We start from the raw sequence: 54473 nt of genomic DNA, 5'->3' as shown, positions 1-54473 counted from the left end.
ACATCCCCTATCTGCTGGTTGAGGCAACCCGCGCGCGCAAACGACTGTCAGGGCCCTGGGCCGACTACGCCCAAGCGGCAGAGGCGGCGAGCGATGCGGCCACCGTGATGTTTTATCTGACCGCCCGGGATGAAGAAGCGCTGCGCGACTACGCCGCCACCGGTCAAAAACTGATCCACCTGCGCCCGTTCCTGCCGCGTGAGGATTTACCCCTTGTAGGTCGCAAGGAGCGCAGCATGCTGAGCGTTGGCATGTTCCGAAAGGGCGATAAACTCGCTTCTTACCGCATCATTGCCGACACGCTGGCCAAGCTGCAGACGCCTGACTGGCGCCTCGAAATCGCAGGGGATGGCCCGGTGCGGGCGGAGGTTGAGGCGCTTTTTGCGCCCTTCGGCGACAAGGTGGCGTTGCTTGGCGCCTTGTCCGCACAGGGTTTGCAAGACGCTTATGCGCGCGCGGCGATCCTGTTCTGGCCCGGTGTCAACGAAGCCTTCGGCATGACCTACCTTGAGGCGCAGGCCGCCGGAATGGCCGTCGTGGCGCAGGATCGCCCCGGTGTCCGCGACGTCCTCGCACCGGGTGCGGATTATCCATCGCCCGAGGCTGGCAGCGACGCACTTGCGGCACGGCTTGATATGCTGCTTGAAATGCCGAAACTGACGATGCACCTTGGGGCGGCGGCGCGGGCCCATATCGGGACGCATCATCTGTTGAGCGCGGCCAAAGCCACCCTTGAAACCGCAATTGATGAGATATTGATATGATCAGGCTCGCCCTCATTCGCCACGGCCACACCGCATGGAACCGGGCAGGCCGTATTCAGGGGCGCACGGACATCCCACTGGATCCGGAGGCGCGGGCCGGGCTTGCCACGCGCGTCCTGCCGAAGCCGTGGTGCGATGCGGCGCTTGTGTCCAGCCCCCTGATGCGTGCCGTGGAAACCGCGGAACTGATCAGCGGCAAAACCCCGGTCACGATACCGGCACTGATGGAAATGGACTGGGGTGCGTGGGAAGGAAAGCGCGGGGAGGCGTTGCTGGCCGATCCCGACACCGATTACCGCCATATCGAAGCCTGGGGGTGGGAATATCGCCCCCCCGGCGGAGAAAGCCCGGCAGATGTGAGCGCGCGCCTGACCCCATGGGTCAACCGCCTTGCCACGGACACGGTCGCCGTCTGTCACATCGGGATCATGCGCGTGTTGATGGCCAAGGCCACGGGCTGGAACTTTGACGGTGCCGCCCCTTTCCGCATCAAACGGGACCGCCTGTTTATCCTGAACATCTCTGACGCGGGCTGGACGGTGGCAGGCGATCCCGTTCGTCTTGAGGCGCGCGCCCGGTGAAAGTATTCTTCGTGGTGACACATCTGCTTGGCTCGGGGCATTTGTCGCGCACATTGGTGCTGGCCCGCGCACATCTGAAGGCAGGGCATGAGGTGACACTGATCTCCGGCGGCATGCCCGTGCCTCACCTGTCTCATGACGGTATTACGCTGGTGCAATTGCCCGCCTTGCGGTCCGATGGCGTGAATTTCACCCGCCTGCTTGATGACAAAGGGGATGTCGCGTCTGAAACGCTGATGCGGGATCGTCGCGAAAAGCTGCTGAGCACATTTGAAGAGGCTGCTCCAGATGTGCTTGTCACCGAATTGTTTCCCTTTGGCCGGCGCAGTTTGAGCGATGAGTTTCTGGCACTGCTCAACATGGCCAAGGCACGCAAAAACCCACCGCGCATTTGCTGTTCGATCCGCGATATTCTGGCACCGCCTTCCAAACCCTCCAAGGCTGCACGCGTCCGTGACATCATCACGGAGTTTTACGACGCGATCATTGTGCATTCCGATCCCGATGTGACACCGCTGGCGGCAAGCTGGCCCGTCACCGAAGATATTGCGGAAAAACTCAGATACAGCGGATTTGTCGCAAACCCGCCCGCCCCCATGCACCCAGATGCACCGGGCCAAGGCGAAGTACTCGTCAGCGCTGGCGGGGGGGCCGTTGGCGATGCGCTTTATGCTGCTGCCTTGGGCGCTGCGAAACTGAACGGCGATCTGCATTGGCGTGTTTTGGTTGGTGGTGCGGATGCACCCGCAAAATGCGCGGCACTGAAAGAAGGATGCCCGGCAAATACCACCATCGAACCCGCCCGACCGGATTTTCGCCAGATGCTGCACCGCGCAAAAGCCTCCGTATCTATGTGCGGCTACAACACGGCGCTCGATATCCTGCAGTCCGGAACACCCGCAGTTTTCGTCCCCTTTGATGCGGGCGGCGAGGTGGAGCAATCCCTGCGCGCCTCGGCACTTGCCAAAATGGCGGGCATACGCGTTGTGAACTCTGTGGACCTGCAACCCGAGGCACTTTTGAACACCGTGCATTCTGTCGTGCAAGATCCGCGACGGGGTCCGCAAACGCGGGGCCTTGATGGGGCAAGCCGCACGGCCGAACTGCTCGAAACGCTGGTTGAGGCATCGGGCCATGCAGGTTGACTGGACCCCGCTGCGCCGTGAATTGGCGCGCCACAGGGCCAATGGCATGGCCCTGCGCTTCTGGTGGCGCGATGATGATCGCTACGAAACCAACTGCGGCGCTGGATCAACTTGAAAATACCGCTGACGGGCTGGACGTGCCCGTGCATCTTGCGGTCATCCCGGCATTGGCCGACGCGTCACTGGCGCAACATGTCAAAGGGTCGGATCACCTCGTGCCGATCGTTCATGGCTGGCAGCACAAGAACCATGCCCCGAGCGGCCAGAAAAAAGCGGAATTCGGCGCAGCGCGCAGCGGGGCCATCGCCGAACTCCATCGCGGGCTTGATCAGATGCGGCGGCTTTTTGGGACCGGGCTGGTGGCTGTCTTTGTGCCACCGTGGAACCGGATTGACCAATCCTACCTCGCGCCACTTGCCGATGCAGGCTATGCCGGCCTGTCGACCTTTACGCCACGGCAAACCACCTATGCCGCCGATGGCCTGATGCAGATCAACACCCATATTGATCCCATCAACTGGCGCGGCACGCGCGGCCTCACGGACCCCGCAACGCTCGTGGCACAAACGGTTGAAATGCTTGCCGCGCGCGCGGATGGGCAGACAGATGCGTTTGAACCCTTGGGTTACCTGACGCATCATCTTGTGCATACTGCGGATGTGTGGGACTTCACCCAGCAGTTTTTATCTGAACTTTTGGATGGTGGCGCGCTGCCACAACCCATTGCCCCCTTGCTGGAGAAACACAGATGAGCCGACTGGACTCCATGCGCCGCCGTCTAAGCGCACAGATCGACGGTCTGAACTGGGCCGCTGAGCAGGTGCAGGGCATTGACGGCGATGTGCTGGAACTGGGCTTGGGCAACGGTCGCACCTATGATCACCTGCGCGAGGTCCTGCCCGAGCGGCGCATCTGGGTGATTGACCGGGTGCTGCAACCGCATCCGTCCTGCGTACCCCCTGCGGAAAACTTCCTGCAGGGCGAAGCGGATGATATGCTCGCCACCCTTGCAAAGACGGATGCAAAATGCGCCCTGGCACACTATGATTTCGGCTTTGGCGTCAAGGATCTGGATGTGGCGGAGGGCGCGCGGCTCTCGCCCCTGATCGCAGCACTGATGGTGCCGGGCGGATTAGTGGTCAGCCAGCAACCGCTGGTCGGACTGACACAGATCAGCGGACCGGACACCATTGACCCGGAACGATACCTGTTTTACCGCGCGCCCTGATACCGGCGCATACCTGTTATTGACCTTTCGCGGATCACAATCCGGACGCCGATCCGGAGGCACTGGAACAGTTGAATGAAAGTCCCGAAGCGGTGGATGGCGTGATTTCCTGACCCCATGGGAAAATTTCCGCAGAAAGCGCTGCGGAGATCACTTTTTCGCGTGAACCCGATTCGCGATAGGCTATAGAGGGTTCATTGATGACGAATTCAAAAAGGACTTCCCCATGATCAGAGTTGCTGTTGTACTGAGCCTCATCCTGACACTTGCCGCCTGCGAGACCACCAAAGGCCTTGGCCGCGACGTACAAAACGCGGGCGAAGCGCTCGACGAAGCGATCTAAGAACACCTCGTCGCGCCGGAGTTTTACCTGCGGCGCGCGCTGCTATTTCGCGCAGTTCCGGCAGAGCGCCGCATCCGGCACGGCCATCAGGCGCGCGTCGGAAATCCGGTCGCCGCAGGACAGACATGTGCCATAGGTGCCGTCCTCGATGCGGCTCAGCGCGGCGTCAATGCGCCGGAGTTCGGCGATTTCGACCTGCCCCATGGCTTCGAGAACTTCATCGCCCTGACGTTCAGTGGCGCGGTCTTCCCAGTCTTGCGGCATGGGCGCATCCAGCGCCTGTTCGATGTCGGACAAATCCCCCACGAGAGACGCACGGCGGCTCAAAAGTGTCTGTTTGTGAAACTGAACATCCATGAAAACCCCCTTTCGTGATCCGCGCGCAACACGCGGCGCATCGTTTTGTGCGCGGGCAGGCTACCCTGTGATTTTACCCGCCAGAATATAGGAGGCCGGCGCCGCCAGAACCGCGCCCGCAACCGCCGCCACGACAATCGGCATCGTGCCGGTAAGGCCCGTGGTCAACACAGCAATCACAGCCGTCCCCGCGAAAGTGGTTGCGACGATGGAATAAAGAATGAGAGCAATGCGTAACATCGAGGGTGCCTCCTGTGATAAACTCGCATCGAGACTAACGCAGGTGCCGGGTGTTTGCCTTGATATGAGTCAAGGTTGATGTGTCGGAGTCGGGTGGTTTTTGAAACTGCGACCAAGCTGTCTTGTGTTCGGGTGCAACCTGCGGCGTGCTTCTAGGAATGCGTCGCACCCGCCCCGTGGGGTTGCGTGACACCCGTCCAGGAAACCGTCCAGTGGACAGTTTCAGGTTTTAACGAGCGCAGCACCGGGATCAGGTGCCATAAATCCATAGGATTGGCATTGGTTCTATCTTTTGGCCTTTTCCATACGTTTGAGAAATTGCTTCCCAAACAATCAGATTTCCTCATACCATGCCTCAGGAATCCGAACCTTCATCGTCGATATCAAGCTGTCCAACCGTTCCCACGCAGTTGTTGCCATGTCGTTCGCCTGCTGCGAAAGCCGAAGCAATTCATCGTAACGTTCCTGACACACAATCTCGTAGGGTTTGAAACCAGTCATGAGTTCACCACCAATTCTTTCAGGTGCAGTATGTTGTGCAACAAAAAGACCAAGTTTTTTCAGATCATCGACAAAAACTGCCAACTTTTCGTTGAGTTCGCCATTCTGGAATTCAAAAGCGCCTCGTTCGTAACGATGACATAACTCACTGAGATCATAATAATGGCTGGAGGGGACATACTGAAACAAATCAGTTTCGCAGAGTAAGGAGCGAAAATTGTTTGCATGAAGCTTAATCAAGGTTCGAGCAATTCTGATGTCATTCGTAGTTGCTTGCCGAAGTTGCACTTCCTCACTATCTTTGAACTCCGTAAAAACCCAAGTTATCAGCGTAACGGAAAAGACGAAAATTGCTTCTGGGTTGGAATAAACGGACTTAAAGTCTGATGGCCAAAGTAGCCAACACAATGCCCCGATCGCGGCAAAACCTGTACCAATTCTGGCAAAAGTATGCGTGAGCTTAGTCATCTAAATTGTCCGTGCCTTTCACCCCAACGCCACCGTGCGGGTACGCGCCCTGCTACGCAAAACGCTGCCACCCACCGTCGTTTATCAGCGCGCAAGATAGACGGCTTTAGCCGTCCATCTTGAGAGCACTGATAAACGCTTCCTGTGGAATATCCACTTTCCCAAACTGCCGCATTTTCTTCTTCCCCGCCTTTTGCTTGTCCAGCAGCTTGCGTTTGCGCGTCGCATCCCCACCATAGCATTTGGCGGTCACGTCTTTGCGCATGGCACTCAGCGTCTCGCGGGCGATGACTTTGCCGCCAATCGCCGCCTGAATCGGGATTTTGAACATGTGGCGCGGGATCAGGTCCTTGAGCTTTTCGACCATCGCGCGGCCCCGCCCCTCGGCCCGTTCGCGGTGCACCATGATGGAGAGCGCATCGACCGGTTCGTCGTTCACAAGGATCGACATTTTCACAAGGTTATCCGTGCGATAGCCGATCATCGCATAGTCAAAGGACGCATAGCCCTTGGTCACCGATTTCAGGCGGTCATAAAAATCAAACACCACCTCGTTGAGCGGCAGATCATAGACCACCATCGCGCGGCTGCCCGCATAGGTCAGGTCCTGCTGGATGCCGCGCCGGTCCTGACACAGCTTCAGCACATCGCCGAGGTAGTCGTCGGGTACAAGGATCGTCGCCTTGATCCGCGGCTCCTCCAGATGATCAACCAGCGTCAGGTCGGGCATGTCGGCGGGGTTGTGCAATTCGATCATCGCGCCGTCTTTCATATACACATGGTAGATGACCGAGGGCGCGGTGGTGATCAGTTCGATGTCATATTCACGTTCGATCCGGTCGCGGATGACTTCGAGGTGCAACAACCCCAGAAAGCCACAGCGGAACCCGAACCCAAGGGCGGCGGATGTCTCCATCTCATAGGAAAAGGACGCATCATTCAGCGCCAGTTTCTCGATACTGTCGCGCAACTCCTCGAACTCGGAGCTGTCCACCGGGAACAGACCGCAGAACACCACAGGCTGCGAGGGCTTGAACCCCGGCAGCGCGACCTCGGTGCCTTTTTTCTCATGCGTAATGGTGTCGCCCACACGGGTGTCGCGCACCTGCTTGATGGACGCGGTCAGGAAACCGATCTCGCCCGGGCCCAGTTCGTCGATGGCCGTCATCTCGGGGCGGAAGACGCCGATCCGGTCCACGTTATGGGTCGAGTTGTTGGACAGCATGCGGATGCGGTCGCCCTTTTTCAGCACGCCGTCCATGATGCGCACCAGAACGATCACCCCGAGGTAACTGTCATACCACGAATCCACCAGCATCGCCTTGAGTGGCGCGTCACGGTCCCCCTTGGGCGCGGGCAGGTTCTGCACGATGCTTTCCAGCGTTTCCATGATGCCCTGCCCGGTCTTGGCAGAGACCTGAATTGCACCGGAGGCATCGATGCCGATCACGTCTTCGATCTGTTCGGCGACACGGTCACAATCGGACGCAGGCAGGTCGATCTTGTTGAGCACCGGCACGATTTCATGATCGGCGTCAATGGCGTGATAGACGTTGGCCAGCGTCTGCGCCTCGACGCCCTGGGTGCTGTCCACGACCAGCAGCGATCCCTCGACCGCGCGCATGGAGCGGCTGACCTCATAAGCGAAATCCACATGCCCCGGCGTGTCGATCAGGTTGAGGACATATTCCTCGCCATTCTGCGCGGTGTAATTGATCCGCACGGTCTGCGCCTTGATGGTGATGCCGCGCTCGCGCTCGATGTCCATGCTGTCGAGCATCTGCTCCTTCATATCCCGATCCGCCACTGTATTGGTGGACTGAATGAGCCTGTCGGCCAGCGTGGATTTCCCGTGGTCAATATGCGCCACGATGGAGAAATTGCGGATATGTGAAAGCGGTGTCATGGTAATGGGATATGGTGTGGTTTGGGGGGGCGGTCAAGGTGGATGCGCAACGGGGCTGTACTGATAGAACGTGATTGCAAGAATGGTCACGATGCGCTAGCATCAGCAGGACCAAAACGAGAACGATACAAGATGTTGTATGACCGTCTCCCGGATTTTGTCAGGGAAAATTACTATTGCGGGGAATGGCATCATGCCAGTGCTGTGCTTTTTGGCGACCACCCCGACGAATGGCGTGACTTAATGGACGTATTGACGGATTTCCGACTGAAGAAATCGCACATTACTGTCGGCGGAAAAAACAAATCACAACTTGCGGCAAGCATAGACGAATTTTTAGAAAATCGCGGATGGAAAGAAACGCGTTTTGATACCAAAATTGTCGTTGACAATGTCGAGACAGAAACTCCCACACACAAGATCGACATGTTCAAAAACGGCGTTGCCGTAGAAATTGAGTGGAACAACAAGGACCCGTTCTATGATCGGGACCTGAATAATTTCAGGTTGTTGCATGCCTTGCGTACTGTAAGTGTCGGTGTACTGATTACCCGATCAGACGAACTTCAAGATATTTTTAAGAAACTTGGGCGAGGTTCCTCGTATGGAAATTCGACGACACATATGTCGAAGCTCGTACCACGGATCGAAGGTGGTGGGGCCGGTGGATGCCCGATTTTAACTTTTGGCATCAAACCCAGCCTGTACAGGGAGAATGAATAATGACGAATGCGGCCGATGACATGCTGAAAGAATTGGGAAGCAGTAAGTTTCAGACAATTCTGGCCGATCCTCCGTGGCAGTTTCAAAACCGGACTGGAAAGATGGCCCCAGAGCATAAGCGCCTAGCCCGATATCCGACGATGTCTTTGGACGATATTTGTGACCTGCCGGTTGAGGCAATAGCAGGAGATCCCGCGCATTTGTATTTGTGGGTACCGAATGCGCTTTTGCCTGAGGGGCTCAAAGTAATGGAACACTGGGGCTTCAAGTATAAGAGCAATATTATTTGGTACAAAATTCGCAAGGATGGAGGTCCTGATCGCCGTGGCGTTGGGTTCTACTTCAGAAATGTCACCGAAATTTTACTGTTTGGCGTTCGTGGCAAAAATGCGCGAACACTGGCACCTGGCAGATCACAAGAGAATATAATTTCAACGCAAAAACGAGAACATAGCAGAAAGCCCGACGAACAATACAAGTTGATTGAAGACTGTAGTTTCGGAAACCGGCTGGAACTCTTTGCAAGGGGTCCTCGCGCTGGGTGGACTGTCTGGGGTAATCAGTCCGATCATTATGTGCCCACTTGGAATACTTATGTAAATCACTCCCAAGCAAACGTAGTGCCATTACGCAAAGCCGAGACTGGATAAAGGTTCAAAAGGAGTCACAGCGTTTCGACAAAGGCTTGAGACATCGCACGCTGCATCTCTGCCGCCGCCACATTGCCCGAGCGCAGCACTTCGCCAAAGGCGGCCTCCGCCTCGTCGCCCCATGACCACGTGTCATCAAAGGCTTCGATCTGCGCGGCAGATGAATTTCCCGATGGCCCCTTAAACAGCACGTTGTAGCTGGCGTTCGAGTTAAACGGCGGATCAACGTAAATCAGATCGACGCTTTCATCCGCGATGCTGTCACGCAGCACCGCCAGATTATCGCCGTAATAGAGATGATTTGCCATGTGCTGCGCCCTCATTTTGAGACCACCCTACAGATTGCCAAACGCGGCGCAACTTGTTCAGTACCTCCGCCCCAACCCAAGTCGAAAAAACCTAATGCCCGTGGGCAGCTTTGCTTTTACGTGTCGCGTTTTTCGCGGTAGGGTTGTTTCAGAGCGGCTCCGAATTTCGTTTCTGAAAGGTCTGAACATCATGACAGTCTCCCTCCCTTCCCGTCTTGGCCTTGTGTCTGCCCTTGCCTTGGGTGCGCCGCATATTGCCGCCGCGGACCCGACGTTTGATTTCTATGGGCAGCTTAACTTTGGTGTCTTCAGCGTCGATGACGGGACGGAGGATGAGACGTTCTTTACCGACAACGACAATTCCAACACCCGCGTGGGCGCGATTTACTCGAACAATCTTGCGGGCGGTTCCACGGTCAAGTTCCACTTTGAAACCGCGCTTGGGTTCGCCGGGTCGAGTTCTGCGACCATGGATGACAACGATCTCGACCTCGACATCGCGCGCACGGATCTGCGTAAGCTCGAATTGATCTATGCCACGCCGGGCTTGGGAACGCTCAGTTTCGGGCAGGGCAGCACCGCGTCGGACGGCGTGGCGGAGGCGGATTTTTCAGGCACCTCGGTCATTGCCTATTCCGGCATTTCAGACCTTGCAGGCAGCTTTCAGTACCGGCCCGACGGCGGCGCGCTGTCGGGCATCGCCATTGGCGACACGTTCAAATCCTTTGACGGCTCGCGCCGCTTCCGGCTGCGCTATGACACGCCCTCGTGGAACAACTTCGTCTTTAGCATCTCGGGGGGTGAAGAGGTTCTGGATCGCGACAACGACAGTGAATACTACGATGTTGCGGCCAAATACACGGCTGACTATGGCGACATGAAAGTGGATGGCCGCCTCGGGTACGAGTGGATCAGCGGCGGCGAAGAACTGTTGGTCGGCTCGTTCGCCCTCCTGCACAAGCCCACGGGCGTCAGCCTTGCCCTGTCGGCAGGGGCCGAGCAGGAAGGCGATGCCGAGTATATCTACGCCAAACTGGGGTATCAGCAGGATTGGTTTGCCCTTGGCACCACGGCGTTGTCGCTGGATCTGTTCGAGGGCAATGATTACGCAATCGACGGATCAGACAGTTCATCCGTGGGGATCGCCGCGGTTCAAAAGGTCGATGCCTATAACCTTGAGCTTTATGCCATTTACCGCACCCATGAATTTGACGCCTCGGGCACGGATTTCGATGACATTGATGCAATGGCAGTCGGCGCGCGCTGGAAATTCTGAAACTCGGCATCATGTCCTGCAGCGGGCGCGGATGAATTGCGCCTGCGATGCGGATACGGCATATGGGGGCTATGATGTATTGTAGGACGAAACCATCCTCGCGCGTGCTGCGCCTTGGCCTTGCGGGTGCGCTGATGCTTGGCCTTGCCGCCTGCGGGGGCGGTGGTGCAACGCCGGCGCCAAAAACCCTGACGCCCGTGTCGTTGGAAGGGGCTCAGCGTTTCGCCACGGGACCGATTGGCACGGCGTGCAACATCCACAACCGACGCACGGCGTCACAAGCGCGCTGCGGCTGCGTTCAGGCGGCGGCGAACCTGACACTGACCCAGGCCGAACAACAGCGCAGCGCACGGTTTTTCGCGGAGCCCGAGTTGTTACAGCAGGTCAAACTTTCCGACAGCCCGGCCAGCGAGCGTTTCTGGTATGCCTGGGCCGCTTTTGCACAGACCGCAGAGGTGCTTTGCGCCGATACATGATGCCTCAGAGGCTGCGCCCCCAGAATTGAAGCTGCTTGGGCGTTTCACCGGCATCGCCCAGATCTTTCCAGTTGAATGTCGCCGTGACCCCGGGCAAGGGCGCATACCCGCGCGCGCGCCAGAAACCATCCAGCGGCCGGTAATTGGTCGGTCGCAGGGGATGAGCCGCGGGGCGGATCACTGAGCAAAAGACGCATGTTTCAAAGCCACCCTCCCGCGCCGCCGCCTCGCGCAGGTCAAAGAATGCGTGACCGGCCCCGCGCCCGCGAAACTGCGCAAGAAGGACGCTTTCGGCACAGTAGAAGACCTTCGCGACGTCGAAATCGGTATGCGTAAATGCACTGGCAAACCCATCGGCATGCGCCGTGAGTGGCATCGCGGTCGAGGCCCCGACCAGACGCGCGCCCTCGAAAGCACCGACCAGAACCGTCAACGGATTCTGCGCATAGGGGGCGAGATATTCCGCCTCGTATTCGAGATCGCCCTCATAAAGATAGGGCCAGTCACGAAACACCTCGATGCGCAGGGCGGCAACGGCGGGAATGGCATCCTCAAGCGCGGCGCCCGTCAGCCTGCGGAACTCAAGCGTCATCGGCTCCGGACACCTGAGCGATCCAGTCCGACAGGTTATACCGCGTCGTCACCCGCGAGATTTTCCCGTCGGTGATGTCAAAGAACGACCCCGCGCTCAGCCGATAGGTCTGGCCCTGCGCCTCGGGCAGGCCCGCATCCGTGGCCAGATAGGTCCCGTTCACCACATATTCCGCCGCCGCGCGCCCCTGATCCCTTGCCTCAAGGATCACCATATCGGTCAGGGTTTCATCATAGCAGCGGCTCATATGCGCGCAAAACTCTTCAAAGGCTTCCTTGCCCTCGCGCACGGTGCCTTCATTCACGTGATGCGCGACATCGTCGGTCAGACAGGCCAGCATCCCCGGTATGTCCTTGGCGTTGAAAGCGTCAAAATAGGTTTTTACGACAGCAGGCATAGCCCCCTCCCATTGATCAGAAACACAAGTCAGCCCTGCACAGCGTCAGAGGTTATCCTCGACGTCGGTCACATCAATTCCGAGCAGATCCAGTCCGTTTTCAAGATGCTCCGCAAGGCCCGGAATACCGGACAAGTAGTTTTCGGTTGGTGCCGAGGCTTCGCGGCGGGCCTCTTCTTTGGCATACTCCAGTTCAGAAACATCGAAACTGTCGCGGCCCACCCACATCAAGGCGACGAGACTGGCTTTCTCGTCATCGTTCAGGCCGGAAATGTAATCAGACAAATTCACACTGTCCGGGCCGTATTCACGGGTCAGCAGGATCACCCGCGCAATCTTTCGTGTGCTGATTTCGAGCATGTCGCCACCCCTTCTTCTTTGTCGTCAGCTTCTGTTTTTAGACGATATTGCGCAAGGGCAAAATACGCCCCCGACCATGCCGGAACCGACCGCGCCCGAGGCCCTGTCCGTAAATAAATCTAGAAAAAGGAACCGACATGCGAGATGCTCAACGCATAGTTGCGTCATTTTAAAAGGACCATTTTATGTCACGTATCCCGTATTCCGTTCAGAAATTCCAGTTTTCCATCGCCGAGGCCATCCCGCCGCTGGCGACACTGGTCAACAGGTTCGCCATAAACCGCGTTGTCAAACGCGCCAGAACACGACCGCATCCGCTGAGCACCGAACGCGATTATGTCAGCTGGTCCGGCCTGACGGACAAACGCTGGAGCGCGCGACATCTGCCCCCACAAACCCGGGACAACCTGCCGGAGCCGGAGGTGTTGCAAGAGCTGTTTCGGCGCAGAGAAGGCACGCAACGGCTGTGCCCAAAATCGACCTGTCTGTTTCCGGCCTTTGCGCAATATCTGACCGATGGGTTTATCCGCACGGAGTCCGAACATCTCACCCCTGAGGGGCAAGACCCCAAGCTGCACCTGAAACGCAACACGTCCAACCATGACATCGACATGTGCACGCTCTATGGCCGCACCCCCGCGCAGACGGATGCGCTGCGGCTGAAGTCCAGCGATCCGGGCCTCAAAGGTCGTCTGAAATCCCAGATGATCGGGGATGAGGAATACCCGCCGTTTCTTTACCGCGACGGCGCGCCTGATCCCGATTTCGCGGTGCTGGACCCGCCACTTGGTGGCGCAGATCAAAGCCCTGAGAAACAGGCGAAGCTCTTTGCGGTGGGCGGCGACCGGGTCAATTCCGTGCCACAGGTTGCCATGCTCAACACCCTGTTTCTGCGTGAACATAACCGGCTCGCAGGCGAGATCGAAGCCGCACACCCCGATTGGGATGATGACCGCGTTTTTGAAACGGCACGCAATACGGTCATCGTGATTTTCATCAAGATCATCGTTGAGGATTACATCAACCACATCTCTCCGCTGCCCTTCACGCTGCGCGCGGACCCGTCGGTCGCATGGAATGCGCCATGGAACAAACCCAACTGGATCACCACGGAATTCAGCCTTTTGTACCGCTGGCATGCGCTGATCCCGGATAAGATCAGATGGGGCGATGATCTGCACCCGGTGCACACGACCTTCATGAACAACGATTTGCTGATCCGTCACGGCCTGCTGAAAGGGTTTGCCGGTATTTGCGCCACACAGGCCGCAGAACTGGGGCCGCGCAACACGGCGGAACCTTTGCTGAAGGTTGAATTGGACTCCATCAAACAGGACCGTTTTTGCCAGCTGGCAGGGTTTTCGGACTATTGCAATTACATGAGCCAGAACAGGCCAGTGTCGTTCCGGGCGATCTCCTCTGATCCGGAGGTCAGCGACGCGCTGGCCAGACACTATGACGGGCCGCGCGACGTTGATCTGCACGTCGGCCTGTTTTGCGAGGATCGCGTGCCCAACAGCCCGTTACCAAACCTGATACTGGTCTTCGTCGCGCTGGATGCCTTCAGTCAGGCGCTGACCAACCCGTTGCTGTCACAACATGTCTTCAAGCGCAGTACGTTTTCAGCACCCGGGTGGAGCGCGATCCGACAGACGCAAACCCTGCGCGATGTGCTGGAGCGCAATGTGACGGGCGGTGTGGGCGATACATTTATCGCGATGACGCGCAAGGAATGGGTGCCAGAGTGAAACCGCTCAGGTCGGTTCGGTGGGCGGGCCAAACCGTTCGATCAGACGCTCCCTGATCTGATCGCGGGCCTGCCGATACCCGGCCAGCTTGCTTTCGCGCGTCTCACCCAGCCCGGTCGGGTCAAGGATCGGCCAGTATTCCACATCAAGGTGGTAGAACCGCGTCAATTCCAGCGCGCGGCGCTGGCTTGCCGGGCTGAGGGCGATCACCAGATCGAAAGAGCCCAGATCATCGCCCCAGTTTTCCATTTCATCAAAGCTGCGGGAGCGGTGACGCGACAACTCCACATCCAGTTCCTGACAGACCGCGATGGAAAAACCGTCGATCTCAAGATCGTTAGTCACACCCGCGGATTGTACATATATCCCTGTGCCATAGAGCTTTTTCATGATGCCTTCGGCCATCGGAGAGCGCACGGCATTATGATCGCAACAAAACAGAACGGACTGTGGCGCATCCTGTGTCATCTAGCCGCCAAAATGCAGAACGCAGATCAGGGTGAACAGCCGCCGCGCAGTGTCGATGTCGATGTCGGCCTTGCCTTCGAGGCGTTCTTGCAACACGCGGCTGCCTTCATTGTGAATCCCGCGCCGCGCCATGTCGATGGTTTCAATCTGGCTGGGCGGCAGTTTCTTGACCGCGTCAAAATAGCTTTCGCAAATCTGGAAGTAGTCCTTGACGACCTGCCGGAACGGTCCGAGCGAGAGGTGGAATTCAGCCGCTTTTTCCGCGGTTTCGGTGTTCACATCAAAAACCAGTCGTTTGTCACGGATCGCGAGACTTACGTGGTAGGGGCCTTCCGGCACCGGGCGACCCTCACGCGGGGGCAGCACAAAGGTATTGTCCTCCAGCAGGTCGAACATCGCGACTTTGCGCTCTTGTTCGATTTCTGGCGTGGGCGGCGGCAGGCCGCTGTCATCAAGGGTGATATGCGAGATGCGGGACATAGGAATACTTCTTGCCGATGGAACTTAGCCGCGCCTGAGTAGCCCGGAAACCCCGCACGGGGCAACCTTTTAGGGCATCTGCGTATCGTTTAGTTTGCGCAGGCGGGCCGTTACGGAAAGGCCATGCGCCTCAAGGCTTTCCGATTTGGCCAGCGTCTCGGCAGCAGGACCCACCGCGCGCAAGGCCGCCGGGGTCATGCGCGCCAGCGTCGTACGTTTCATGAAATCAAGGACCGACAGCCCCGATGAAAAGCGCGCAGACCGCGCGGTCGGAAGCACGTGGTTCGGCCCGCCGACATAATCGCCAATCGCCTCCGGCGTCCATTGCCCGAGGAAAATCGCCCCGGCATGGGTGATCTGCGCGCTCAGGGCATCGGGATCCGCCACACAGAGTTCAAGGTGTTCCGGGGCAATCCGATCCGACAAGGCCGCCGCCGTCGCCAGATCAGGGACCGTCACAACCGCGCCAAAATCGCGCCAGGATGCACCCGCGATCGCGCGCCGCTCGAGGGTTTCCAACCGCTTTTCTACAGCGGCCGCAACCGCCTGCCCGAAGGCCGCATCGGTCGTGATCAATATGGATTGCGCGCTTTCGTCATGTTCTGCCTGGCTCAGCAGATCAAGCGCGATCCAATCGGGGTCATTCTGCGCATCTGCGATCACCAGTATTTCGGACGGGCCCGCTATCATATCAATGCCGACTTTGCCAAACACACGCCGCTTGGCCGCCGCGACAAAGGCATTGCCCGGACCCGTGATCTTATCCACCGGTGCGATTGTGGCCGTCCCATAGGCAAGCGCCGCTACGGCCTGTGCCCCCCCGATGCGGTAGATTTCATCCACCCCCGACAGACGCGCCGCCGCCAGCACGAGCGGGTTCAGCACGCCATCAGGTGCCGGCACCACCATGGCAAGACGGGAAACCCCCGCGACTTTGGCAGGGATGGCGTTCATCAGAACCGAGGACGGGTAGGACGCAAGACCCCCGGGCACATAAAGCCCCGCCGCCGCCACCGCCGTCCAGCGCCAGCCCAGCATTGCGCCACTGTCATCCACCCATTCCGCATCTTCAGGGCGCTGACGTTCATGATAGACACGGATACGTTGCGCCGCCAGTTCCAGTGCGGCCACCTGATCGGCGGGCGCATCCGCCACCGCCGCGTCCACCTCGTCAGGCGTGATGGCGAGGCTGTCGGGCGTCAGCGTCACCCGATCGAACTTTTTTGTCAGTTCGATCAGGGCCGCGTCGCCGCGCGCACGTACATCTGCGATAATCTGCGCGACGGTGGCGTCCACATCGGGGCTGTCTTCGCGCTTGGCACTCAGCAAGGCGTTGAAACGGTTTTCAAAATCCGGGTCGGCAGCATTCAGGAATACGGGCATGGGCGGTCTATGTCTCGTCTGGGAAAGGGCTGTGTCGGGGATCGGTCATTCAGGATGCGAAGGCGTCGTCCTGGACGGTGCAACATAGGGTTTTGTGACATCTTTCAACGTCGCCTCGATTGCCTCGACCTCAAGACGGATCGCGCCATCGCCCGCCAGCGTGATGACGATGTGACCCGACGGCGCCTCCGAGGCGATGAATTCCATCGTGAGCACCGACAGGATTGTGTCTTTGTCCCTCCGGTCAATCCCGCTGCTGGCGACAGCCGTGACCGTGTCGAACGCCAGTACCGACTGCACGCGCTCAGGTGAGGCTGCGCGCGCCGTGCCCTCTTCCCAGCGGAACCGGTTGAGCAGCAGGGCGAACCGGCGCGCCGCCCTGTCCCACCGCATTTCGGTTGCCGGAAAAACCGCATCCTGCGTCAGGGACGACATGATCTTCAGGTCTTCAACATCCACGGCACCAAGGTTCAACGGCGCTTCACGCCCGTCTTCGAAACGTGCATCGGTCATTATTCCGCGATCCTTTCGATCTGCGCCCCAACAGCGGAGAGCTTGCGCACCACATGCTCATATCCACGGTCGAGATGATAGACGCGGGACACTTTTGTCTCGCCCTCAGCGGCAAGCCCCGCAAGGATCAGGGAAACGGACGCGCGCAAATCAGTGGCCATCACCGGCGCCCCCTTCAGGCGGTCGACCCCCTTGACGGTCGCGGTCCCGCCATGCACCTCGATATCCGCGCCCATGCGAATAAGCTCCGGCGCATGCATGAAGCGGTTCTCGAATATCTTTTCTTCCAGAACAGAGGTCCCTTTGGCGGTGCACAACAGGGCCATCATCTGCGCCTGCAGATCGGTGGGAAACCCCGGAAATGGCTCCGTCGTGACATCGACCGCACGGATATCCCCATTTGCGCGGGCGACGCTCAGCCCGTTCTCGGTTTCGGTCACTGTGACACCCGCCGCATCCAGCTTGTCGCAAAACGCAGCCAGCAGGTTGATGCGCCCCCCCAGCAATTCGACCTGTCCACCGCAGATCGCCGGGGCAAGCATGTAGGTGCCAAGCTCAATCCGGTCGGTCACAACGCGGTGGGTCGTGCCGCCCAGTCGGTCAACGCCCTGCACCGAGATGGTCGAGGTCCCTTCGCCTTCGATTTGTGCCCCCATGGCGCGCAGGCATTCAACAAGGTCCACAATCTCGGGCTCGCGCGCGGCGTTGTTGATGACGGTGGTGCCTTTCGCCAGTGACGCGGCCATCACGATATTCTCAGTCGCGCCCACAGAGGCAAAGGGAAAGTCGATGACAGCGCCTTTGAGCCGTCCGCCCTTGGCCTTGGCCAGCAGATAGCCGTCTTTCAACTCTATCTCGGCACCCATCTGGCTCAAGCCATCCGTGTGAATATCCATGGGGCGCGCGCCGATTGCGCACCCCCCGGGCAGGGACACCTGCGCATGCCCTTCACGCGCCAAAAGCGGGCCAAGCACAAGGTTGGACGCGCGCATCTTGCGCACGATGTCATATTCCGCACGCGTGTTGATCGCCCCGTGACAGGACATGGCCAGCACCTTGCCATCCTGCAGCGAGGTCACTTCCGCCCCCAGCGATTGCAGCAATTGCGTCATGGTGCGGATGTCGGACAGGCGCGGTGCATTGGTCAGCGTCAGGGGCTCTTCGGAGAGCAGTGTTGCGGGCATAAGGGCAAGACAGGCGTTTTTCGCACCAGCGATCGGGATCTGCCCCTTCAGGCTGCCGCCCCCTTTGACCAATATCGAATCCATGCGCTTATGCGTCCTTATCCTGCCCGGAACTGCCCGGCGTTTTGTCTGTTTCCCCATCAGACTGCGCCCGTTCGCGCGACTGAGACTTGCGCCGCGCAAGATTTGCTTTCAGCGCCGCTTTCAGCCGGTCTTCACGGGTGCCATCGCCTGAGCCTGTTTGTTTCGATGGGGTTTTATCTGCCATACCGGCTGTCTATCGCAGGCGCGCGCGCGGGTCCAGATTAGGCTTGCACCAATGTGAGTTTGCGTCTAACCAGCACTCGCATAAACGCTGCAGTAGCTCAGTGGTAGAGCGCGTCATTGGTAATGACGAGGTCGGGAGTTCAATCCTCCCCTGCAGCACCATACTTCTTTTAGCGCCTAATGCACCGCTGAATTCCTGAAATAAAGTCCTAGCTCGGGTGTTTCACACATACTGTTCAGACCGTATCGACATTAGATAGTTCGCCCTTGCTGGCGCGTTATAGCGTTCACGCTTTGAGCGCAGCCAAAGTGCCATGCGAAGAATCTCAATCCCGCAACGCTGCCTGCAATTTAGGATTTCAACGCGTTACGTGATGCTTGATTTTTCGGGTGTTTCGTCATACGCTTTGACCCGTTCTCGATTGATGAATAGCCCAACAAGACAGCCCCTCGGATCACTGCGGGGTGGGCAGCATCCCGCGCGACGGCGCGCACCGGACGTGGCGTATCAGATCGGCTTCCAGTGATGTTGCGGCTGCAGATCAGACAGTTCTGCGGACCAGTAGTGCCCTTGCGAAGGTTGATCATACGCACGGCTGATCGGCAGACCTTTGAAGGCGCAATACAAAAGCGTCCCGACCGCACCATGCGCAACGATGGCAAGATCGCCGGTTCCGTGGTGCGCCGCGATACCGCGCACAGCGTTTTCAATTCGACCCTGAGCGGCGCGCGCGGTTTCCCAGCCACGAAACGACACGTCGGGCTGCGCAAAAAACGAATCCGCGGCGGCTTCGAACTCGGGGGGCGGTAGAAACCCGGTCGCGCTTCGGTCGTTCTCGCCCAGGTGTTCATTCGTCTGAACCGGCACGCCGGCCCGCTGTGCGATGAAGTCGGCGGTCTGCTGTGCCTTGCGCTCTGCGCTTGCCCAGATGTTGGTGACATTTGCGACGACGTCTGAACGGGCGAAACCCGCCGCGCGCCTGCAGCCGGTTTCGCTCAGCGCCCAATCCGTGACCGGGATGGCCGCGTCAACCTTGACTTCGGGGTGCGTGATAAAGATCAGGCGGCTCATTCACGTTCTCTCAGGCAGCAATACAGGACCCTTCGCAGCAAAAGACATGCGCAGCTCAGCCCCTATGTCAAGCGGATCATCCACATCGTCCTGTACGGCGAAAACCTGCCCAAAAGCGCCTTCGAGCGTATATTCCATGCGCACACCCACATAGGTGGCCTTGGCAACGCGCACCGCAACACCGTCGCCATGGCCAACGACGATGCGCGACGGGCGCACGGCCAGCGTTGCCGGACCCTGCGTCATACCGCGCGCGGGCAATTTGTGCTGGTATCCATCAATTTCGATGGTTGCGGTATCGCCTTCGACATTGACGATGGTGCAGTCGATGAGGTTCGCCTCGCCGATGAAATCCGCGACGAAACGGTCATTGGGTGTGTCATAAAGCTGGCGCGGTGTGCCGATCTGGGCGATGGATGCATTGCGCATGACCACGATCTGATCAGAGACGGCGAGCGCCTCTTCCTGATCATGGGTGACGTAGATAACCGTCAGGCCAAGGTCCTGCTGAATCGCGCGGATGTCCTCGCGCACCTGTCGGCGCAGTTTGGCATCAAGGTTCGACAGCGGTTCGTCAAACAGCAGAACCTGCGGTTCCAGCACGAGCGCGCGCGCCACCGCGACCCGCTGCTGTTGCCCGCCAGAGAGTTCCGAGGGTAGCCGGTTGTCAAACCCCTTAAGCCCCACAAGATCGAGACCATGCAGGGCGCGTACACGCGCTTCCTCCTTGCCAAAACCGGAGAATGTCAGCCCGTATTTCACGTTCTCAAGCACCGTCATATGGGGAAACAGGGCGTAGGACTGGAACACCATGGATACATCACGATCCGTCGCGGGCAGTTTCGTGACGTCCCGGTCGCCGATGAGGATACGCCCGGAACTGGCCATCTCAAGCCCTGCAATCATGCGCAATGTCGTCGTCTTGCCACATCCGGACGGGCCAAGCAGTGTCACAAGCGCGCCCGCGTCAACATGCAGGTCGATATTGTCGACCGCGATCACGTCCTTGCCAAAGACTTTGGAGACCCCTTCGAAGCGCACCGGGGCTGCCTTGCTGCCAAGTTGCCTGTCCTTCATGTCGATTTCTCCGCTACCTGTTGGGTTCGCCGCCCGATCTGCACCCGACCCACAAGCAATTGCAGCATGCCAACAGCCGTCAGCATCACAAAGATCAGCGTGGTGGAATAGGCAATCGCAAGGCCATAGTCATTGTTTTCGACCCGCCCGATGATGTAGCTGGTGGCCATGTCATATTCCGCCGAAACGAGGAAAATCACGGCCGAGATCGCCGTCATCGCGCGCACAAAGGAATAGACCAATGCCGCCAGAATGGCCGGGCGCAGCAAGGGCAGGATCACGCGCCGGAACGTCTGCCACGAATTTGCCCCAAGGGTCAGCGAACTTTCGTCCAGTGATTTGTCCAACTGGCTCATCGAGGCGATGCCAGCGCGCACGCCAACGGGCATATTTCGGAAAATGAAGCTGATGACGAGGATAACGCCTGTGCCTGTGATCTCGATCGGCGGGACGTTGAAGGCCAGAATATAGCTGACACCGATCACCGTGCCGGGGATTGCGAACGACAGCATCGTGCCAAATTCAAACGCGTTTTTGCCTGCAAAATTCTGGCGCGTCAGCAGATAGGCCGTGACCAGACCCACCGCCGCGGTGAGCGGTGCGGCAATCGCAGCAATGGTGATCGTCGTCCAGAAACTGTCCCAGGCGGCTCCGGTCCAGCGGATGCCTTCCTCTTCGAAACGGACGGAAAAGGCAGTGATATAGTGTTTGAAGGTCAGCGAATTATTCACGCCCCAAAGCTCGACCACACTGCCGTAGATGATCATGCCGTAAACAACGGCGGTAAAGATGGCCCACCCCAGCGCGATCACCATGACAGGCACGGCCAGCCCGGTCGGCATCAACGGGTGAACCCCTGAATCGCCCTTGCCCGACACGGTGGTGTAGCTTTTCTTGCCCAACCACGCACGCTGTGCGTAAAACGCCGAGAGCGTGAAGAACAACAGAACCATCGCCAGAACGGCCGCACGACCCTGATCGTATTGCGCGCCGACAATGGCAAAGAAAATCTCTGTCGACAGGACATCGAAATTCCCGCCCAGAACCAGCGGGTTGCCGAAATCGGCCATGCTTTCGATAAAGCCGAGCAGGAAGGCATTGGCCAGACCGGGGCGCATCAGCGGCAGGGATACCGTGCGGAACGTCTGCCAGCGGTTCGCCCGCAGCGTTTGCGACGCCTCTTCCATGGAGGGGCTGACGCCTTCCACCACGCCGATCAGCACAAGAAACGCGATCGGCGTGTAAGCCAGCGTTTGCGCGATGATCACGCCCGGCATGCCATAAAGCCACCGGGTCGGTTGTACGCCGAACATCTCGGCAAAAAACACCGTGACGGAACCGGACAGGCCGAACAGAAGGATCAGCGCCAGACCGATCACAAACGGTGGTGTGATGATGGGCAGTACCGTCAGCGCGCGGATCGCGCGTTTGTAGCGAAAGCCCGACCGCGTCACCATCAGCGCAAAGCACAACCCCAGCGCAGTGGTCAGGAACGCGACAGTAATGGCCAGAAACAGGGAATTCCACGCCGCCCCGCATTTTGCCCCGGCAAAACACCCAAGGCTCCAGAGCCGGTCATCGAACAGTTTATCCGCAAAAACCGCGATGGAATATGCACCATCCTCGGTCACGAAGGCCGCGAACAGCATCTTGGCAATCGGGAAGAAGACGAAAACGGCGACGATTGCGATCACGCCACCAATGGCGCTGACCACAAAGACATCGCCATTGATGGCCCCACGCGCCGCAACGCCCTGCGTGAGCAAAAACAGAAAGGCGGAAGCAGTGATCATGCCGCCGTAGCCCATGCCGAACTGACGGTCCCCAAGCTCACCAAAGACGGCCGCAAGCCAGTCAAAGTTAAACCCGCGAATACCGATGCTGAAGCCCTGCGCGATCAACCAGCCAAAGCCAATCGCCCCGGAAAGGATCAGCAGCCGGGCGAACCAAGGGTCTGACTTGGGACGCCGCAGCGCAAAGAGCGGCAGGATAAGCGCGATCAGCAGCGGCGCCAGCCAGAGCTTTTTGCCCTGCGCGATCAGGAACGCAGCCGGGGCGTAATCCTCGTCAAACGGATAGCCATCACGCAGCCACTCGAACGACAGCAGGCCGTCTTCCACCATATACCATGGCAGAAGACAAAACCCGACCCACCCGGCAATGACCCAGAAGGTCAAAACCGGATGTGTGGTCCGTTCGGATGTGGCGTTACGCACGGATTACTGCGCGAGAACAGAGACCTCTTCGTCCCACTTTTGCAGCAGCCGCTTGCGTTCATCGGATGAGCCGTACTTCTTGAAGTCGTAATCAATCAGCTTGATCGTGCTCATGTCAGGCGCGCTTTCGGACGTTTGCGCATTCTTGTTGGATGGCACCTGAAAGGCATCAACCTGCAAGGCAAGGTTCTGCGCCTCAGCGCTCAACGCCCAGTCATAGAACTTCTTGGCTTCTTCGAGGTTGCGGGAGCCATCAATGATCGACATGGACCCGATCTCGTACCCTGTGCCTTCGCAAGGGGCGACAACCTTGATCGGGAAGCCGGAGACGGCCTGCTTGACTGCATCATGCATGAAAACGATACCGATTGTGTTCTCACCACGTCCTGCCGCCTTGATCGGGGCGGAACCGGATTTGGTATATTGGTTCACATTGGCATGAAGTCCCTTCATGAACTCAAAACCCTCATCCTCGCCGAAAATCTGAACCATCGAGGCCAGTGTCGTGTAAGCCGTCCCAGAAGAATTCGGGTTCGCCATCTGCACGTGGCCCTTGTATTCGGGCTTCAGCAAATCCTTCCAGCACGCGGGTTCCGGCAGGTTGTTCGCCGCGATCAGATCGGTGTTGTACCCATAGCCAAGCGCACCGGAATAGATGCCGATGGTCTTGTTATCCGCGCTTTCGGCCTGACTGATCGCCCAGTCGTGTAACTGGTCGCGCATTGGCGAAATATAGGCCATGGTCAGCCCTTCCTCAGCGGCCTGAAGATGCGGATCGCCCGTGCCACCCCACCAGACGTCGCCTTTGGGGTTGGAGGATTCCGCCCGGATCTGCGCAAAGGTTTCCCCCGAAGACTTGCGCGTCATGTTGACGTCAATGCCGGTCTCATCCTCGAAACTGCGCGCCATGAGCTGGCACCATTCTTCCTGCGCGCTGCAATAAAACGTCAGCTTGTCGGCATGCGCCGCACTCAGCGACGCGGACAGCGCAATCATGGAGCCCGCCAGTGTGGTTGTGATTTTTTTCATATCGTTTCCTCCCGGTTTATTCTCGATCTCCGGTTTTTCCGGTTCTGATCTGCCAAGCCTCCGGGTTAAATCCCGCAGCCTTTGCGTCATCTTCACCTCTCCGGCCCGAACTGCAAGCCTTTTGAGGCTGCGCTGCGTTCCTTTTGTCGCCCGCTCGCCCTGCCCCGGCATCCTTCATTTGCTGACATCAGGGTATGCCACTACCTCCGCTGGCCGTCCGCCCGTGGCATCCGGCATAAGCTGAACCGCCGAGCCAAAGAAGTGGCCCTGCGCGGTTTGAAACACAGCGATTCAAACTGTTTTTCCTGAGATCAGGCCAGAATACATCTGACTCGCGCGATTAAAACAAGCCAGCTTTGATATTCACGTTGCAGAACGGCCATCACCGAACGCATAATCGCGCAAAGAAAACCAAGGGAGAGAAAAATGAAATTCAATCTGAAACTGCTGCTTGGCGCCTCTGCTATCTGCATGCTTTCGCTGTCCACAAGCGCTTTTGCACAGGACTGTCCGCGCGGTGATCTTGATTCGCGCTTCTGCGATGTTGATGGGGATCTGATCGCCGATACACCAACCGACCCTGCCGAGCAGATCGACCCGGACACGCTGATCTTTGCCTATACACCTGTCGAGGACCCAGCCGTTTACAAAGAGGCGTGGTCCGATTTCCTGACCCATCTGGAGTCCGAGACCGGCAAGGATGTCGTCTTCTTCCCCGTGCAGAACAACGCCGCCCAAATCGAGGCGATGCGCTCTGGCCGTCTGCACATCGCCGGGTTCAACACAGGGTCGAACCCGCTGGCTGTGAATTGTGCGGGCTTCAGCCCCTTTACGATCATGGCGTCCAAAGACGGCAATTTCGGGTATGAGATGGAAATCATCACCTATCCCGGCTCCGGAATCGAAACGGTTGAAGACATCAGAGGCAAATCCCTTGCCTTTACATCACCCACGTCGAATTCAGGATTCAAGGCACCCTCTGCGATCCTCAAGGGCGATTTCGACATGCTGCCCGAACGTGATTTCGAACCTGTGTTCTCCGGCAAGCACGACAACTCCATCCTCGGTGTGGCCAATAAGGACTACGTCGCCGCCTCCATCGCCAACTCGGTCAAGTCGCGCATGATCAGCCGCGACGTCATCTCCGAAGACGATGTGAAGGTCGTATATAAATCCCAAACCTTCCCGACCACAGGTTTCGGTACGGTCTATAACCTCAAGCCGGAACTGAAAGAGAAGATCCGCAACGCATTCTTCAATTTCGAATGGGAAGGCACCACGCTGCAGGCGGAATTCGAAAAATCGAACGAAGGCCAGTTTCTTGAGATGACCTACAAGGAATTCTGGGACGTGATCCGCAAGATTGATGCCGCCAATGGCGTCAGCTATTCCTGCGAATAAATCCTGATCGGGCGGATCTTTTTCAGGATCCGCCCTGTCCAATCATAAAATCGGGGGGGGCATGGTGATGCTGCGGCTTGAGAAGCTCGTGAAGACATATAAGACCGGCGATCAGGCGCTGAAGGAAGTTGACCTTGAGATACCGCAGGGTCAGGTGCTGGCGTTGATCGGCCCGTCGGGTGCTGGCAAGTCAACCCTCATCCGCTGCGTCAACCGGCTGGTCGAGCCCTCCTCCGGCAAGGTTTATCTGGGCAATGTTGAGTTGACGGGGCTGTCATCCAGCGCCTTGCGGCGCGAACGCCGTCGTATGGGGATGATCTTTCAGGAATATGCGCTTGTTGAACGCCTGACCGTCATGGAAAACGTGCTCTCAGGGCGGCTGGGCTATGTCGGTTTCTGGCGCTCTTTCATGCGCCGGTTTCCGCAAGCGGATGTGGACGAAGCATTTCGCCTGCTTGATCGTGTAGGCCTTGCGCATATGGCTGACAAACGGGCGGATGAGTTATCCGGCGGGCAACGACAGCGTGTCGGCATCTGCCGCGCACTTATTCAAGACCCGGCGCTGCTGCTGGTGGATGAGCCGACCGCCTCGCTTGACCCCAAGACGTCGCGTCAGATCATGCGCCTGATATGCGAGCTGTGCCGTGAGCGCGGGTTGGCCGCGATCATCAACATTCATGACGTGGCACTGGCGCAGATGTTCGTGCAGCGCGTGATCGGCCTGCGCTTTGGCGCGATGGTCTATGACGGCCCGCCCGAGGGGCTGACCCCGGATCGTTTGACCGAAATCTACGGCGAAGAAGACTGGGAAGCCACGATTGAACAGGTCGATGATGACGAAATCGAGGCCGCGGAATGAACGCCTCTGCATCCGAACTTGAAATGCGCCTCGGCAAGCCCTGGAAGAAACCGCCGTTCATTCAGCGTACGTGGCTGCGCTGGACCCTTATTCTGGGGTTTTTCGCCTACCTGATCGCCGCGTTCATGACGATTGAGGTCGACTGGGCGCGCGTCTATGTGGGGCTTGAGCGTGGCAAGCAATTCGTGCTCGCCTTCACCAGTCCCGATTTCACAACCCGGTCCAGCGACATCTATTCGGGGATGCTGGAAAGCATCATCATGACCGTTGCGGCCTCTGTTGTCGGGATCATCATCTCGATCCCGATCGCGCTCGGGGCCGCGCGAAATGTTGCGCCCTTGCCGATCTACCTGATCTGCCGGGGCATCATCGCCATCTCGCGCGCGCTTCAGGAAATCATCGTGGCAATTCTGCTGGTTGCGATCTTTGGCTTCGGCCCGCTCGCCGGTTTCCTGACGCTGAGCTTTGCGACAATCGGCTTTTTGTCAAAGCTGCTGGCCGAAGATATCGAAAGCATGGACAAGGTGCAGGCGGAGGCAATCAGAGCCTCCGGCGCGCGCTGGACACAGTGGATCAATTACGGCGTGCAACCGCAGGTCATGCCGCGCCTCATCGGCCTGTCGATCTACCGTGTCGACATCAATTTCCGCGAAAGCGCTATCCTGGGTCTGGTGGGGGCCGGGGGAATCGGTGCGACGCTCAACACGGCCTTTGACCGCTACGAGTATGACACTGCCGCTGCGATCCTGATCATGATTATCGTGATTGTCATGGCGCTGGAATATATTTCCGGCATTATCCGGGCGAGGGTACAATAATGCCGATCCGCGAGACAGACAGCCAGAAAATCTGGCAAAGACGCACCGGACGCGAAAGCCTCTCGCACTGGGCCATGTGGCTCGTCGGTCTGATGATCTTTGCCTATTGCTGGCAGCAGATTTCACAAGCCACCACGTGGTTCTTCGTCTGGGACGCACCCCGCATTGCCAATGATATCTGGACCCGCGCAACACCGCCCAAATGGGACTACATCGCGCAGTTGGGCGAGCCGATCTGGGACACGCTGAACATTGCGACCCTCGGTACGATCATCGCCCTGTTTCTTGCGGTTCCGATTGCCTTCTTTGCTGCGCGCAACACGACGCCATCGGCACTGTTTGTGCGCCCGATCGCCTTGCTGATCATCGTATCCACACGCTCGATCAACTCGCTGATCTGGGCCTTGCTGCTGATCGCGATTATCGGTCCCGGCGTCTTTGCGGGTGTGATCGCCATTGCGATCCGCTCCATCGGGTTCTGCGCAAAGCTGCTCTATGAAGCCATAGAAGAGATTGACGAAGTTCAGGTCGAAGCGATGACAGCGACGGGTGCGTCCCGCTGGCAGGTCATGGCCTATGGGATCGTGCCGCAAATCATGCCCGCTTTCGCCGGTATCGCGGTATTCCGTTGGGACATCAACATCCGGGAATCAACGGTGCTTGGGCTTGTCGGGGCGGGCGGCATCGGTCTGCAATTGTCCGCATCGCTGAACGTGCTGGCATGGCCGCAGGTCTCGCTCATCCTGCTGGTGATTCTGGCGGCTGTGGTGATCTCCGAATGGGTATCAGCCAAGGTGCGCGGCGCGATCATATAACCCGATCAGGTGTGGCGGCAGTACATGCCGCCCCGCGATCCGGTGTGTTTATGGCCGTTAAACGCCACTGATCCTACAGTATTTTTGACACGATACATCGCGAAACCTTTGCGTATTTCCACATGTCATTCTCACCCATGTTGACATGTATGGAAGTATACAAGTAGCTTTCCCGCAAAGGGAGCGATGATGACGTTGGTGCTGGATGATCTGAGCAAATGGAAGCTTGACCCGCTGGTCGCGGTCAGCCCGCAACTCCGCTTGATCCTGCGCAGCCGCATCATCCGCAATGACCTCAAACCGGCCAGCAGGTTGTCAGAACCGGAGCTTGCAAGGGAATACCACGTCAGCAGGCAACCCGTCCGCGAAGCCTTCATCACCCTCATGAACGAAGGCCTGCTTGAGATCCGACCACAACGCGGCACTTTTGTGAAACTCATCGATTATGATGCGGTCCTGAACGGTCGTTTCGTACGCGAAGCGGTAGAAGCCGACATCGTCAAAAGACTGGCAGACGCGCCGCCGGAGGGGTTGGTTAAAGATCTGCGCATACAGTTGGACGCGCAAAAGGCGGTCGGTGCGCGCGACCCTGCGAAATTCATCGAACTGGACGAAAAGTTCCACCACACCCTTGCGGATGCCGCCGGTGTTGGCAAAGCCTGGAGTATTCTGGACGCCATCAAGACACAGATGGACCGGGTGCGGTTTCTGACCTTCGAAGAGTTTCCGGTCGCCAAGCTGATTGATCAGCACAGCGCGATTGTCGATGCGATCCAACAGCAAGACGTGGCAGGGGCCGAGGCCGCGATGCGCACACATCTGATGGAAATTCTAAGCTCGCTCCCAAAGGTGCAGGCCCTTTACCCCGCGTATTTCGACGGGCCTGCACAAACAATATCCGATCCCAAGCCTTAACACTGGAGGAAACATCATGAGGCTCTTTACAAAAATCAAAGGACTGGCTGCGGTGACCTGCGTTGCAGCGCTCGCGTCTTCAGCCGCATTTGCGCAGGAGATGACCCTGAAACTGGGGCATCTGGCAAATGAGCAAAACGCATGGCACCTCGCAGCGGTCAAATTCGGCGAGGAACTCTCCACGCTGACCGACGGTCGCATTGCCGTCGAGGTTTTCCCGAACGAATCCCTCGGCAAGGAAATCGACCTGATCAACGGCATGCAACTTGGCACGGTGGACATGACGATCACCGGCGAAAGCCTGCAAAACTGGGCCCCGATGGCGGCGTTGCTGGCCGTACCCTATGCCTACAAATCCCTTGAGCATATGGACGAAGTCGCCTCTGGCGAAATCGGTGAACAGATCAAACAGCAGATCATCGAAAAGGCCCAAGTGCGCCCGATTGCGTTCTTTGCCCGTGGGCCGCGCAATCTGACGTCGCAACGCCCGATCACATCACCTGCAGACCTTGATGGCATGAAAATGCGCGTCCCGAACGTGCCGCTTTTCGTGGACGTCTGGAGCGCTCTGGGCGCATCGCCAACACCGATGGCATTCTCCGAGGTCTTTACCTCCCTGCAAAACGGCGTGATCGACGGTCAGGAAAACCCGCTTGCCCTGATCCGCTCGGCCAACTTCAATGAAGTCCAGGGCTATGTGAACCAGACCGAACATGTCCGGTCCTGGATTTACCTGACAATCGCGGAATCCACCTGGGCCAAACTGTCCGAGGACGATCAGAACGCCGTCATGCAGGCCGCAGCAACAGCGCAGGAATATGAGCGTGGTCTGCTGCTGGAAAGCCTCGCCGAAGATCGCGGCTATCTCGAAAGCAAGGGCATGACCTTCGTCGAGGTGGATGGCGCGGCGTTTCAGGCCGCTGCCAAGGACGCGGTTCTTGCCAACGTAAGCGAAGAAATCCGCCCCATCGTGGAATCGCTGTTCTCTGAATAAAACGCCCGCGAGAGCCGTCGGTCATCGACCCGGCGGCTCTTGCACCTATTTTAATGAAAGTCTGACGGATGCAGCGGATAGAACGGATCATCGTGGGTTTGGCCAGCGTCGGTGTCGGGCTGTCCTTTTTCGTTCTCATCTGTGCCGTCCTGACACAGGTTCTGGGGCGCACATTCGGATCATCCCCCGTCTGGACCGAAGAGCTGACGCGCTACGCGATGCTGTATACCGTGACCTTCGGGGCCGGACTGTCCCTGCGCTCCGGTGATCTGGTGAATGTAGACGTCGTCTGCGAAGCGCTCCCGGGCAAGGGGCCATGGCTGTTGCGACTGTTGTCTGCGAGCGCAACGCTCATCCTCTGCGTAATCCTGATCCCTGCGGCATGGAAATATGTGTCCATCGGGGCCTTTCAAACCTCGCCCGCCTTGGGCGTGCGCATGGATTACATCCATTTTTCAGTTCTCGCATTGCTCGCCTGCCTTGCGGTTTTTGCCCTGCTGAGGATCGTTTCGATGCTCTTTTTTGCCGGCACGGGTGAGCCGGTCAAACGTATGGATAGCTGACCATGGGCCTCACTGTTCTTATTGCCGTTTTCGTCATCGGTCTTGTCGTGGGCATCCCCGTGGCCATCACTCTCGGCCTGAGCTCCCTCTGCTATCTGCTGGTCACGGGTATTCCTGTGGTCGTCATGCCACAGAAAATGTATGCGGGCATGGATGTTTTCGTTTTGCTCAGCATCCCCGGCTTTATTCTCGCAGGCAACCTGATGAACCGGGGCGGTATCACGGAACGGATCATCCGCTTTGCCAATGCGCTGGTCGGTTGGATCAGGGGGGGCCTTGGCCTCACGAACGTGGGCGCGTCGATGCTGTTCGGGGGCATCACCGGCACGGCGGTGGCCGATGCGGCATCCATCGGCGGCGTCATGATACCGGGCATGAAAAAGGCCGGATACCCCGCCGATTTTTCTGCCGCCATCACCGCCGCCTCCTCCACCGTCGGGCCGATCATTCCGCCAAGCGTGCCGATGATCATCGTCGGGGCCTTGTCCGGTATCTCTGTCGGAAAGATGTTCCTGGCCGGAGCGATACCGGGCATTCTGCTGGGTATGGCGATGATGATCACCACCTATGTGATTGCGCGCCGCCGGAATTTTCCCAAACAGGAATGGCAGGGCGTGGGCGAAATCGGGCGGTCCTTTGCGGGCGCGTTCTGGGCGCTCGCGATGACCGCTTTGATCCTTTACGGTCTGCTCAGCGGCGTGGCGACACCGACGGAAACGGCAATCATCGCAAGTGTCTATGCCATGTTCATCGGGCTTGTCGTCTACCGCGAACTTCCGTTCCGTGAAATACCCAGGATCATTGTCGACAGCGCTGTTGCCGCATCGGGGATTCTGGTTCTGGTCGGGTTTGCGAATGTGTTCGGCTGGATCCTCGTCTCCGAGCGTATTCCACAGGCGATCGCCGCCGCTGTGTTGTCGTTCACGGAAAACAAATTCATCATCATCCTGATCATCAACGTCCTGCTGCTGATTGTCGGCATGTTCATGGAAACGATTGCGGCTCTGATCATCCTCTTTGTCCCGCTTCTGACGCTTGCGACCTCCGTGGGGATTGACCCGCTGCATTTTGCGACCTTCGCGGTGCTGAACCTGATGATCGGCCTGACCACCCCGCCCCTTGGCGTGTGCCTGTTTGTCTGCGCGGGGATCGCGCGATTGCCCTTGACCCCCGTTATCATCGCGATCCTGCCGTTTATCGCGACAAACATCATCGTTCTGTTGATGGTGTCCTACTTCCCCCCGCTGGCGACCTGGTTGCCCTCTGTCCTTATACCGTAAAAGGAGGTTTTCGTGACCACCACAATTTGCAGACTTCACAGCAAAGGTGACTTGCGCGTTGAGGAGATCGCTTCACCGCCTCTGGAAGCGGGCGACGTCGCGGTCGAAATTGCGCGCGGTGGCATCTGCGGATCAGACCTGCACTATTTCCAGCATGGTGGCTTTGGCCCGGTGCGCGTGAAAGAACCCATCATTCTGGGCCACGAAATCGCGGGCGTCGTGAAATCGGTCGCACCGGGCGTCACCGCTGTGGAACCGGGCGACAAAGTCGCGGTGAACCCCAGCCAGCCCTGCAATGATTGCCATTTCTGCACCCGCGAGGAATACCAGCATTGCCTGAACATGCGGTTTCTGGGCTCGGCCAGAACCTTTCCCCACGTGCAGGGGGGATTTCGCAGCATTCTGCCGGTGCAAGCATCCCAATGCGTCAAAGTGAGCGCACACACCGATATCGCACATGCCGCCTGCGCCGAGCCGCTGGCGGTTTGTCTGCATGCTGCAAATCAGGCGGGCGATCTGGCGGGCAAACGCGTTCTGGTCACCGGGGCCGGGCCGATTGGCGCGTTATGTGTTGCTGTGGCCAAGGCACGGGGTGCATCGAATATCGTGGTGACGGATCTTGTTGATTTCACCCTGTCCAACGCGAGCAAAATGGGGGCAACGCACTGCATCAATATCGCGACATCAGCCGACCTGATGGACGCCTTCAGGTCGCCCGAACAACAATTCGATGTTGTGTTCGAATGCTCCGGTGCGGAGGCCGCGATTGCTATGGCGATTGAATTTGTCCGCCCGCGCGGCACATTGGTTCAGGTCGGCGTCGCGGGGAGCCTGAATATCCCCATCAACGCCATTGTCGGAAAAGAAGTTTCGCTGAAGGGCACGCACCGTTTCCACCCTGAATTTGCCGATGCGGTCCGGATGATCGACGAAGGGGTGATCGACGTCGCCCCCATGATCACGCAGGTCTTTCCGGTGGAACAGGCACATGAGGCATTTGCGACCACGCTGGATCGCAACAAATCAATCAAGGTGCAGCTGTCGTTCCAGAGCGTCTGACGAAATACCTGAAGTATCAAGTATCACGTTGAAATCTTTGATTTCAGGCAGCGCCACGTGAACGAGGTTTGCCACGCAGCGAATTGGCGGGGTCCCTGCGGCACTTCTTTGCCAAGTGCCGTTGTTCTTGGACGCGCTGCGCCTTAGTCTGCCAATCGTCGCTCCGATTCCGTTCCAGCAAGGCTTTTCATGTCCGAAACACCGCACGCCCCCTATCAGGTTCTGGCGCGTAAATACCGCCCAGAGACCTTTGCCGACCTTGTTGGGCAGGACGCGATGGTTCAGACGCTGAAAAACGCGTTTGAAGCGGACCGCATCGCGCAGGCTTTCATCATGACCGGCATCCGCGGCACCGGTAAGACAACGACCGCCCGGATCATTGCCAAGGGCATGAACTGCATCGGCCCGGACGGCACGGGCAGGCCTACGACCGACCCCTGCGGGACCTGTGAACATTGCACCGCCATCATGGAAGGCCGCCACGTCGATGTGATGGAAATGGACGCGGCGTCCAATACCGGGGTCGCGAACATCCGGGAAATCATCGATTCCGTCCACTACCGTGCTGCATCGGCCCGCTACAAAGTCTATATCATCGACGAAGTGCACATGCTGTCCACCGGCGCATTCAACGCGCTGCTCAAAACGCTGGAAGAGCCGCCGGAACATGTGAAATTCATCTTTGCCACCACGGAAATCCGCAAGGTGCCTGTGACCGTGCTGTCGCGTTGCCAGCGGTTTGACCTGCGCCGCATCGAACCCGAGGTCATGATTGATCTGATGCGCAAAATTGCGACTGCCGAAGGGGCCGAAATCGCGCAGGACGCCATGGCTCTGATCGCGCGCGCGGCTGAAGGCTCCGCGCGGGATGCGACCTCGCTGCTGGATCAGGCCATCAGCCACGGCGCGGGAGAGACAACAGCCGCGCAGGTGCGCGCCATGCTTGGACTGGCCGATCGCGGGCGGGTGCTGGACCTGTTTGACATGATCCTGCGCGGGGATACTGCGGGCGCGCTCACCGAACTGTCGGCACAATATGCCGAAGGGGCCGACCCGATGGCCGTGCTGCGCGATCTGGCGGAGATCACCCATTGGGTGTCGGTGGTCAAGATCACCCCCGAAGCCGCCGAAGACCCCACCGTATCGCCCGACGAACGCAGCCGCGGCCTTGAGATGGCGGGAGCCTTGCCCATGCGCGTGTTGACGCGGCTGTGGCAGATGCTGCTGAAAGCCCTGGACGAAGTGGCAAGTGCCCCCAACGCAATGATGGCCGCCGAGATGGCGATCATCCGGCTAACCCATGTGGCGGATTTGCCCACGCCCGGCGAGTTGGTCCGCCAGCTCAAGGCGGACAACCCTCCGGCCCCCGCGCGCGGCAACACCGCCACGCAAAGCCCGGCACCGCAGGGCACAAACGCAACCGCCCATGCCACGGCAAGACCCGCGCCCCCGTCCGGTTCCGGCACGGTGGCGGCCCTTGCCGAGCAGCCGAATGAAGCCCTCGCGCGGTTTGTGAGCTTTGATCATGTGGTCGAACTGATCCGCGCCAACCGGGACGTAAAGCTCTTGGTTGAGGTCGAAGGCTGCGTGCGGCTGGCGCAATACCAACCCGGCCGGATCGAATTTGCACCGACAGAAAACGCGCCCGCCGATCTGGCGCAACGGCTTGGGCAGCGGCTGCAACTCTGGACCGGCAATCGCTGGGCCGTCACAATTGTGAATGATGCATCCGCGCCGACGATTGCCGAAAAGCGAGACGCCGCCGAACTTGATCTGCAAAGCAAAGCGCTCGAACACCCTTTGATGCAAGCGGTTCTGACGCAGTTTCCCAAGGCCCGCATCACCTCCATCAAAACCCCAGAGCAGATCGCGGCAGCCGCCGTTGCGAATGCCCTGCCGGAGGTCGAAGACGAGTGGGACCCCTTCGAGGACAGTTGAGCCCCTTGCGAGGGCGCCTCAAAACACGCATATCAAACGTAACGGATCACATAAGGACACAGCAGATGCTCAAAGGACTAGGTTCACTCGGCGATATGGCCGGCATGATGAAAAAAGCGCAGGAAATGCAGGCCAAGATGGCGCAGATGCAGGAAGACATGCAAAATGTGATCGTCGAAGGTGTTTCCGGCGCGGGTCTGGTCAAAGCCACCTGCACCGCCAAGGGCGAGTTGAAAGGTCTGGACATTGACCCGTCGATCTTCAACAGCGACGATAAGGAAGTCGTCGAAGACCTGATCCTTGCCGCGATCAAGGATGCGCAAACCAAGGCCGCCGAAAAGGCGCAGGAAGAAATGGCGAAGCTGACCGAAGGCATGGGCTTGCCAGCGGATATGAAGCTGCCGTTCTGAGCCCCCCTTCGCCGCAGACAACCGCCCGCGCGGCCCCCGCAAAACAGGCATGATGTGTGAGCAGCACAAAGGATATTGACGCGTTAATCGACCTGATGGCCAAGCTGCCCGGGCTTGGGCCAAGGTCTGCGCGCCGTACCGTGCTGCACCTCATCCGGAAACGCAGCCTGCTGCTCATCCCGCTGGCAGACACGCTGCAAACGGTCGCCGAGACGGCCCGCGAATGTCTGAACTGCGGCAATGTCGGCACGACGGATGTATGTGACATTTGCACCTGTGAAAAACGCGCCAATGGGGAACTCTGCGTGGTCGAGGATGTTGCCGACCTCTGGGCGATGGAGCGGTCCGGGATTTTCAAAGGGCGCTATCACGTTTTGGGCGGCACACTGTCCGCGCTGGACGCGGTCGGCCCGCAGGAATTGCGCATTCCCCGTCTGCTGGACCGTGTTCCCAGCGAAGGGATCACCGAGGTGATCCTCGCCCTGAACGCAACGATCGACGGCCAGACGACCGCCCATTACATCGCCGACAACCTCGAAGGTCAGGTCCGCCTCACGTCATTGGCGCAAGGCGTTCCGATCGGTGGGGAGTTGGATTACCTTGACGACGGCACGATCACCGCAGCGATGCGCGCGCGGAAATCCTTTTAGAGCGTCTGACGAAATACCACAAACATCAGGTATCACGTAACGCGTTGAAACCCTTGATTTCAGGCATCGCTCACGTGCTTCAGGTTTTTCGCATGACGCTTTAAATTAAGTCAGCCGTAGGCCGCATCGACGATGATTTCCACCTTCAACTCAGGACGCGCAAGCTTGGCCTCACCACAAGCGCGGGCCGGGGCGTGCCCTTCGGGAACCCATGCGTTCCACACTTCGTTCAGCCCGGCAAAATCACTCATATCCGCCAGCCAGATCGTCGCCCGCAGCATTTTCTCGCGCGATGAACCCGCCTTGATCAAAAGTGCATCCAGACGTCGCAAACACTCTGCGGTTTGCTCCTGAATTGTATCGCCCTCACCGACTTGACCGGTGATATAAGCAACACCTTGATGTTTCACGATTTTCGATGATCTGATGCCGGTTTCAATACGTTCAATCATGGTATGTCCTTTTTGATAAGATAGGGAAGGCCTGACCGCTTTGGTGCTGGAACACAAGCCATCGGCCCGGCCCCGAAACAAAAACCCCGGCGACAATGCACCGGGGATTGAATAAATCAGACAAGCCGCATGGGTTCAGCGTTTGTCCGCCGCTTCATCTTCGTCTTCATCGTCATGCGTGCCGTCGGGCAGGTTAAAGAAGCTATCCGCATCGGAGAAATCACCCGCTGACTCTTCTTCGTCATCCTTCGCGCTGTCACCTGACAGTGTAAACGTCTCCAGCCCTTCGATGGCGGTCGGGATCTTGGGCTCTGCCTCCATGCCGAGGCTTTGTTCCGTGCTGACCAATTTGCGGCGTTCGTCATCGCTCATCACCGGCGCATCGGCGGCCTTTTTGGCGGCAGCTTTCTGCACGGCCATGTCCAGTTCGGATTGCTTGCACAGCCCCAGTGCCACCGGGTCAATCGGTTGAATGTTGCTGATGTTCCAATGCGTGCGTTCGCGAATGGCCTGAATGGTCGGTTTGGTTGTCCCGATCAGCTTGCTGATCTGACCGTCTGTCAGTTCGGGGTGGAATTTGACCAGCCACAGAATGGATGCCGGACGGTCCTGACGTTTGGACAGCGGTGTATAACGTGGACCACGGCGCTTTTCCTCGCCCTGTGCTGCGGCATTGAATTTGAGCTTGAGCTTGTGCAGCGGGTTGTTTTGCGCCGTGTCGATTTCATCCTGCGTCAGCTGGTTGTTGGCAATCGGGTCAAAACCCTTGACGCCCTGCGCCACATCGCCATCCGCGATCCCCTGCACCTCAAGTTCGTGCATTCCGACAAAATCGGCAATCTGCTTGAAGCTGAGGGTCGTGTTATCCACCAGCCAGACAGCGGTGGCTTTGGCCATAATCGGTTTTGCCATTGTGGTGCTCCTATCAATACGCATTCCCCACGCCGACCCAATCGCCTTGAAGGGCGGTTCCGAAGCCTCGGAACGGTTTCCATTGTGGGGGAACTGTCGCAGTATATAATCAGCAAAATCCCATAAGGAAAGCCCCAATGCGCTGGCTCATTGCCTCACTTATTGCCGCCCTGCCCCTTGGCGCCCAGAGCGATACGAGCGGCACGTTTGACTACTATGTCCTCTCGCTCAGCTGGTCGCCAAACTGGTGCGCGCTTGAAGGGGATGCGCGCGGGTCAGACCAATGTGATGCGCGCCATGATCATGGCTGGATACTCCATGGCCTGTGGCCGCAATACGAAAGCGGCTTTCCCGACTACTGTCAGACCTCCGAACGCGCGCCCTCCCGGCAGATGACCGCTGGCATGGCCGATATCATGGGCACCTCCGGTCTGGCCTGGCACCAGTGGAAAAAGCATGGCACCTGTGCCGGGGTGAGTGCCGCGCAGTATTTTGACACATCGCGCGAGGCTTACGCGCGGATAAAGCGCCCGGAAATTCTGCGCCGGTTGAGCGAACCTGTGCGCATCGCGCCGCAGGTCGTTGAACAAGCCTTTCTTGAGGCAAACCCCGAATTGCGCCCCGATCAGATCACGATCACTTGCCGCGACGGACATATCCAAGAGGCACGGGTTTGCCTGACCCGCGCGCTTGAGCCGCGCCAGTGCGGGCGCGATGTCATCCGGGACTGTAGCGCGAAAAACGCGCTGTTCACCCCGGTCCGCTAGGGCGTCAGAATCGTGCTGCCCGTGGTTTTGCGTGCTTCCAGCGCGCGATGGGCCTCAGCCACATCATCGAGCGCAAATCGCTGGTCGATGCGAATCTTCACCGCTCCGCTTTGCACCTTTCCAAACAGCTGTGCCGCCATGGCCTGACAGGTTTCATGCTCTGCGATATGGGTGAACAGGGTCGGGCGGGTGATTTTCAGTGACCCTTTCTGGCCCAGAATACCGACAGAAAACGGCGGCACCGGCCCCGACGCATTCCCAAAGGAAATCATCATGCCAAGCGGCTTGAGGCTGTCCAATGACCCCTCAAAGGTATCCGCGCCGACCGCATCCATCACCACGTCTACGCCCTTGCCATCGGTAAGCGCGCGGACCCGCGCGGCGAAATCCTCGGTTTTGTAGTTGATGCAATGGGCGGCACCGTGCTCCAGCGCCATCGCACATTTTGCATCGCTCCCGGCAGTCCCGATCAGCGTGATCCCTTCTGAGCGCGCCCATTGGCAGGCAATCAGACCAACACCCCCGGCGGCCGCGTGAAACAACACGGTGTCGCCCACCTTCAGCGGGGTCGTGCGGTGGAACAGATACTGCACCGTCAGCCCTTTGAGCATCATGGCGGCGGCTTCTTCGAACGAAATCCCATCAGGCAACGGGCAAACCTGTGCGGCGGGCATCACGCGGGCCTGCGCATAAGCACCGGGCGGGGTGGCGGCATAGGCGGCGCGGTCGCCAACCTTCAGATGCGTGACTCCTGCGCCGACAGCCTCGATCACGCCCGCCGCTTCCATCCCGAGGGCATGGGGCAACGTCATCGGGTAAAGGCCACTGCGTTGATAGACGTCGATGAAATTCAAACCGCAGGCCTTGTGGGTGATGCGCACCTCACCGGCCCCCGGATCACCAACGGGTCGATCCACCACGCGCAGAGCCTCAGGCCCACCGGCTTCTTCAATGATTACGGTCTTTACCATCTTATCCCTCCACTACGTCGAACTGGCACGGGCCTCACGAGGCGACTTTCAGAACGATCTTGCCAATATGGCCCGAGCTTTCCATGCGTGTATGCGCCGCTGCTGCCTCTTTGAGGGGGAATTCCTGATCCATCACCGGGCCGATTGTTCCGGCAGACAGCATCGGCCAAACGGTGTCGCGCAATTCCTGCGCAATTTCTGCCTTGGCCAGATCGCTTTGCGGGCGCAGGGTCGATCCCGTCATCGTCAGACGGCGCGTCATCAGCGGCGCAAAATTCACCTCGACCTTTGGACCGCCAAGGAAAGCAATTTGCACCAGCCGCCCGTCATCCGCCAAGGCCTTGAAATTGCGCGGAATGTAATCCCCGCCGACCATATCCAGAATGACGTTTGCGCCGCCCTCCGCGCGCATGGCAGCCACGAAGTCATCGTCGCGGTAGTTGATCGCACGCTCGGCACCCAATTCCACACATGCCGCGCATTTCTCATCCGAGCCGGCGGTGGCAAACACCCGCGCGCCGAAGGCATGCGCCAGTTGAATGGCCGTTGTGCCGATGCCGGAGGAGCCACCATGCACCAAAAACCGTTCGCCCGCCTTGAGGCCACCGCGTTTGAACACATTGGACCAGACGGTGAAATACGTCTCGGGCAGGCAGGCCGCTTCGCGCAGGCCCATCCCATCGGGAACGCCCAAACAATGCGCCGCAGGTGTGGCGACATATTCCGCATAGCCCCCGCCCGGCAGCAGCGCGCAGACAAGATCACCCACCGCAAGGTCAGTCACCCCAGTCCCTACAGCGACGACCTCGCCCGAGGCTTCAAGCCCCGGCAAATCGCTGGCCGTGGGCGGTGGCGCATAGAGGCCCGCACGTTGCAGGGCATCAGGCCGGTTCACGCCCGCCCACGCCACTTTGATCACCACCTGATCATGGGCAGGCTCGGGCACCGGGCGCTGGCACGGCTTCAGCACATCCGGCCCCCCCGCTTCGCTGATCTCAATTGCGCGCATCATCTGGGCCATGTCATCCGTCCTGTTGTTCAGTTTGTGCTCACAATAGACAAGCACACGACGGGTGCAACGCCATCACTCGCGCGGGGCGGTCCAGCTTCCCGGCAGGTCGGTTTTGGGCGTGATGCGCGGCGCCTTGATCTGGCTCAACAGCCAATTCGGACCTGTCATCAAACGGCTCAGCGTCGGGCTTTGGCGCACCTTGGCCTTGACCTGCTCAATGGCCATGACGTTTTCGATCCGCCGGTCCAGAAAGCCCCATGTGGCCATGTGATCAGGGCTGTCATCGCCCAGCCAATAAAGCACCGTAGACGAATAGACGCCCGACAGGGTGGCACGCTTCGTGTACCAGTTCACATCGTCAGACGTATCGCCCAGCGTCGTCCAGATCGCATCGCACGTGCCCCAGATCAGCTTGGCCCCATCCGCCGCATACATCGGCAGCGCAAAGAGCGTGGTGCCCCGGCGCACCGCTTCCTTGTCTTCAATCACTTCAAGACGTATGCGCACCGCCGCTGTCACCTTGTCGCGGAACTTCATCGCGCTGAGGTCAGTCTCGGCCAGACGGTCCAGCATCGCCGCATCCCCCGCCTTGTGAAAGGCAATCGCCAGATCAACCGCACCGCGCGGACAGATGGCCCGCGCGACCGATGGCGACAACTCCGCATCCCGCGCGGCGGCCTGAAATGTGGTCTCTGACCAGCCATCAAACGGCACATGCATCATGGCTGCTTCCAAAAGGGCGGCTTTGGCGGTTTCATACGGCACTGTCATCATCTGGCTCCTGAACGTCGGTATCAACACACTAGACAAGTTAGGGCGTCTTTGCTATACGCCCACTTCCTGCAAATCCTTGCAACTCAACTTAGAAAGGTGGTGAAAACCACATGCAGGTTAGTGTTCGCGACAACAATGTCGATCAGGCCCTCCGGGCTCTGAAGAAAAAGCTGCAGCGCGAAGGCGTCTTCCGCGAAATGAAGCTCAAGCAACATTTCGAAAAGCCGTCCGAGAAAAAAGCGCGCGAGAAAGCTGAAGCGATCCGCCGTGCCCGCAAGCTGGCACGCAAAAAGGCACAACGCGAAGGGATGATGTAAGTCACCTTCGTTTTGTACTTTTGAATCAGCGAACCCCCGTGTGGACCTCCACGCGGGGGTTTTGTTTGGAAGGGTGCTAGAGCGTCTGACGAAAAATCTGAAACATCAGGTGTCACGTAACGCGTTGAAATCCTTGATCTCACACAGCAATACGTGTTTCAGGTTTATCGCGTGACGCGCTGGGGCGACACAGCTTCAGGGCACTGGTGCCAACGCTGCGCAGCCCTGCCGATGCGACACCCAAATCGCCGCGCCGTTTCCATACCCGGCTGCTCTATCAGTACCAATTTGTCACGCGACGACGTCGCCGCAAGCCCGAGCCAGAACCCATCCTGGTTTATGCCTGCGTTGTCTGGACGCGCAGGTGGGCCGATCTCACTTTGGCCCACCCATATCATCCCGTGCTGAGCGGCCAGCGTTACGAAGGATAGGAGCGTGTTTGATTTATCGCCGCTTGCCGCCGATCCTACGGTGAACCCAGCGGCAATTTTATCGGCCCATAGCCCGTCGAGCCAAAAATTACTGGTCGCATCCATGAATGCCTTAAACGGTGCGGCGGCGCTGCCCATATACGTGGGCGCGCCAAAGACAATCGCGGACGCATCATGCAGGCGTTGCCAGTCCACCTGACAAAGATCCTCAACATCAATCAAAACAGCACGCGCCTGCGCCTCCTGCGCCCCGGCCGCGACACCCTCGGCCAGACGACGCGTATGTCCCTCACCAGAGAAATAAGCCACGGCCACTTCGATACCTGCCTCTCCCATCAGACCGGCAACGCAGTGGTTTTGAACACCGTCCTGAGCGCAAAGCTCGACTGCATCTGCGCGACGCCTGGCAGGCGTGCAAGGTACTGGCGGTGGATACGGGCAAAATCATCCGTATTTTCGGCCACCACCTTCAGCAGGTAATCCGCGGTCCCCGCCATCAGGTGACACTCCAGCACGTCCGGGATGCGCGCCACTGCTTTCTCGAAGGCGTCCAGCACCTCATCCGCCTGCGCCTGCAGCGTGATCTCCACAAAAACGGTCGTCGGCACGCCCATCTTGCGCGCATCCAGAAGGGCTACGTAATCCTTGATGTACCCGTCCTTTTCCAGACGCTGAACACGCCGGTGACAGGCAGAAGGCGACAGGTTGACCGCATCGCTGAGATCCGCATTTGACATACGCCCCGCACGCTGAAGCGCGCCCAATATGCGTTTGTCTGTGGTATCAAGCGTCATTCGCACACAATTCGTTCGATTTTGCGTACATTAGCGGTGATTTCTTTCAATAAATCAACTAGAGGCAAGGTTTATTTCGCGCCTATTTGCGCCAAAGACTTCGTATGTTTCGGCCATAATGCAACGGAGGAGGAGTGCATCATGATCATCGGGTGCCCAAAAGAGATCAAACCACAGGAATTTCGCGTCGGCCTGACACCAAACGCCGCCCGCGAGGCCGTGTCACACGGGCACCGGGTTTTGATCGAAACGAACGCAGGCGCCGGTGCCGGGTTTGAGGATGCGGATTACACAGCGGCAGGTGCTCAGGTTCTGGAGACCGCCGCAGAGATATTCGCAACCGCCGAGATGATCGTGAAGGTCAAGGAACCACAGGCCGGTGAGCGTAAAATGCTGCGCGCGGGCCAGGTACTGTTTACCTATCTGCACCTTGCGCCGGATCCGGATCAGACCCATGACCTTTTGGCCTCCGGTGCGACGTGCATTGCCTATGAAACGGTGACGGATGCTCAGGGCGGCTTGCCGCTTTTGGCCCCGATGTCAGAGGTTGCAGGGCGGCTTGCGCCACAGGTCGGGGCATGGACCCTGCAAAAGGCCAACGGCGGGCGTGGCGTCTTGATGGGCGGGGTGCCCGGCGTCGGGCCTGCCCGTGTTGTGGTGATCGGCGGGGGTGTCGTCGGCACCCATGCCGCCAGAATTGCGGCCGGTATGGGCGCGGATGTCACGGTTCTGGATCGGTCGCTGGCACGCCTGCGGTATCTGGATGACGTCTTTGGCGGTCAGTTCAAGACCTCCTATGCCTCTGCTGGCAATACGCTGGAACTGGCGCAGGCCGCCGATCTGATCATCGGTGCAGTCCTCATTCCCGGTGCCGCCGCGCCCAAGCTGATCAGCCGGGCGCAGCTTGCAACGCTCAAACCCGGTGCGGCGCTGGTGGATGTGGCCATTGATCAGGGCGGCTGCTTTGAAACCTCAAAGGCCACGACCCACAGTGACCCGGTTTATGACGTGGACGGAATCATGCATTACTGCGTGGCGAACATGCCCGGCGCCGTGGCGCGCACGTCAACGATTGCGCTTGGCAACGCCACGATGCCCTTCATGCTGGCCCTGGCCGACAAGGGCTGGCGACAAGCCTGCATTGATGATCCGCACCTGTTGAACGGCTTGAACGTGCACGCAGGCCAGCTGACCTATTACGCCGTTGGCAAGGCGCTGGGGCTGGATGTCATCTCACCCACCGTTGCGATCAGGCAATAGGGCGCAAGAGGGTTTGGCGACGCGGCTTGCGCGTCTGCCACGCTCCCCAGCATAGAGGCGCGCGGCCCGACTCAGAGCCCGCCAACCCCCAGATTCTCCAGCCCCGAGGTATCAATCCCCTTGAGGGCATCGCGCGCATCAATTCCATCGGCACCGTGGCTGCTTGCCATGCTGCCTGCAATCGCCGCACCGATAATGCTTGCCGTCCGTTCATTTTGCGCTTCGGTTTCGCGACAGGACAGGAAACCATAATCCCACCCGGTTTTGTAATCGCCCCCGGCGGCATAGGCCACATCATCGCGCGCCGCTTGCTGAAAGCTGTCACCGCCCGCCCGTTTTCCACTTGGGCATCCGTCATGATAGCCCGCGACATAATTCTCTGAATACCCATGCTGGCGAAGTGTTTCTTCGCTGGACTCCAGCGTCGCGCATCCGGCCAGCGCCAGACCCGCCAATATCATGGTTCCCGTGCGTATCATTTGGTTCCCTTTGACTGTGGTTCGCGTGCCAGACGCGGAAATGCGGAGATACATCGTGTCAACTGGCCCGCCCGGCGTCAATCTTTGCCATCAGATATTGCGCGAAATCATAGTTGGGTCGTTCCAGATGGCTCAGGTGTCCGGGCGTTGCTGCATCCGAACAAAGGCCACGATAGACCTTTTCGGTGCAGCCGCGGTCCTCGATATTCACGTCATCCAGAAGCGTCTTGAGCGCGGCAAAGTTCTCTTCTGTATCCGGGTCATCGGCAAAGTCATTGGACATGCCGCCGCCAAAGCGGATGTGCACCTGCCCCGGTCCTTTGGGATGCAGGGAAAGGTACCAGAAATAACCTGGCGTCAGCGTGATCATCAGGCTGGGGTAAAGCGCCAGCAAATAGGTCGTGCGCCGCGCGTCCCCTTCCAGCCGGACATTCCTGGTGGGGTGCGCCATGGCGATGCGCAGCGATTCATCCTTGAGGATCGTGTGATAGTTGAACGCGGCACCACCGGGCGGGCAGATCATATCCTCCAGCCTCGACAAACCGCCGATGGTGCCCGCGTGGCACACCGGCAGGTGATAGCTTTCCATGAAGTTCTCGGCCAGAACCTTCCAGTTCGTGTCCCAGACATGTTCCTCATAGAACGCTTCGGAATAATTCGTCATGTCATAGCCTGCGATCATCTGCGCGACATCCGACAATTGTTCGGCGACCGGTGCGGCATCGGGATCAAGGCAGACAAAGACCCAGCCCAGCCATTCCTCGCATCGCACCTGTGGCAGCTCGTACTGATCCTTGCAGAACCCTTCGTTCTGGGTCATCGCGGGTGCACCGCGCAGCTTGCCGTCAAGGTTGTACGTCCAGGCATGATAGGGGCAAACGATGGTTTTGGCATTGCCGCGCCCGTGCAGCAGGGTGGACATGCGGTGCAGGCACACATTGCTCATCGCGCGCAACTGTTCCTCACGGTCGCGCAACACCACAATCGGCTGACCCGCCAGCTCGCAGGATATGTAGTCACCGGGGGCCACCAGCGAATCCGCACGACCGACGCAGTACCAATCCTTGCGGAAGATATGCTCAAGCTCGGCATCCACGAAGGCCTGCGAAGTATAGACTTCGGTGGGCATGGCGCGTGCACGCTCGAAAGGAACGGACGTATTGTCCCGCAGCGCGGCAATCGGGTCTACATGATCTTTGGGCATCGGCACAGCTCCCTTGGCACATCAGCACTCACTTTCGAGCGATATGATGCAGCCGCCCGCCCCCAAAGGGAAGTGGTCGTTGGCTTACTCTGGCTTAACCAAAAGCTAAGCTGCAACCGGCGCGGCGGTTTTTATTGCCAGCGGCTGAAAGGAACGTCTGCAGCCCCTTCGGTCTCGGGCTGAAGGGTCGCGCAGGCCATGCTGCCCCCCTCGGCGGTGCAGGCGATATCGCGGCGGTGGATATAGCCGCCATCGCTGCACGCAAGGTTACCCCCTTCGCCAAGGATCAGGCGCGCGGGGCTTTCCATACGCGCCTGCACTGGCCCCTCACAGGTGGAGCCATCATCACCCTGCATGACCTGTTTCCCGCGCCCTTGCGTGTCAAAACACATCCGCCACGTGGGGTAAGAGACGATCTTTCCGGTATCCACATCACGGGTCTGATAGCTGCTGCCCAAGGACCAGCAGCCATAAAGCGCCTCAAGATCATTGGCCGCCAGTTGCGGCTGCGTGATCGGCGCGGTGGAGGACGGCGGCACGGCCTCACACTGGCGCGCGGCCAGAATGGTTTCGCGGTTGAAAATCTCGTCCCGCAAGGCTGCACGCGTCGCTGCGAGTGCGGCCAGTTCCGCCTCCAGCGCCAGATCAGCATCAGTCGGGCAGCCGCTGACCTCTGATAGAAGTTCAAGGCGTACAGCACAGCTTTGCAGGGCTGCAAATGCCGCCGCGCCACTGCCGACCACCAGCGCGACAGCACCAACCACCGAAAAAATCCTGAGCGCGCTCATGAATAACGCTCCTTTTGCTTGGCTGCGGCACGTGCGGCCCATGCTGAGGTTCAATAAGGCAATCGCCCGTAAAGAAATTGGACAAACACGGCCCCAAGGGCCATTCTGTTGCCGACCACCTAAACGGAATTTCGAGGATGCGTAAATATTTAACCGCCACTTTCGGCATTTTTGCTTTGTTTATCGGCTCAATTGCGGCGCAGGCGGATCAAAAAACCGTGCTGTGGTGGGATGGATCACCCACCTATGATGGTGCGAGCAACGCGCAAGACCGCGCAGCAATGGCACGTTACATCGACCAGTTCGATGGCGGGGCAAGCTATGATGTGACATTCAAACATGCGACCCAACGCGGCGCACTTGCCAAGGCTCTGGCGGGCGCGCCTTTTGATATAATCGTGCTGGACGTCACAACTACGCACAAGAACTTCACCAACGCGGACCTCGATGCCCTGCGCGCGCATTATGCAGGCGGCAAGCGCGCCTTGATGCTGGACGGCACGCTTTGGGTGCGCAACGCGCGGCCCGGACCCAAGACGGTGTTCCCCGGCCCCAATGGCGCCAGCGCCGCCCTGTTGATGAACCAGATCGCTGCCCTTGCCGATGCGGGCGGCGGCATCCTGATCGGCACGGATCACCGCGAATTTCAGGCGGGGGCAAATCAATTGCTCGAAGCGATCGTGCCGCGCGCGCGGTTTTCGGGTCGCACGAACCCGTCCCGCGATGGGGAGTTCATAGGGGGCACGCTGCTGAACACTGCCGTGCCGGTGCGGCCTCTGGATATCCTGCGGCACTGGGAAGAGATACCCAGTCAGGCCGAAGCACCCGTGGGCCAGTTTACCGATTTCATGGGCAACCCGGTCACGCTGCACACCTTGGTCGAGACATCCGACAAGCCGGGCGGCAAGGCCAAGCGGCCCTATATCACAGCCAGTTTTGCGCCGGGCGAAGGGCGCACCGCGATTGACAGCAACGCGGAGCCTGAACCCGTGCGCGACTACATGCCCACCCGTAAAAGCGTGGTAAACGAATGAAAACTCTCTCTTGCAAGATCGTCGCCCTGATGGCCGCCTGGCTGATCCTTGTGGCAAGCACTGCCATGGCGCAACCGATGAAGGTGCTGTGGTGGGATGTCAGCGTCGAAGAGCCCTCGACCAAATCCTCGCACAGACAGCGGGTGGCGCGCTTTGTCGATGATTACGAGGGCGGCGCTGTTTTTGATGTCACCTACAAGTTTGAACCGCGCCGCGGCTCTCTGGCGCGCCATCTGGCAACGCAGGACGGCTACAGGATTATCGTGATCTCAGCCACAAACACCAACCGCACGTTCAACGATGCGGACCTTGACGCGCTGCGTGGCTTTTATGCCAACGGGCCGAAATCGCTGATGCTGGATGGGACTTTGTTCATTCGTAACACCAACGCCCATAAACTGGCGAACTGGCCGGGGGTGAATGACTCTTCGGCCAATCTGGTGATCAACCAGATGGAAGCCCTGCGCGCGGCAGGCGGCGGCATCTGGATCGGCACCGATCATGGCGAGTTTCAGCGCCCCGCCAATCAGGCGGTAACCGCCCTTCTGCCCGAGGCCAGTTTCAGCCGCACGACGAACCCCTCGCGCGATGGCGAGTTCTTTGGCGAACTGCTATTGGCCTATAAGCAGCCGGTCAAACCGATTGATATCCTGCGCCATTGGGAATCGATCCCCAGTCAGGGGCAGGCCCCGACAGGGACATTCACCGATTTCATGGGGCAGCCGGTCACGCTTTATACGCTGGTTGAGGCGTCGGACAAACCGGGAGGCGGCACGCGCCGCACCTATATCTCGGCCACGCTTGATCCCGGTGAGAAACGGTTTGACATCGCAGGCGATGATGTCCCGGTCATTGACAGCATGCCCACACGCAAAAGCCTGCCGCAGAACTAAGGCGTCTGGCGAAATACCTGAAAAACCAAGTATCACGCAACACGTTGAAACCCTTGATTTCAGGCAGCATTACGTGGGTCAGATTTTTCGCATGACGCTTTAGGGGTTAGCGTACCGCCAGCGCCAGCAAATCCTGTTGGCTCATGTCAGGCTGTTCGCGATATGCCTCCAGATCGCGCCAGAACTGGCGCAGCATCTCAAGAAACGGGACCTGTTCGGCCTCGATCAGGTCCTGCGACAGGGTCTGATAGGCGGTATCCAGCGTCGCACCCTCCACATCATTGGTAAGCGTTTCAAGAGCGGCCCGATAGGACAGCAGATAGGTCGCCTGCCCTTCGCGCAACTGACCCAGACGTTCCAGAGTGTTTCGAAAAGCGACCATCAATTGCGGGTGCTGCGGGGTGCCGACAGCCACGCGGGCCTGATCGCGCAGCGCGCGCAATTGCAAATCAAGCTGCTGGATCGCCCGCGCGTCCTCCACAAGGGTTTCCACAAATGCCGCCCCGCTGATCAGGGTGGATTTCGCCGCCTGCCGCGTCGATGTCTCCGCCGCCTCGCGGGCCAGTCGGAAGCTCAGTTGCAGATCGCTCAACGCCTGTTTGCGACGTGGGTCGATCTCTTCTTCGAGCAAGGCGGCAAGCGCTGTCAGGGGTTCGGCACTTTCCGACGTCTCACCCGTTTCCACCCGCGCGAGCCAACCATTGCGGATCGCATCATAATCCGCATCCGTCACGATATGCGCGCCGATCACCGGGCGCAGACCAAAGAAACTGCCGCTTTGCGCCATGCCCGAACGCGGGTTGAACATCGGATATTCGCGCCGCTGTGCGGAATAGATGTTCTCTGGCGTTGTATCAATCGAGCCGCCGCGTGTCACAACACCGCCCGCTTGCCCATGCTGACGGCCCACCGCATTCAGACGAAAGGGCTCCAGCATCAGCTCTTCGGCATTGCCATAGACATCAAACAGCCCCACGGGATTTGGCGCACGCAGCCCGACGGGGCGCAACTTGCCACGCCCCTGACCTGCGGCCTGAAAATGGGCATAGTCAGACAATGCGCCGTCCTCAAAAAACCGCCGACCCGGGAACAGCGTCGGATCCACCTTTGCCCCACCCCGCGTTGCATATTCCCATTCAACCTCAGTTGGCAGCCGCACGAAACCCTTGCGCGTACCCTGCGCAGGCAGGCTGTCGGCTGCGTTCTGCAAAATCCATTCCGTCATCAGGCGGGTCAGGTTGACAGCCTCGAACCAGCTCAGATCGCCTTGGGCAAAACGATCCTTGCGGGTAAAGGGCGCATCGCACGCCCCCGTCAGGGCGCGGTATTGCGCGACGTTCATCTCATAGCGCGCGATATAGTAATACGACCCCTCCTGCGTATAGAACGCGCCGCGCAGGAACGCCGGGGTCAGGTAATCTGAAAAGCCGGTGGATTCCTGCGACTGGCCCATGCGAAACGGCCGATCATCAATCGGATCTGCCACATCGACCGGCACCGCGACCCGCTGAAATGCCATGCCACCGCCACAGGGCAACGGCAGGATCAAATCCGCCCCCCCGGCCGGATCAACCAACTCTGCATCCCATGTCGCGCTGTCCGTTTCCTGTCCAACGGATGCCCCCGCGCTCAGCAAGAGCATCAACAGACCCATCACATGTTTCATGTTGCCCCCTCTCTCAGCACCGTTGCCGGATCAATGCGCAGAACCGCACGCGCTGCAAACAGTGATGAGGCGATGACGAACACGCTGACTGCGAGCACAATCACCATGACCTGCCCCGTCGTTATCTGCACCAGCCCGCCTGCGGCCAGACCGGTATCGAACATCTGCTCTGCCACCAATGCGGCAAGGCCCAGCAAGGCAAAGGAGACCACCAAAGCCAGCGCAGAAGACACCAGCGCCTGTATCATTGGAAACAGCCACAGCCGTTGCCCACCCAGCCCCATCAGCGCAAGTGACGCCAGAACCTGCCGCTTGCGCTGCACTTCGCCCCAAAAGCCAAACACCAGCGCTGCGGCCAGTCCCAGACTGGCAACCGATGCGGTCAGCAAAAGCGCAAGGTTGAGGTTGCGCCCAAGGTTCAGGACACCCTGCACCTGGGCAGTGCGCGCTTCGGTGCGGATGCCGAATTCACTTTCAATCCGGTTTTGCAGGGGCGCAAGTTCTTGCAGACCAACGGCGTAGACGCGCATGCCCTCGAAAACCGCCGCGCGATCAGACAGTGGCTTGCCCTGCGTGATGCCGTACTCCGGCAGGGCATAGGCGTCGTAAAACGCCTCGACCAGATCAAGAACGTCGATCCGCGCCAGCACGGCGCGACCGGAGGCGCGTTCAGCCGGCAATACCGCCACCACGTCCAGCTGGATACGCAGTTGCCGCGGGCGGTCCTCTGCCTGTGTGATGACATCAATGCGGTCCCCGGCACTGATCTCAAGCTGATCGGCCAGTTGCGCGCTGATCACGGCAGCACCTGCATCCAGCGCCAGACCTTCTGGCAGGTTGGGATCGCCTGCGCCACTGGGGATCAGGATCGCATCGCGTTTTTGCCGCCCGCCCTCCAGCCGTACATTCACGAAATCGAACTGGCTGCGCGTTTTCAGGGTCACAAATCCGGCCTCGGGCCAGCCCCGAACTGTTTCGGCGTCCGCTGTGGAAAACGTGGCATTGCCGGAGGTGTCGATCTGCACGGACCTCGGGTTGCTCAGCAACTCCCCGATCAGCGCGTTGTAGACACCGTTTTTGACACCGAATAACACCAGAAGCGGCACCAGAACCCCGGCCAGCACCGCGATGTTGCAGATCAGATGCACCTTCTGGAAAAACAGATCACGCAGAGCAAGACGCAGGATCAGCATCAGACGTCTACCCGGTCAGATGGCGATGTCGCGCCTTGTGTGTTCATGGCCACGAGGGTGCTGACCACATCCGGGTCATGCGGTGCCGAGGTGATCTGCAACCTCATGCGCCGCATCTCGAACTTTTCCAGCGTCGGGTAATCGTGGCTCGACAACAGGGTCGCCGTGCCCCCGGCGCGCGCGGCCTCGATCAACAGGCCCATGGCGACTTGTGCATTTTCCGGATCGAGCGCTGCGGTCGGCTCATCCGCGATCACGCAAAACGGGCGATGGGCCAGCGCGCGCGCAATCGCCACCCGCTGGCGTTGACCGATGGACAAGGCACCGGGGCGCAAATGCGCGATCTGGCTCAGACCCAATTCACCCAACAGCGCCTTGAGCCAGCTTTCGTCAGGACGCTGCGCGATCCGCTGCGTGATTTCCACGTTCTCGGTGACGGTCAGAAACGGCAATAGCCCGCCCGCCTGTGGCACAAACCCAAAGAACCCCGCACGCGCCCCGGCACACAGCGCCATTGCATTCGCGTCCTGCCAAAAGCTGTGAAACTCCTGCCGCGTGCCAGCGGTGCCTGCCAGTGGCGTGGCGATATAGCTGCCGCGATCGGGCGCGCGTAACATGCCAAGCAGTTCCAGCAGCAGCGTCTTGCCGGTGCCCGATGGTCCGGTCAGCCCAATGACCTCCCCCGCCGCAATCGACCACTGCCCCGCTTGCAGCGTAAAGCGGCGTTCTGCATCGCCAAGCGTCACCGTCAGATCGTCAATTGCGAGCGAATAGGCCATCGCCGCGCCTCAGGGCAAAACGTCAAAGGGCATGGCAAAGACCAGCTCCCCATCATCGGCCCCGTCGTGCAGCGCGGTCCAGACCTGCGGGTCAAACAGCCACTTGCGGTATTGCGTCAGCTTCTGGCGCATCCCGTCGATGATGGACCGGCGCAGCATGGCACTTTGCGCCCAGCGGTCTTCGGTCATTTGCAAAAGCTGGCTGCGATAGGGCAGTTGCTCAAGGTATTCCAACGCCCCGCCCAGCGTGTCGGCTTGCGTGTTCAGCCGCCGGTCCGGGTTGGTTGCCATATCCGCAATCACGCCCCGCACCTGCGTAAAGAAGTTCATCGCATCATCGCCACCCTGGCTTTGCTCCCCCAGACGGATCAGGTTGTCCAGCAGTTCCGCCATTGTCGCCATCTCATTCTTGGTGATCAGCAAGCGCGGCTCCACAGCGAGCGATTGCGGCGCTTCCACCGCCTTGTCACTGACCCACCCGCGGATCACATCCGGGGCCTGCGTGCCGCGTTGTGAGCCCAGATAGGCCAGGCGCATGGCGCGGCCCAAGGCCACCAGATCTTCGCCGGCCTCGTCCTCGCTCAGGATTGATGTTTCGCCGCGCGCGGTGCGCACGTGATCGGTGATGGCCGTGACCAGCCGGGTTGCGACACCCTCGAACGCTTCCTCTGATCCGCCCTCGATGGGGAAATAGAACTGACGACCCGCAAAGGTCGACAGCGCACGGTAGCGGCTTTCGGCATAGGCATGGTTTGCCTCGCCCCCGGTCGGCGTTTTGAGGTGCAGCGTCATCGTGACGATGTTCTTGCCCTCTGCATCGGCTTGCAACTCCTCAACCCCGATCTGCGAGCGTGCATTGGGATCACGCGGGTCTTTCGGCCCGGCGTCCGTGACCAGAATGATATAGCGTGCATCAATCGGATCGCCCGATCCCTCTTGCTGCCAGTCAATCAGGTCAATCGCATCCTCGACACCCGCCAGACTGTCTTCGTTGAAACCGGGCGAATTGGCGATGGCCACCCGTGTGTTGGCAATCGCGTTCAACACTTCGGACTGGTCATCGCGCCGTTTGATATCCGCAAGGACCTTGGTGCGGTATTCCAGTTCGGGCACCGCATCCGTGTTGTCGCGAAACCCGATGGCGCCAAAGTTCACCAGCTTGCCAATCTCGGTCCCTGCGATCTGCTGAACCGTGTTTTGCAGGACTTTCTGCGTGCGCGCGATATAGGTCTCCATCGACTGGGTGGTGTCGAACACAAAGACGATCCCGACGTCAAAGGCCGCATTGCCCTGATCCGCGTTGTTTTGCACGCCACTCTCCGCCTTGAGCGGGACAGAGGCCACCTCCATCAACAGAATATCCTCGTAGTTGAGCGGATGCAGGTCTTCGACAAAATCGAGGATCGGCATCACATAGAGGTCTTCGCGGATGTTGACGAACTCTTCCGGCTCAACAGAGACAACACCGTTGTTGCCCTGCGATATCCCCGCCGAGGCCTCGGCCAGCAACCGCTCCTGCACCTGCGGCAAGGCTTCGTGGTTCAACAGCCAGCGCAAATCCTCTTCGCTCTGAAACACCAGCTGGCGCTCCCGCCCGGCGGCATTCGTAAAGGCACCGACGATATTCTGTTTCCACTCAACGGTCTGGTCCGTTTTCACCCATCCGGTCGGCTCCCTCGAAATGGACGGTCCGATCTGTTTCCATGCGCCCTGATCGGCAAAGACGTAAAACGGCTGAAACGCGGGGATATGTTCGATCACGGCGCCATCAACGGCACTGTGCAGGGTGGCGGCGGGGCGGGTCAGCACGCGCTGAAACACCGTATTGGTGCCCTCCATCAGCAAGGGTTGAGCCGCAAGCGCAGAGGCCCAGAAAGACAGGGCTGCCATGACCATCACCATCAACCGCATGCGCATACCCATCTCCCTAATTGCCACAATAATCGGTGACGGCGCCCTGCACCAATGTGTCTGTCATATCGGCCATCCGTGTGCACAAGGCAGCCAGCTTTTCGCTCGCCTCGGCCGATCCTGCCGCGACAGCACGTGCATAATACTCCGCCGCCGTTGCGGGTTCATCCCCGAAGGTCAGACCAATCTGATCCTCGATCACCGCATCCACCGCTTCACCGTCATAGACCGTGCCGAACAGCGCCAGGGCATCCGCGTCCCCTGCTGCCGCCGCACGCTCGACCAGACCAAGGGCCGTATCGGCTGATGCCGTACCCGCACACCCCCGCAGCGCTGCTGATTGCGCACCGAACCCCTCAAGAGCGCGCAGCGCATCTGCCGCGCAGGGGTCACTGGCCTCCGCCACTGGCGCAGGCGCGATCACCGGTTCGGCCACGGGTGTGACAGGCGTGTCGTCCGCCGCAAGCAGCCAATAGGCCAGAGCAGCCGCCAAAAGCAGCACAACCACCAGACCGGCGATCAGACCGCCTTTGCCCTTGGGCGCAGGCGTTTCGACCGGTTGTGCCGTTGGGGCCGGGGTCGGTTCCGGGGTGGGGTCCACCTCGGCGGGTTCAGGCTCCGGTTCCGGCATTTTGGCGCTCAGCGCACTTGCGGCTGTGACTTCGGCAGCTTTCGTGCCCATGATGCCGCCGATTTTCGCAGCACCCGGTGCGGGAACCACATCATCTGGCCAGCTTACATCCTGTTCAGCATCACCCACCATCAGCTTGACGTTCGCGTATTCCTCGATCTGGTTCACGATTTCGGGGCCGATCACCAGATGCGCCTGCCCCCCTTCGCGCCGCACCGCATAGGGCCCGAACATGACCTTGACCGGCTGCCAGCCGGATTCCCCCAGAAAGCGTTCGGAATAATTGTCAAAAACAGCAACCTGCGCGGTCTCGCCGACCAGTTTGTCCTCTGGCACCGAAAGCTCCGCATGGCCCCCACGGGGGTGCGCCGGATCGGGTTTGACTGAAATCACCGCTTTACCTCTCTCGCAATCTTCGACCCTTACGCGGCCTGTTCAGCATCAAGCCCATTGACCACGCGCCCGATGGCCATGTTCTGCTCGATGTTGATTTCGCCCGCGTCGCCGTCTTTGGCGTTTCCGACAAACAGCGCTTCCAGCATATAGACCCAATCCGTCCAGAAGTCTTCGGCGGCAGCGCGTTGTTCCTGCGGCAGATCAAACGCCGTATCGGAGGCCGGGCGCGCCTCAAATGCCATCCGGTTGTGGCCGTCCTGCAATTCGATCACCGGTCGGTCCTTGTCCGACAGCTTTTCCGCACCCAGGGAATGTACGAAACTATTGATCGTCTCGGCGCAGACGATGGCGGCGG

At 59.2% G+C, this 54473-nt stretch carries 62 protein-coding genes and 1 tRNA gene (2 of these 63 running past the window's edge); 29 read left to right on the top strand and 34 right to left on the bottom strand.

Features of this window, described 5'->3' with window-relative positions; genetic code table 11:
• From RD1_RS05020 to RD1_RS20640, 6 genes are all read left to right on the top strand, one after another.
• Positions 1–764 carry the 3' portion of a glycosyltransferase family 4 protein gene (locus tag RD1_RS05020; RefSeq protein WP_011567372.1) on the top strand. The gene continues 313 nt to the left of window position 1, outside the view, so the window shows 764 of its 1077 coding nt (coding positions 314–1077); its start codon lies off the left edge, out of view; it ends in the stop codon at positions 762–764.
• Positions 761–1345 (top strand): histidine phosphatase family protein, encoded by a 585-nt coding sequence (locus RD1_RS05015; RefSeq protein WP_011567371.1) that lies wholly within the window; start codon positions 761–763, stop codon positions 1343–1345. The genes RD1_RS05020 and RD1_RS05015 overlap by 4 nt, the downstream gene beginning before the upstream one ends.
• Positions 1342–2490, top strand: a complete 1149-nt coding sequence (locus RD1_RS05010) for a glycosyltransferase family protein (RefSeq protein ID WP_011567370.1) — start codon at positions 1342–1344, stop codon at positions 2488–2490. The genes RD1_RS05015 and RD1_RS05010 overlap by 4 nt, the downstream gene beginning before the upstream one ends.
• 71 nt (positions 2491–2561) lie before the next feature.
• Entirely contained in the window at positions 2562–3242 is a 681-nt protein-coding gene (locus tag RD1_RS05005) for a polysaccharide deacetylase family protein (RefSeq protein WP_245897194.1), read from the top strand.
• Positions 3239–3718 carry a class I SAM-dependent methyltransferase gene (locus RD1_RS05000; RefSeq protein WP_011567367.1) on the top strand — a complete coding sequence of 160 codons (480 nt, stop codon included), beginning with the start codon at positions 3239–3241 and terminating at the stop codon, positions 3716–3718. Before RD1_RS05005 ends, RD1_RS05000 begins: the two co-directional genes overlap by 4 nt.
• 226 nt (positions 3719–3944) lie before the next feature.
• Positions 3945–4061, top strand: coding sequence for an entericidin A/B family lipoprotein (locus tag RD1_RS20640; RefSeq protein WP_011567366.1), 117 nt, complete (start codon positions 3945–3947; stop codon positions 4059–4061).
• Between the two features lie 42 nt (positions 4062–4103).
• On the opposite strand, the gene RD1_RS04990 is transcribed toward RD1_RS20640, so the two are convergent.
• The 4 genes from RD1_RS04990 to lepA form a co-directional block, all read right to left on the bottom strand.
• Positions 4104–4418, bottom strand: a complete 315-nt coding sequence (locus RD1_RS04990; RefSeq protein WP_011567365.1) for a TraR/DksA family transcriptional regulator — start codon at positions 4416–4418, stop codon at positions 4104–4106.
• A gap of 60 nt (positions 4419–4478) precedes the next feature.
• Positions 4479–4658, bottom strand: a complete 180-nt coding sequence (locus RD1_RS04985; RefSeq protein WP_011567364.1) for a hypothetical protein — start codon at positions 4656–4658, stop codon at positions 4479–4481.
• Between the two features lie 333 nt (positions 4659–4991).
• Positions 4992–5627 (bottom strand): hypothetical protein, encoded by a 636-nt coding sequence (locus tag RD1_RS20925; RefSeq protein ID WP_011567363.1) that lies wholly within the window; start codon positions 5625–5627, stop codon positions 4992–4994.
• Positions 5628–5733: 106 nt separating this feature from the next.
• The gene (lepA, locus tag RD1_RS04975) at positions 5734–7533 is read right to left on the bottom strand and encodes a translation elongation factor 4 (protein WP_011567362.1); all 1800 of its coding nucleotides are present in this window, start codon (positions 7531–7533) and stop codon (positions 5734–5736) included.
• 132 nt (positions 7534–7665) lie between these two features.
• Here lepA and RD1_RS04970 point away from each other — a divergent pair, with 132 nt between their 5' ends.
• Positions 7666–8256, top strand: a complete 591-nt coding sequence (locus RD1_RS04970; RefSeq protein ID WP_044032950.1) for a BglII/BstYI family type II restriction endonuclease — start codon at positions 7666–7668, stop codon at positions 8254–8256.
• Positions 8256–8906, top strand: coding sequence for an MT-A70 family methyltransferase (locus RD1_RS04965; RefSeq protein ID WP_011567360.1), 651 nt, complete (start codon positions 8256–8258; stop codon positions 8904–8906). Before RD1_RS04970 ends, RD1_RS04965 begins: the two co-directional genes overlap by 1 nt.
• A gap of 14 nt (positions 8907–8920) precedes the next feature.
• On the opposite strand, the gene RD1_RS04960 is transcribed toward RD1_RS04965, so the two are convergent.
• Positions 8921–9214 (bottom strand): restriction endonuclease subunit M, encoded by a 294-nt coding sequence (locus RD1_RS04960; protein WP_011567359.1) that lies wholly within the window; start codon positions 9212–9214, stop codon positions 8921–8923.
• Between the two features lie 190 nt (positions 9215–9404).
• On the opposite strand from RD1_RS04960, the gene RD1_RS04955 reads away from it, so the two are divergent.
• On the top strand, positions 9405–10490 hold the full coding sequence (locus tag RD1_RS04955; RefSeq protein WP_044032949.1) for a porin: 1086 nt from the start codon (positions 9405–9407) through the stop codon (positions 10488–10490).
• Between the two features lie 71 nt (positions 10491–10561).
• Entirely contained in the window at positions 10562–10966 is a 405-nt protein-coding gene (locus tag RD1_RS04950; protein WP_245897193.1) for a hypothetical protein, read from the top strand.
• Positions 10967–10970: 4 nt separating this feature from the next.
• Here RD1_RS04950 and RD1_RS04945 read toward each other — a convergent pair whose 3' ends face one another.
• The 3 genes from RD1_RS04945 to RD1_RS04935 are packed head-to-tail and all read right to left on the bottom strand — an operon-like array spanning position 10971 to position 12315.
• Entirely contained in the window at positions 10971–11558 is a 588-nt protein-coding gene (locus tag RD1_RS04945) for a GNAT family acetyltransferase (RefSeq protein WP_011567356.1), read from the bottom strand.
• The gene (locus RD1_RS04940; protein WP_011567355.1) at positions 11548–11955 is read right to left on the bottom strand and encodes a ketosteroid isomerase-related protein; all 408 of its coding nucleotides are present in this window, start codon (positions 11953–11955) and stop codon (positions 11548–11550) included. Before RD1_RS04940 ends, RD1_RS04945 begins: the two co-directional genes overlap by 11 nt.
• A gap of 45 nt (positions 11956–12000) precedes the next feature.
• Positions 12001–12315, bottom strand: a complete 315-nt coding sequence (locus RD1_RS04935) for a DUF3775 domain-containing protein (RefSeq protein ID WP_011567354.1) — start codon at positions 12313–12315, stop codon at positions 12001–12003.
• A 185-nt stretch (positions 12316–12500) separates the two neighbouring features.
• Here RD1_RS04935 and RD1_RS04930 point away from each other — a divergent pair, with 185 nt between their 5' ends.
• Complete coding sequence (locus RD1_RS04930; protein ID WP_011567353.1) at positions 12501–14063, top strand: peroxidase family protein; 1563 nt, start codon at positions 12501–12503, stop codon at positions 14061–14063.
• Positions 14064–14069: 6 nt separating this feature from the next.
• Here the strand turns inward: RD1_RS04930 and RD1_RS04925 are convergent, their stop codons facing one another.
• The 6 genes from RD1_RS04925 to RD1_RS04900 form a co-directional block, all read right to left on the bottom strand.
• Positions 14070–14531 carry a low molecular weight phosphatase family protein gene (locus RD1_RS04925; protein ID WP_011567352.1) on the bottom strand — a complete coding sequence of 154 codons (462 nt, stop codon included), beginning with the start codon at positions 14529–14531 and terminating at the stop codon, positions 14070–14072.
• The gene (locus RD1_RS04920) at positions 14532–15011 is read right to left on the bottom strand and encodes a UPF0262 family protein (protein WP_011567351.1); all 480 of its coding nucleotides are present in this window, start codon (positions 15009–15011) and stop codon (positions 14532–14534) included.
• A 69-nt stretch (positions 15012–15080) separates the two neighbouring features.
• Positions 15081–16394, bottom strand: coding sequence for a histidinol dehydrogenase (hisD, locus tag RD1_RS04915; RefSeq protein ID WP_011567350.1), 1314 nt, complete (start codon positions 16392–16394; stop codon positions 15081–15083).
• Between the two features lie 45 nt (positions 16395–16439).
• Positions 16440–16907: a DUF2948 family protein gene (locus RD1_RS04910; protein WP_011567349.1), complete on the bottom strand. Its 468-nt coding sequence runs from the start codon at positions 16905–16907 to the stop codon at positions 16440–16442.
• Positions 16907–18175: a UDP-N-acetylglucosamine 1-carboxyvinyltransferase gene (gene murA, locus RD1_RS04905; protein ID WP_011567348.1), complete on the bottom strand. Its 1269-nt coding sequence runs from the start codon at positions 18173–18175 to the stop codon at positions 16907–16909. Before murA ends, RD1_RS04910 begins: the two co-directional genes overlap by 1 nt.
• A gap of 4 nt (positions 18176–18179) precedes the next feature.
• The gene (locus RD1_RS04900) at positions 18180–18359 is read right to left on the bottom strand and encodes a hypothetical protein (protein ID WP_011567347.1); all 180 of its coding nucleotides are present in this window, start codon (positions 18357–18359) and stop codon (positions 18180–18182) included.
• An 86-nt stretch (positions 18360–18445) separates the two neighbouring features.
• Between RD1_RS04900 and RD1_RS04895 the strand changes: the two genes are divergently transcribed.
• Positions 18446–18520, top strand: a tRNA-Thr gene (locus RD1_RS04895).
• 346 nt (positions 18521–18866) lie between these two features.
• Here the strand turns inward: RD1_RS04895 and RD1_RS04890 are convergent.
• From RD1_RS04890 to RD1_RS04875, 4 genes are read right to left on the bottom strand one after another with little or no spacing between them, the layout of a single operon-like run.
• On the bottom strand, positions 18867–19430 hold the full coding sequence (locus tag RD1_RS04890; RefSeq protein WP_011567346.1) for a histidine phosphatase family protein: 564 nt from the start codon (positions 19428–19430) through the stop codon (positions 18867–18869).
• On the bottom strand, positions 19431–20507 hold the full coding sequence (locus tag RD1_RS04885; protein ID WP_011567345.1) for an ABC transporter ATP-binding protein: 1077 nt from the start codon (positions 20505–20507) through the stop codon (positions 19431–19433).
• The gene (locus tag RD1_RS04880) at positions 20504–22723 is read right to left on the bottom strand and encodes an ABC transporter permease (protein WP_011567344.1); all 2220 of its coding nucleotides are present in this window, start codon (positions 22721–22723) and stop codon (positions 20504–20506) included. The genes RD1_RS04885 and RD1_RS04880 overlap by 4 nt, the downstream gene beginning before the upstream one ends.
• A 3-nt stretch (positions 22724–22726) precedes the next feature.
• Positions 22727–23752 (bottom strand): ABC transporter substrate-binding protein, encoded by a 1026-nt coding sequence (locus RD1_RS04875; RefSeq protein ID WP_011567343.1) that lies wholly within the window; start codon positions 23750–23752, stop codon positions 22727–22729.
• Positions 23753–24178: 426 nt separating this feature from the next.
• Here RD1_RS04875 and phnD point away from each other — a divergent pair, with 426 nt between their 5' ends.
• The 12 genes from phnD to recR all read left to right on the top strand — a co-directional run bounded on the left by phnD (position 24179) and on the right by recR (position 35454).
• Positions 24179–25153 carry a phosphate/phosphite/phosphonate ABC transporter substrate-binding protein gene (phnD, locus tag RD1_RS04870; RefSeq protein ID WP_011567341.1) on the top strand — a complete coding sequence of 325 codons (975 nt, stop codon included), beginning with the start codon at positions 24179–24181 and terminating at the stop codon, positions 25151–25153.
• Between the two features lie 67 nt (positions 25154–25220).
• The gene (gene phnC / locus RD1_RS04865; protein WP_011567340.1) at positions 25221–26012 is read left to right on the top strand and encodes a phosphonate ABC transporter ATP-binding protein; all 792 of its coding nucleotides are present in this window, start codon (positions 25221–25223) and stop codon (positions 26010–26012) included.
• A complete protein-coding gene (gene phnE / locus RD1_RS04860; RefSeq protein ID WP_011567339.1) occupies positions 26009–26830 on the top strand; it encodes a phosphonate ABC transporter, permease protein PhnE in 822 nt (273 codons plus the stop codon). Before phnC ends, phnE (RD1_RS04860) begins: the two co-directional genes overlap by 4 nt.
• Positions 26830–27645, top strand: coding sequence for a phosphonate ABC transporter, permease protein PhnE (gene phnE / locus RD1_RS04855; protein WP_011567338.1), 816 nt, complete (start codon positions 26830–26832; stop codon positions 27643–27645). The genes phnE (RD1_RS04860) and phnE (RD1_RS04855) overlap by 1 nt, the downstream gene beginning before the upstream one ends.
• 186 nt (positions 27646–27831) lie before the next feature.
• Complete coding sequence (locus tag RD1_RS04850; protein ID WP_245897192.1) at positions 27832–28560, top strand: GntR family transcriptional regulator; 729 nt, start codon at positions 27832–27834, stop codon at positions 28558–28560.
• 16 nt (positions 28561–28576) lie between these two features.
• A complete protein-coding gene (locus tag RD1_RS04845) occupies positions 28577–29554 on the top strand; it encodes a TRAP transporter substrate-binding protein (protein ID WP_011567336.1) in 978 nt (325 codons plus the stop codon).
• A 68-nt stretch (positions 29555–29622) separates the two neighbouring features.
• On the top strand, positions 29623–30117 hold the full coding sequence (locus RD1_RS04840) for a TRAP transporter small permease (protein WP_011567335.1): 495 nt from the start codon (positions 29623–29625) through the stop codon (positions 30115–30117).
• A gap of 2 nt (positions 30118–30119) precedes the next feature.
• Positions 30120–31397 carry a TRAP transporter large permease gene (locus tag RD1_RS04835; protein ID WP_011567334.1) on the top strand — a complete coding sequence of 426 codons (1278 nt, stop codon included), beginning with the start codon at positions 30120–30122 and terminating at the stop codon, positions 31395–31397.
• Between the two features lie 12 nt (positions 31398–31409).
• Positions 31410–32456 carry an L-idonate 5-dehydrogenase gene (locus RD1_RS04830; RefSeq protein WP_011567333.1) on the top strand — a complete coding sequence of 349 codons (1047 nt, stop codon included), beginning with the start codon at positions 31410–31412 and terminating at the stop codon, positions 32454–32456.
• A gap of 189 nt (positions 32457–32645) precedes the next feature.
• Positions 32646–34394: a DNA polymerase III subunit gamma/tau gene (locus RD1_RS04825; protein WP_011567332.1), complete on the top strand. Its 1749-nt coding sequence runs from the start codon at positions 32646–32648 to the stop codon at positions 34392–34394.
• A 65-nt stretch (positions 34395–34459) separates the two neighbouring features.
• Complete coding sequence (locus tag RD1_RS04820) at positions 34460–34804, top strand: YbaB/EbfC family nucleoid-associated protein (protein ID WP_011567331.1); 345 nt, start codon at positions 34460–34462, stop codon at positions 34802–34804.
• A 56-nt stretch (positions 34805–34860) separates the two neighbouring features.
• A complete protein-coding gene (recR, locus tag RD1_RS04815) occupies positions 34861–35454 on the top strand; it encodes a recombination mediator RecR (RefSeq protein ID WP_011567330.1) in 594 nt (197 codons plus the stop codon).
• Between the two features lie 110 nt (positions 35455–35564).
• On the opposite strand, the gene RD1_RS04810 is transcribed toward recR, so the two are convergent.
• Positions 35565–35906 (bottom strand): RidA family protein, encoded by a 342-nt coding sequence (locus RD1_RS04810; RefSeq protein ID WP_011567329.1) that lies wholly within the window; start codon positions 35904–35906, stop codon positions 35565–35567.
• 135 nt (positions 35907–36041) lie between these two features.
• On the bottom strand, positions 36042–36818 hold the full coding sequence (locus RD1_RS04805) for a DUF1013 domain-containing protein (RefSeq protein WP_011567328.1): 777 nt from the start codon (positions 36816–36818) through the stop codon (positions 36042–36044).
• A gap of 137 nt (positions 36819–36955) precedes the next feature.
• On the opposite strand from RD1_RS04805, the gene RD1_RS04800 reads away from it, so the two are divergent.
• Positions 36956–37585 carry a ribonuclease T2 family protein gene (locus RD1_RS04800; protein ID WP_011567327.1) on the top strand — a complete coding sequence of 210 codons (630 nt, stop codon included), beginning with the start codon at positions 36956–36958 and terminating at the stop codon, positions 37583–37585.
• Here the strand turns inward: RD1_RS04800 and RD1_RS04795 are convergent.
• The 3 genes from RD1_RS04795 to RD1_RS04785 all read right to left on the bottom strand — a co-directional run bounded on the left by RD1_RS04795 (position 37582) and on the right by RD1_RS04785 (position 40339).
• Positions 37582–38556 carry a quinone oxidoreductase family protein gene (locus RD1_RS04795; protein WP_011567326.1) on the bottom strand — a complete coding sequence of 325 codons (975 nt, stop codon included), beginning with the start codon at positions 38554–38556 and terminating at the stop codon, positions 37582–37584. The genes RD1_RS04800 and RD1_RS04795 overlap by 4 nt on opposite strands.
• A 34-nt stretch (positions 38557–38590) precedes the next feature.
• The gene (locus RD1_RS04790; RefSeq protein WP_011567325.1) at positions 38591–39577 is read right to left on the bottom strand and encodes an NAD(P)H-quinone oxidoreductase; all 987 of its coding nucleotides are present in this window, start codon (positions 39575–39577) and stop codon (positions 38591–38593) included.
• A gap of 63 nt (positions 39578–39640) precedes the next feature.
• Complete coding sequence (locus RD1_RS04785) at positions 39641–40339, bottom strand: COQ9 family protein (protein WP_011567324.1); 699 nt, start codon at positions 40337–40339, stop codon at positions 39641–39643.
• 113 nt (positions 40340–40452) lie between these two features.
• On the opposite strand from RD1_RS04785, the gene rpsU reads away from it, so the two are divergent.
• Positions 40453–40659: a 30S ribosomal protein S21 gene (gene rpsU / locus RD1_RS04780; protein ID WP_007118112.1), complete on the top strand. Its 207-nt coding sequence runs from the start codon at positions 40453–40455 to the stop codon at positions 40657–40659.
• Between the two features lie 164 nt (positions 40660–40823).
• Here the strand turns inward: rpsU and RD1_RS04775 are convergent, their stop codons facing one another.
• Both RD1_RS04775 and RD1_RS04770 read right to left on the bottom strand, forming a co-directional pair.
• Positions 40824–41426, bottom strand: a complete 603-nt coding sequence (locus RD1_RS04775; protein WP_011567321.1) for a flavodoxin family protein — start codon at positions 41424–41426, stop codon at positions 40824–40826.
• Positions 41426–41884 carry an Lrp/AsnC family transcriptional regulator gene (locus tag RD1_RS04770; protein ID WP_044032948.1) on the bottom strand — a complete coding sequence of 153 codons (459 nt, stop codon included), beginning with the start codon at positions 41882–41884 and terminating at the stop codon, positions 41426–41428. Before RD1_RS04770 ends, RD1_RS04775 begins: the two co-directional genes overlap by 1 nt.
• 141 nt (positions 41885–42025) lie before the next feature.
• Here RD1_RS04770 and ald point away from each other — a divergent pair, with 141 nt between their 5' ends.
• Positions 42026–43144 carry an alanine dehydrogenase gene (gene ald / locus RD1_RS04765; RefSeq protein WP_011567319.1) on the top strand — a complete coding sequence of 373 codons (1119 nt, stop codon included), beginning with the start codon at positions 42026–42028 and terminating at the stop codon, positions 43142–43144.
• Between the two features lie 71 nt (positions 43145–43215).
• On the opposite strand, the gene RD1_RS04760 is transcribed toward ald, so the two are convergent.
• From RD1_RS04760 to RD1_RS04750, 3 genes are all read right to left on the bottom strand, one after another.
• Positions 43216–43623 carry a hypothetical protein gene (locus RD1_RS04760; RefSeq protein ID WP_011567318.1) on the bottom strand — a complete coding sequence of 136 codons (408 nt, stop codon included), beginning with the start codon at positions 43621–43623 and terminating at the stop codon, positions 43216–43218.
• Between the two features lie 58 nt (positions 43624–43681).
• Complete coding sequence (locus tag RD1_RS04755; RefSeq protein WP_011567317.1) at positions 43682–44827, bottom strand: aromatic ring-hydroxylating oxygenase subunit alpha; 1146 nt, start codon at positions 44825–44827, stop codon at positions 43682–43684.
• Between the two features lie 131 nt (positions 44828–44958).
• On the bottom strand, positions 44959–45615 hold the full coding sequence (locus RD1_RS04750; protein ID WP_011567316.1) for a hypothetical protein: 657 nt from the start codon (positions 45613–45615) through the stop codon (positions 44959–44961).
• 137 nt (positions 45616–45752) lie between these two features.
• Between RD1_RS04750 and RD1_RS04745 the strand changes: the two genes are divergently transcribed.
• Both RD1_RS04745 and RD1_RS04740 read left to right on the top strand, forming a co-directional pair.
• On the top strand, positions 45753–46649 hold the full coding sequence (locus RD1_RS04745) for a hypothetical protein (protein ID WP_050759058.1): 897 nt from the start codon (positions 45753–45755) through the stop codon (positions 46647–46649).
• The gene (locus tag RD1_RS04740; protein WP_011567314.1) at positions 46646–47542 is read left to right on the top strand and encodes a hypothetical protein; all 897 of its coding nucleotides are present in this window, start codon (positions 46646–46648) and stop codon (positions 47540–47542) included. The genes RD1_RS04745 and RD1_RS04740 overlap by 4 nt, the downstream gene beginning before the upstream one ends.
• Positions 47543–47648: 106 nt before the next feature.
• On the opposite strand, the gene RD1_RS04735 is transcribed toward RD1_RS04740, so the two are convergent.
• The 6 genes in view from RD1_RS04735 to RD1_RS04710 are tightly spaced (at most 29 nt apart) and all read right to left on the bottom strand, a layout consistent with a single transcriptional unit that may run on beyond the window.
• Positions 47649–49208, bottom strand: coding sequence for a formylglycine-generating enzyme family protein (locus RD1_RS04735; RefSeq protein WP_011567313.1), 1560 nt, complete (start codon positions 49206–49208; stop codon positions 47649–47651).
• A complete protein-coding gene (locus RD1_RS04730; RefSeq protein ID WP_011567312.1) occupies positions 49205–50401 on the bottom strand; it encodes a hypothetical protein in 1197 nt (398 codons plus the stop codon). The genes RD1_RS04735 and RD1_RS04730 overlap by 4 nt, the downstream gene beginning before the upstream one ends.
• Positions 50401–51180 carry an ABC transporter ATP-binding protein gene (locus RD1_RS04725; protein ID WP_011567311.1) on the bottom strand — a complete coding sequence of 260 codons (780 nt, stop codon included), beginning with the start codon at positions 51178–51180 and terminating at the stop codon, positions 50401–50403. The genes RD1_RS04730 and RD1_RS04725 overlap by 1 nt, the downstream gene beginning before the upstream one ends.
• Positions 51181–51189: 9 nt before the next feature.
• Positions 51190–53097: a vWA domain-containing protein gene (locus tag RD1_RS04720; RefSeq protein WP_011567310.1), complete on the bottom strand. Its 1908-nt coding sequence runs from the start codon at positions 53095–53097 to the stop codon at positions 51190–51192.
• Positions 53098–53107: 10 nt separating this feature from the next.
• Complete coding sequence (locus RD1_RS04715) at positions 53108–54115, bottom strand: hypothetical protein (protein WP_050759057.1); 1008 nt, start codon at positions 54113–54115, stop codon at positions 53108–53110.
• 29 nt (positions 54116–54144) lie between these two features.
• Positions 54145–54473, bottom strand: partial view of a putative virulence factor gene (locus tag RD1_RS04710; RefSeq protein WP_011567308.1) — the 3' end only. Its footprint extends 2371 nt past the window's final position; 329 of the gene's 2700 nt are visible here — the last part of the coding sequence; its start codon lies beyond the right edge, outside the window; its stop codon occupies positions 54145–54147.

Origin of the sequence: Roseobacter denitrificans OCh 114, from assembly GCF_000014045.1 — a bacterium.
GTDB lineage: Bacteria > Pseudomonadota > Alphaproteobacteria > Rhodobacterales > Rhodobacteraceae > Roseobacter > Roseobacter denitrificans.
Note: the sequence above shows the minus strand (reverse complement) of the source record. Positions and strands in the feature narration are given on the sequence as shown.

Bases quoted from the DNA above. Each gene is read 5' to 3' on its own strand.
- RD1_RS04790 (WP_011567325.1), bottom strand. From the start codon at position 39,577: ATGGCCCAGATGATGCGCGCAATTGAGATCAGCGAAGCGGGGGGGCCG.
- RD1_RS05015 (WP_011567371.1), top strand. From the start codon at position 761: ATGATCAGGCTCGCCCTCATTCGCCACGGCCACACCGCATGGAACCGG.
- RD1_RS04720 (WP_011567310.1), bottom strand. From the start codon at position 53,097: ATGCGCATGCGGTTGATGGTGATGGTCATGGCAGCCCTGTCTTTCTGG.
- ald (WP_011567319.1), top strand. From the start codon at position 42,026: ATGATCATCGGGTGCCCAAAAGAGATCAAACCACAGGAATTTCGCGTC.
- RD1_RS04740 (WP_011567314.1), top strand. From the start codon at position 46,646: ATGAAAACTCTCTCTTGCAAGATCGTCGCCCTGATGGCCGCCTGGCTG.
- RD1_RS05005 (WP_245897194.1), top strand. From the start codon at position 2,562: ATGATGATCGCTACGAAACCAACTGCGGCGCTGGATCAACTTGAAAAT.
- RD1_RS20925 (WP_011567363.1), bottom strand. From the start codon at position 5,627: ATGACTAAGCTCACGCATACTTTTGCCAGAATTGGTACAGGTTTTGCC.
- RD1_RS04760 (WP_011567318.1), bottom strand. From the start codon at position 43,623: ATGATACGCACGGGAACCATGATATTGGCGGGTCTGGCGCTGGCCGGA.
- RD1_RS04800 (WP_011567327.1), top strand. From the start codon at position 36,956: ATGCGCTGGCTCATTGCCTCACTTATTGCCGCCCTGCCCCTTGGCGCC.
- RD1_RS04850 (WP_245897192.1), top strand. From the start codon at position 27,832: ATGATGACGTTGGTGCTGGATGATCTGAGCAAATGGAAGCTTGACCCG.
- RD1_RS04965 (WP_011567360.1), top strand. From the start codon at position 8,256: ATGACGAATGCGGCCGATGACATGCTGAAAGAATTGGGAAGCAGTAAG.
- RD1_RS04755 (WP_011567317.1), bottom strand. From the start codon at position 44,827: ATGCCCAAAGATCATGTAGACCCGATTGCCGCGCTGCGGGACAATACG.
- RD1_RS04785 (WP_011567324.1), bottom strand. From the start codon at position 40,339: ATGACAGTGCCGTATGAAACCGCCAAAGCCGCCCTTTTGGAAGCAGCC.
- RD1_RS04835 (WP_011567334.1), top strand. From the start codon at position 30,120: ATGGGCCTCACTGTTCTTATTGCCGTTTTCGTCATCGGTCTTGTCGTG.
- RD1_RS04730 (WP_011567312.1), bottom strand. From the start codon at position 50,401: ATGCTGATCCTGCGTCTTGCTCTGCGTGATCTGTTTTTCCAGAAGGTG.
- RD1_RS04925 (WP_011567352.1), bottom strand. From the start codon at position 14,531: ATGACACAGGATGCGCCACAGTCCGTTCTGTTTTGTTGCGATCATAAT.
- phnE (WP_011567338.1), top strand. From the start codon at position 26,830: ATGCCGATCCGCGAGACAGACAGCCAGAAAATCTGGCAAAGACGCACC.
- RD1_RS04970 (WP_044032950.1), top strand. From the start codon at position 7,666: ATGTTGTATGACCGTCTCCCGGATTTTGTCAGGGAAAATTACTATTGC.
- RD1_RS04955 (WP_044032949.1), top strand. From the start codon at position 9,405: ATGACAGTCTCCCTCCCTTCCCGTCTTGGCCTTGTGTCTGCCCTTGCC.
- RD1_RS20640 (WP_011567366.1), top strand. From the start codon at position 3,945: ATGATCAGAGTTGCTGTTGTACTGAGCCTCATCCTGACACTTGCCGCC.
- RD1_RS04885 (WP_011567345.1), bottom strand. From the start codon at position 20,507: ATGAAGGACAGGCAACTTGGCAGCAAGGCAGCCCCGGTGCGCTTCGAA.
- RD1_RS04775 (WP_011567321.1), bottom strand. From the start codon at position 41,426: ATGGGAGAGGCAGGTATCGAAGTGGCCGTGGCTTATTTCTCTGGTGAG.
- RD1_RS04945 (WP_011567356.1), bottom strand. From the start codon at position 11,558: ATGACGCTTGAGTTCCGCAGGCTGACGGGCGCCGCGCTTGAGGATGCC.
- RD1_RS04950 (WP_245897193.1), top strand. From the start codon at position 10,562: ATGATGTATTGTAGGACGAAACCATCCTCGCGCGTGCTGCGCCTTGGC.
- RD1_RS04735 (WP_011567313.1), bottom strand. From the start codon at position 49,208: ATGAAACATGTGATGGGTCTGTTGATGCTCTTGCTGAGCGCGGGGGCA.
- RD1_RS04820 (WP_011567331.1), top strand. From the start codon at position 34,460: ATGCTCAAAGGACTAGGTTCACTCGGCGATATGGCCGGCATGATGAAA.
- phnC (WP_011567340.1), top strand. From the start codon at position 25,221: ATGCTGCGGCTTGAGAAGCTCGTGAAGACATATAAGACCGGCGATCAG.
- RD1_RS04900 (WP_011567347.1), bottom strand. From the start codon at position 18,359: ATGGCAGATAAAACCCCATCGAAACAAACAGGCTCAGGCGATGGCACC.
- RD1_RS05000 (WP_011567367.1), top strand. From the start codon at position 3,239: ATGAGCCGACTGGACTCCATGCGCCGCCGTCTAAGCGCACAGATCGAC.
- RD1_RS04990 (WP_011567365.1), bottom strand. From the start codon at position 4,418: ATGGATGTTCAGTTTCACAAACAGACACTTTTGAGCCGCCGTGCGTCT.
- RD1_RS04795 (WP_011567326.1), bottom strand. From the start codon at position 38,556: ATGGTAAAGACCGTAATCATTGAAGAAGCCGGTGGGCCTGAGGCTCTG.
- RD1_RS04825 (WP_011567332.1), top strand. From the start codon at position 32,646: ATGTCCGAAACACCGCACGCCCCCTATCAGGTTCTGGCGCGTAAATAC.
- phnD (WP_011567341.1), top strand. From the start codon at position 24,179: ATGAAATTCAATCTGAAACTGCTGCTTGGCGCCTCTGCTATCTGCATG.
- RD1_RS04875 (WP_011567343.1), bottom strand. From the start codon at position 23,752: ATGAAAAAAATCACAACCACACTGGCGGGCTCCATGATTGCGCTGTCC.
- RD1_RS04935 (WP_011567354.1), bottom strand. From the start codon at position 12,315: ATGCTCGAAATCAGCACACGAAAGATTGCGCGGGTGATCCTGCTGACC.
- murA (WP_011567348.1), bottom strand. From the start codon at position 18,175: ATGGATTCGATATTGGTCAAAGGGGGCGGCAGCCTGAAGGGGCAGATC.
- RD1_RS04725 (WP_011567311.1), bottom strand. From the start codon at position 51,180: ATGGCCTATTCGCTCGCAATTGACGATCTGACGGTGACGCTTGGCGAT.
- RD1_RS04745 (WP_050759058.1), top strand. From the start codon at position 45,753: ATGCGTAAATATTTAACCGCCACTTTCGGCATTTTTGCTTTGTTTATC.
- RD1_RS04930 (WP_011567353.1), top strand. From the start codon at position 12,501: ATGTCACGTATCCCGTATTCCGTTCAGAAATTCCAGTTTTCCATCGCC.
- RD1_RS04920 (WP_011567351.1), bottom strand. From the start codon at position 15,011: ATGTCCCGCATCTCGCATATCACCCTTGATGACAGCGGCCTGCCGCCG.
- RD1_RS04770 (WP_044032948.1), bottom strand. From the start codon at position 41,884: ATGACGCTTGATACCACAGACAAACGCATATTGGGCGCGCTTCAGCGT.
- RD1_RS04985 (WP_011567364.1), bottom strand. From the start codon at position 4,658: ATGTTACGCATTGCTCTCATTCTTTATTCCATCGTCGCAACCACTTTC.
- RD1_RS04910 (WP_011567349.1), bottom strand. From the start codon at position 16,907: ATGACCGATGCACGTTTCGAAGACGGGCGTGAAGCGCCGTTGAACCTT.
- RD1_RS04960 (WP_011567359.1), bottom strand. From the start codon at position 9,214: ATGGCAAATCATCTCTATTACGGCGATAATCTGGCGGTGCTGCGTGAC.
- RD1_RS04845 (WP_011567336.1), top strand. From the start codon at position 28,577: ATGAGGCTCTTTACAAAAATCAAAGGACTGGCTGCGGTGACCTGCGTT.
- rpsU (WP_007118112.1), top strand. From the start codon at position 40,453: ATGCAGGTTAGTGTTCGCGACAACAATGTCGATCAGGCCCTCCGGGCT.
- hisD (WP_011567350.1), bottom strand. From the start codon at position 16,394: ATGCCCGTATTCCTGAATGCTGCCGACCCGGATTTTGAAAACCGTTTC.
- lepA (WP_011567362.1), bottom strand. From the start codon at position 7,533: ATGACACCGCTTTCACATATCCGCAATTTCTCCATCGTGGCGCATATT.
- RD1_RS04840 (WP_011567335.1), top strand. From the start codon at position 29,623: ATGCAGCGGATAGAACGGATCATCGTGGGTTTGGCCAGCGTCGGTGTC.
- RD1_RS04810 (WP_011567329.1), bottom strand. From the start codon at position 35,906: ATGATTGAACGTATTGAAACCGGCATCAGATCATCGAAAATCGTGAAA.
- RD1_RS04805 (WP_011567328.1), bottom strand. From the start codon at position 36,818: ATGGCAAAACCGATTATGGCCAAAGCCACCGCTGTCTGGCTGGTGGAT.
- RD1_RS04750 (WP_011567316.1), bottom strand. From the start codon at position 45,615: ATGAGCGCGCTCAGGATTTTTTCGGTGGTTGGTGCTGTCGCGCTGGTG.
- phnE (WP_011567339.1), top strand. From the start codon at position 26,009: ATGAACGCCTCTGCATCCGAACTTGAAATGCGCCTCGGCAAGCCCTGG.
- RD1_RS04940 (WP_011567355.1), bottom strand. From the start codon at position 11,955: ATGCCTGCTGTCGTAAAAACCTATTTTGACGCTTTCAACGCCAAGGAC.
- RD1_RS04890 (WP_011567346.1), bottom strand. From the start codon at position 19,430: ATGAGCCGCCTGATCTTTATCACGCACCCCGAAGTCAAGGTTGACGCG.